Genomic DNA, 57,671 nt, shown 5'->3' on the forward strand with positions numbered 1-57,671 from the left:
ATTTTGTAGCGCTACTTTCTTTAAAGAAAGGAGTAAATGAATGAAACAAGCAAGTACATATCGAAAAAATAAAATCCAACAAGCAGGGCTAGTATTGCTTATGGTGTTCGTCAGTTTGTTGGCACCAATGCGCGTAGGGGCAGAAGAAGGAACCTTAAATTTTTATGTGACACCGGAATTCTCAGATAATCAAACAGCAGGTAACAAACGTTACTTTCAGTTAACCCTTGCGCCAGATACGACAGAAAAACTAACGTTGAGACTACAAAACGCAAACGCAGAAGCAAAGAAAATCAAAATCACGCCACATACTGCGTATACGAATGTGATGGGGGTCGTGGAATACGGACAAGACGCGGAAAAAGCCGATCCAACGCTCAATCATTCGCTTGCTGAATTGATCGAACATCCCGAAATCATCGAGCTTGGTGGTAACGAAACGAAAACAGTGACACTTGATCTGAAGATGCCAAAAGAAGCATTTGAAGGATTCTTAGCAGGTGGCTTACGGATTGAAGAAGTCAAAGAAGACACAACAGAAGAGACGAGTGACGAAGAAGGGGTCGCCATCCAAAATGAGTTTGCCTATATTATCGGTGTGGTCGTGAGTAACAATCAAGACGCCGTGCAACCTGATTTAGAGTTGTTGGATGTCTTTGCCGATCAACTCAACTACCGTAATGTGATCAGTGCGAATCTACAAAACTTTACGCCGACATTTGTTAATCGTTTGGCCGTCGAAGCTACGGTACAAAAAGTGGGCGAAGAAGAAATTTTATACCAAGCCAGTCAAGAACAAATGCAAATGGCGCCGAATTCGAATTTCAACTTTCCGATTTCTTTAGAAGGCGATCGCTTTCGTAGTGGGGAGTATCTATTGAAAATGACGGCACGTTCAGGAGAAGAGGAATGGCAATGGGAACGGAAATTTACCATTGAAGCAGATGAAGCTCGAGCATTGAATCGTTCAGATGTCACGATTGATACAAGTATTAATTGGTGGATCGTTGCAGTGATTAGCCTGATTATTCTGTTGTTGTTGATTATCATTTGGCTACTTATTAAGAAACAAAGAGCTGAAAAAAATGAGGAGAACCAGTAAAATGAAAATAAAAAAGGTCTTAGTCGTGGCAAGTACTAGTCTTCTTTGTTTTCATTCGATCTTTTTTCCAGTGATTTCAACGAGTACACCTATCTTCGCTATCGAGCAGTCCAAAGCACTACCGAAAGAACCTGAATTATTGGATCCACTGGAAAATACGACAGAAACACAGGCGCCTACTTTTTCATTCGAAGAAAATAAAGAGTCATATACGGCAGGTCAACAGTTCTTCTTAGTCATACATGTCAGTCAAGAAGTTTCCGAGTTTGTGATGGATCTCCCGAAGGGAGTCAGTATCGTAGAAGACCAGCAATCTACCGATATTCAATTCGCCAATATAGAAGGAAATCAGTGGCAGGTGAAGGCGAATTCTCCACAAGTGACCTTTTCCATTCCACTAGTTGTAGAAAAAGAAGGAACATATGAAATAACGGTTGGAAAATCAAAAACGATGCTTAACATTCAACCAGAGGAGAGTCAACAAACGACTGATCAAGAAATTATTTCTTCAGAAGAAAAAGAACCATCGAATATTGTAGAATCAATAGTAGAGGATGAAATGAATACCAATCAGGAAACTGAAGATCATCGGGTCGACGCTGCTAAAAATGGGATGTGGGGAACCGTGAGTTGGACCTGGGAATCGTCCGCTCGTACGATTACCTTGCAGGGAGGAACTGCTGGATCTTTAAACTCAAGCCCATGGAGAATCCATACAGATGTTGTAAGAATTATAGTCGGGAATAGAGTGATCCTGCCGGCAAATTCAGGTTGGCTATTTTGGTCATTGCCAAATTTGGAAAGAATTGATAATGCGGAAAGATTTGACACCTCAAATGTCACTAATATGAATAATATGTTTGGTGGAAGCCCTAGCTTAAAAACGTTAGATCTTTCAAACTGGGATACATCGAACGTTACCGATATGGGATTTATGTTCAATGGTGCAAGGAATCTAGAAACCTTAAATGTTTCCAATTGGAATACGTCAAATGTTACTAGTATGAGAACGATGTTTCAGAATGCTGAAAGTCTAACAGGGATAGATGTTTCAAGCTGGAATACATCGAGTGTTACCGATATGGGATGGATGTTCAATGGTGCAAGTAATCTAGAAACTCTAAATGTTTCCAATTGGGATACATCGAACGTTACCGATATGGGATTTATGTTCAATGGTGCAAGGAATCTAACAACCTTAAATGTCTCAAACTGGAATACGTCAAATGTTACTAATATGAGAGCGATGTTTCAGAATACCGAAAGTTTACAAGTGATAGATGTTTCGAACTGGAATACATCGAATGTTACTGATATGACGAATATGTTTGCCGGTAGTAATCGATTGGTAATGTTAAATTTATCTCATTGGAATACGACAAATGTTTCTGAAGCTACTAGTATGTTTTTTAATACGACCAATCTTTCAGAGCTTCATCTAGGCACAAGGTCTCGATTTGATCATTTGGCGAGTCCGCCTACTATGCCTACCATTACTTCTTCGGATAACTATACTGGTAGCTGGGTTTATTATTTGAATCAAGCAAATACAATTCCTGAAGCCTATATTACCTCTTCTTCAGCTAATTTTTGGCGGGAATACGATGGTAGTAATCCAGGTACTTATCAGTGGCAAAAAAAAGGATCAGTAGCCGTTCATTACAGAGATATCAATGATCAAGAAATTATCGCTTCAGAAATCATTACTGGTGGGATACGTGAACCATTTCAAATTGAAGAAAAAGCAATTGAAGGGTATAAGTTACAAGAAATTCCAGATAATACTTCCGGTCGATTTACTGAAGAAGAACAACCCGTCATTTTTCGATACATGAAAAATACAGTAAATCCTGTAGATCCATTAAATCCAGAAATTGAAGTTGACCTAGAAAGTAAACCAAATCTACCTGAAGATCAAGGACTATTAAGTATTGACTTTGTTTCATCTTTTAACTTTGGTTCACAATCTATTTCGATTAATGACCAAACCTATTATGCACAACCACAGCGCTTACTAAATGAAGATGGGACGGTTAGAGAGACAGAAGAACGCCCAAACTATGTTCAGATCAGTGATCGACGCCCAGAATCTGAGCGCAATGGTTGGGAATTAGCAGTCACGCAACAAGAACAATTTAAAGGGAAAGAAAACCAAGTATTGACTGGCGCTAGTATAACTCTGTTAAACCAACAAGTCGTTACTGCTCAAGGCGGAACCGCTCCAGAACTTCAATCCGTTCATCCCCTAATACCTGGAAATCGCCAAAGATTGCTCAAAGCACAAGGTAGTGAAGGTATGGGGACTTGGATCTATCGGTTTGGTGATGCAGAAACAGTAAAAGAAAGTGTGGCACTCAATGTACCAAAAGGAGCGAATCCAGAAGCAACTACTTATTCGACCAAGTTGACGTGGGAATTAAGTAGTGTGCCTGACAATTAGAAAAGCATTCCATTTTCTCTCCTTTTACTATAACTTTACAAACTTTGATAAATCAAAAAATTGTTATCCAGAATGCCGATCTAAATACTGTAGTTAGATCCATAAAAATGAAGACAAAAGGAAAGGAGAATGTAAGATGAAACCACTCTAACAAAGGATGAATATCTACGTCAGTTTCAAGAAAGAATGTCACATGACAAAAAAGAAAACGAAGAACTGAATGCGTACTTAACACAACAGTTCGAGGAACTCAATCAATTGATAAGCACGATTTCACCAGACAATTTTTGGGGAAATCTCCCTAAAATTATAGGGATTGATGCTAAACTAACACTAATGGCAGAAATAATTTGTTACGACGATAGTAAATTGCCAATAAAAGAGATTTTGCGGCTTGTAGAGACGGACTACCGTACGTATTTTAAGGAACTTTGTGGCAATGATCTGAGTGCAAACAATAAATATTCGATGGTATTTAATGTAGTATAAATTTCTATGAAAAGGAAACACCTAAGAACTACTTAGGTGTTTCCTTTTCCACTATCTTACCAAGATAACGATAAATGGTTGTTCGAGAAACATTCCATCGTTCGGCAATCTTCTTAATAGGCGTACCGTTATCTACTAGAGTCTTCAGTAGTTCCAAATCCTGAGAGGTTAACTTCTCAGGGCGACCACCAAACCTTCCTCTTGCACGTGCAGCTTCTCTTCCAGCAGCCGATCTTTCTAAAATCAAATTGCGCTCAAATTCGGCAAAAGCCGCAAACAAATGAAACATAAGTTGTCCCGTAGAGCTAGATTTGTCCATTGTAATATTTTCTTGAAGACTATGAAAACTCACACCACGTTCATTCAAACGATTAACGATCGAAATCAGATCTTCCATATTTCTTCCCAGCCGATCCAAACGCCAAACCACGAGAGTATCTCCAGAACGAACAAAATCGATGGCCATTTCCAATCCTGGTCGATTACTTTTTGCTCCACTCATATGATCGGTGAAAATCTTTTCACAACCAAATTTGTTTAAACTATCTTCTTGTAAATCTAAATTTTGTAATCCAGTAGACACTCGAGCGTATCCTATTTTCAAAAAAATCACTCCTAACTAAAATCTATTGTAACATAACTTTATCTATATAGATTAAATGAACATAGATTTTGGTATGGGTTTATGAACACTAAAAGTATAGAAAAATTTAAAATTAAGGTGAAAAAATGAAGTGTCCAGAAACGGACGGTTTTATGTACACCGAATACATAAATAAATATTTTAAAACTATTGCGTTACTTAGTGTTGTTTATTATCATTAAATAAAAGAGGTGATATCTATGCTTATTACAAAATCTAGATTACAAGGAAGTTCTGTAGTGATTACTCTTCCGTCTGATAATGGTAAAAAACCTTCAGATAACCAAGAATATATCGTTGTATATTCTGATGATGGAACAATTACGTTAGTTCCTAAAATCGATGATCCATTTAGTGGAGGAGAAGAATCTGAGTATTATGAAAAAGATGAATGGGAAGATTTAACTCCTGAAGGGAGAGAAATTTTATAGTGTCAGAAGATAAAAATTACATTCCTAAAAAAGGGGATATAGTTTGGATTGATTTTGATCCTTTAACAGGAAACGAAATTCAAAAGAGACGTCCAGGATTAGTTGTTTCTCGATATGAGTTTAATCGGAAGACAATGTTTGCGGTAATTTGTCCAATTACTTCTACTATAAAGAATCTACCGACGCGCTATTCTCTTCCTGAAGATTTAGATACAAATGGGCAAGTACTTATTTCGCAATTAAAATCACTAGATTTCAAGAAAAGAAAACTCAAAAAGGTAGAAAATTTACCTTTACAAGATATGGCTAAAATTGATCAGATTATCCAGTATATATGTTAAATATTGTAAATCTAATTACGATACTTAAGGCTGTAGACAAACTCTTATATTCGGAGTGTTGTTTGCAGTCTGAACAATCCAATGATCACTTGGATTGTTTTTTTGTGTGTGAAATTTAAGCGTTATCTTTTTGTTCGGAAAAATTACATAAAAAACAGATTAGCTTTAGAAAGAGAATAGGTCTGTAATGTATGATAGTAAATATAACAAGAGAAACATAACTAAAACAAATAAAAGAGGATGGTTTTTTATGATGAAAAAAGGAACAAAGTATAAAGGGTATCTAGTATTAGTATTTTCGATCGGTCTTTTAGCAGCATGCAGTTCAGAGACCAAAGATACAAGTGAATCAGAGATGCCCAATGTAAAAAGTGAGCGAAAAGTAACCGTGGATGGAAAGGAATGGACTGAACGTGTATTGGATGATGGAATGGTTGTTCGGACGCCAGATGAAGAAGAGTCGGAAAAAAGCGAAGATTAAGTATAATTTGACTATTCTAAGAGCACTTTTTTTATGATTGATCTTAATGAAGGAGCAAAAGTATAACAAGAGAAACATAACTAAAACAAATGGAAGAGGATGATTTTTTATGATGAAAGAAGGAACAAAGTATAAAGGTTATCTGGTATTAATATGTTCTATCGGTCTTTTAGCAGCATGCAGTTCAGAGACCAAAGATACAAGTGAATCAGAGATGCCAAAAGTAAAAAGTGAACGAAAAATAACCGTGGATGGGAAAGAAGGAACAGAAAAAATTTTAGATAATGGAACGGTTGTTCAAGAGTTTGAGGAAGAAGTCTCGGAAAAAGAAGAAGAATGAGCTTTGGATAGAATTATATAAGCGCTTTTCTAATGACTGATCTGAATGAAGGAGTAGGTACATGAAGCCTAAAAAAAGAAAAAAATTCAACCGAAAATGGTATTTGCCAGTAGCAGTCATCACCGTTTTACTAGTGGTTGGTGCAATCAGTATAGTTGCTTCTAGTGGGAAAACAAAAGAAGAAAATTCAGAAACAAATATTGAAGCCCGGTCTGTCAAATCCCTTATTGATGAGGTGAAAGCGGCGAATTTGATTTTAGCAGGAAAAGTCATGCCAAACAATAGCAACAAAATCAAAATTGATCCAGAACGAGGAACAGTGAAAGATATTCTGGTAAATGAAGGAGATGTCGTAGAAAAAGGGCAACCTTTGTTTACATACCAAACGGATCAACAGAGAAAAGTTGTGGAAGCTGAAATGGACGTAGAAATCAAAGTGAGAGCAGTAGAACAAGCACGAGTGACTGCAAATCAAAAATGGACAGCACATAACCAAAAAGTAGCAGAGCTTGGAAAAGCAAGACAAGATTATGCGAAGGAAAAATCCGAAGAGTTACAAAGTACGATCAAAGCATTAGAAGGAGAAATCACTGGTCTACATGCAGAAGCTATTGCTGGCGACAATGAAGTGAAGAATGCCGAAACAGAATTAAGAAGGGCACAGTTACTTCAGGAAAACGAAAAAGAACGACTGAATGAAGACACAGTGACAGCTGATCACTCAGGAAGAATCAAATCGTTGAATCGTGACTTAGTCAATCAATCAAAAGAACGTCAAAAAGAAGATAATTTTATGGAGATCCTTGATGATTCGAACTTGTATGTGGATGGTCAAGTCACTGAATTTGATCGTGAAAAAGTCGCTGTCGATCAGCGAGTTGAAATCATGGATCGTAAAGATCAAGAGAACACTTGGCAAGGAACCATTGTGCAGGTGGCAAATTTAACAAGTGATGCAAAACAAGAGGATCAAAAAGAAGAGAACCCTAATTTATCTAAGTTTCCTTACAAAGTTAAGATCGATCCAAAAGAAGAAATGCCACTGATTGGTTCCAATGTGTATGTCAATATTTTACCACAAGGTTTTGTGCCAGGAAAAGTGATCATCAACCAAAGATACCTCATCGAAAAAGATGAAAAATATTATGTATGGAAAGTCGAAAATAATCGGATCAAAGAGCATGAAGTAAAGGTTAATCTGATGGATGATGAACTTGCAGAAATAGTTGAAGGATTGACTGTTGAAGATCAACTTGCTTTGCCTCAAACAGGAATGGTCGAGGGAATGGAGGTTGGTGCAAGTGTTGACGCTTAACAACATTCAGAAGTCATATTGGCAAGGCGGGAAAGAACTAAAAGTCCTTAAAGATATCTCTTTGCAAATCAATGAAGGAGAATTGGTCGCAATTATGGGGCCATCGGGGTCAGGAAAGTCGACGTTGATGAATATCATTGGTTGTCTGGATACGGCTACATCAGGGGATTATATCGTTGAAGGAACGGATGTCAAAACATTAGCGGACAATTCATTAGCTGATTTTCGTAATGCAAAAATCGGCTTTGTTTTCCAGAATTTCAATCTCATGCCAAAATTAACCGTTTCGCAAAATGTGGAAATGCCCTTAACGTATAAAAAAGTCAATAAAAAAGAGCGGCGTAAGCGTGCCTTAGATATGTTGCAATTAGTAGGATTAGAGGATCGAAGTGAATTCAAACCGATGGAATTATCAGGAGGACAAAAGCAACGTGTCGCAATTGCGAGAGCTTTAGTGACTAACCCTAGTTTTGTTTTAGGTGATGAGCCGACAGGGGCACTTGATACAAAAACCAGTAGCCAAATCATGGACCTTTTTAAAGAATTCCACCAAGCAGGAAAAACAATTATTCTAATTACCCATGAGCCAGAAATCGCAGCGTTATGTCAGCGAACGATCACTTTACGAGATGGTCAAATAATCAGCGACGAACAGAATGAAGTGAGGTGATCAAGAATGGAAGAAATCAGATTTGCCTTACAATCGATTTTTGCTCATAAGATGCGTTCGGTATTGACTATGCTAGGTGTCATTATTGGAATTGCTGCAATTATTTCGATTTTCAGCATCATCGGTGGAAACACCGAAAAAATGAAACGAGAAATGATTGGTGGTAACAATAATACGATGAACATCCAATACGATAAAAAAAGTTCATTCCAAAGTGGAAACCTATTTGGGGGAGGCCTATCAGAAAAGGAAGAAAAAAAACCGTTATACCTTCCGTTTTTACGTGAAGATGTATTAAATAAAATTAATGAGATACCAGAGGTCTTAGCAAGTGGCTTGTCATATCAAAAAGATGGGAAAATCTATAGGAAAGCAAAAGGGGTTGACGCCAAAGTATCTGCTGTCACTTCTTCTGTTGAGGATTTGGAGCAGTTAAACTTCATCAAAGGGGAAGGATTTGCTGCCCAAGCCTTCAAAGAGCAACAACAAGCGATTTTTCTTGAAGATTCCTTGTATGACGAATTATTTCCAAATGAAGAAGGGATCGGACAGTTTGTCGAAGTGAATGGGGTACCATTCAAAGTTCAAGGTGTATTTAAATTAGATCCCAATAGTAGTAATCTATTTAGCTTTGAGAAAAGAGCTTACGTTCCTTTGCAGCAAGCACATAAACTATCTGATGAGTTAGATATTGTGCCACTTGTCACGATCCAAACAAATAATACCGATCAATTACAAGGCGCTGCAGAAAAAGCAGCAAAGATTCTTAATCAACAGATCCCACCATCCGATTATGAATATGGGGTAATGAATCTTGGCGAATTTGCTAGAGAATTGGAACGGATGAACCAATCGAGTTTTATTCTTTTAGCAGGTATAGCAAGTATCTCGTTATTAGTGGGGGGAATCGGTGTGATGAATATCATGTTGGTCTCTGTCACGGAAAGAACGAAAGAAATCGGGATAAAGAAAGCACTCGGTGCAAGAAGAAAAGTAATTTTAAAACAATTCTTAGTAGAAGCGGTCGTCTTGACTTTGATTGGTGGGATACTGGGGATACTTATAGGCTTACTAAGTGGCTATATCATCACCCAGTCGCTTGATTTTCCTTATATCGTGTCCACACTATCTATTATCGTTAGCTTAGTTTTTTGTTCCCTAATGGGTGTGATATTTGGCTTATTACCAGCGATGAAAGCATCCAAATTAAACCCTATTGAGGCATTACGCTTTGAATAAGGAGAGAGTGATATGGAAAGAATTTTAGTGGTTGAAGATGAATATATGATCAATCAAATCGTGACGGAATTTTTAAAAGAACGCAAGTATGAAGTTTATTCAGTAAGAAGTGGCGAACAGGCATTGGAAGCTTTTGCGGAGCTAAGTTTTGATTTGATCCTATTGGACATTATGTTGCCTGGGATAAGGGGGACGGATGTTTTAAAGAAAATTCGGGAAACGTCGGATGTGCCGATCATCATGCTGACTGCCTTGGATGATGAATATACGCAGTTGCTCAGTTTTTCCCATTTGATCAGTGACTATGTCGTCAAACCTTTTTCCCCACTTATTTTGATCAAACGGATCGAAAATGTGTTTCGGATGAATCAAGGAAATCCCCACATCACTATCGGGGAGTACGCCATTGATCTTGATGGTGGTCTTGTAAAATACCAAGAGGAAGAAATCCATTTAACAAGAAAAGAGTATGATATTTTAGTGATTCTAATAAGAAACAAAGGGAAAATCATCACGCGAGAACAATTAGTACATCAAGCTTGGTCGTATGAATATCAGTTGGAAAGTCGAATATTAGATAATCATCTAAAAAATATCCGAAAGAAAATGCCACTTTTATCAATAAAAACGATCAAAAATAGAGGTTACCAGCTTGAGGACACCCCATGAGTATCATGTTGAAAAACTTTCTCTTTTCTGGGATCATCATTTTTCTAGTTTCGATTCTTTCGTTGATTGTCTTATATTTTACGATGCCAGTCTACTATGAACGAATGAAGCTGAACGAAATAAACAAGGAGTTCAATCAAGTGGCAAAGAGTATAGAGAATAAAGACTTAGCTACCATGCAAAAGGTGGTTGATCAATACTGGCTTGAAAGTGGAAGAGAACAAAGTCTGGATGTCATATTGCTTAATAACAATGGTCTAGTCATGGGTCCCTTCTTTGACGAGAATGTTGAGTATTCAGAAATAAGTATTTTTTCTGATGAAATGAGTCTTTATCAAGAAATTACTGATAAAGAAGGTCACACTTATTATTTAGTTGGTATATACTCAATGCAACCAGTCGCAGAAGCAAGTCAAGTGTTACTTCATTTATATCCATTTATCATCATTGTCTCACTAATCATTGGGGGCATCGGCGCTTACTACTATAGTATTTATTCGACAAAAAAAATCAAAGAGATATCCAAAGTAACAGAAAAAATGATCGAATTAGATGCGGATATTCGTTGTGATGTCAAAGGTACGGATGAAATCTCACTTTTAGCGCAAGATATCAACCATCTATATGTTTCTTTGATCCAAACAATTGAAGTGTTAGAGCTTGAAGTAGCTAAAACGAAAGAATTGGAACAAGCAAAGTCAGAGTTTATGCAAATCGCTTCTCATGAATTGAAAACACCTGTTGCTTCATTGATGGGGTTGATTGATGGCATGATCTATAATGTCGGAAAATTTAAAGACAGAGAGCGATATTTAGAAGTTTGCAAAAATATTTTGCAAGAACAAACAGAAATGATCAATAATATCCTCTTTGCCTCAAGAAACAATTTGCCTTCAGATGATGTGGTCTATGAAGAAGTCTCAATCAAAGAAATGATCGAACATAAATTGACTTCTTTCCGGATACTTGCTGAAGCAGAACAGAAAAAACTAGTCGTTAATCTAAAAGGGGAGAAAATCATCGGTAATAAAAATGATATTGATAAAATTTTAGATAATCTACTAAGTAATGCCTTCAAATATACGAAGCATGAGGGAGAAATCAGTCTGTTTTTTGATGGTAAACAATTAGTGATTGAAAATGAAGTGAATCAGATACTTACGGAGGAGGAATTAATTAAGATTTTCCAACCTTTTTATCGACCGGATTTTAGCAGAAGTCGAGATACTGGAGGTTCTGGTTTAGGATTGTTTATCGTACAACAACTTTTTGAAAAATATGGCTGGGAGTATTCATTCAAGTCAACTGCTAATTCAAGGATGTGCTTTTCTGTCATTTTTGTTGAAAGCAGCTAACAACCAAATTGCACAACTGCTATTTGCCAGGGACTTTGATTTTTTATTTTTACACACTCAACTGGAATGTACAAAACCACACTATACCATACCACTAAATAGTAAAGAACAACCCCATCCAAAAACTCACAATGTACTAGAAACTCTTGTAGAAAATTTAGTCCCTGGTGAGTAGCAGTTGTGCAATCAGGTTGTTATATAAAGTAAGAAAACAAGCGGTAATGATTTATGTGGACCGAAAAAAATTTGTTCTAATTTAAAAATAAGGACAGCTCATAAAAATGACAGTTGTATCGTAAACATAGATATTTTTATATTATATTGTCTTTGAGTACATGGAAGTGGATAACTAATCAATTATTTTAATTGTATATCGTTTTATTTCTTTACTAATTTTATAAGGGAACCAATTTGAACATTTTCCAATTATTTGAATGAAGCATTTAAAAACTCTAGGTAAAACAATATCAATTCTCTTTCTGTTTAGTGAGATAATTGTATAGCTTCTTAGCAGCTTTTTTCAATTACAATTTGTAGCACTCAAATACCATTATATTTGATAAATTGTATTGTACTTAAATTGGAAGACACATAAATCGTTATTTATTCTGTAGTGATGTGCTATTAAGTAGTATTTTTTTGTTTAATAGGATATCGCTATTTTAATAATATTTAAGGTTTAAAAAAAATTAATAGAAATGATTGCACTAATTAAGGATAATAGTTCACAAATTAATTTGATTTATTTTCAATTTTGCAAAAAATTCTCAGCTATTGACACGTAGTATATATTATATGACTAAGTGACAGTAACTCGGTATCTTTTCAGTTAGTATATAAATATCGAAGCAAAAAGTATGGAAAATAAGTATTTTTTAACCTTTATATAGAATTAACATAAACACAGAATAGTAGATATTCTTTAAATTATATTATATTAAATAGATAGTATGATATCAGTTTACAAATTTTAAATAATGAGATAATTTTCACAGGTTCAACAGAAGGTGCAAATAATGATTTTTATTTGAAGTATATTTCGGATAATGTAAATAAAAACATTTTAAAAAAGATAAGGAGTGAAATGAGTCTTGAGATTTTGATAACGATTGCTTATCGATGTGTATTATTATACCTGAATCCTTATTATTAAATTTAACCAGTAGAGTCATAATATTCGATTCTTTCTTCTATAACAATGTAGATAATTTCTATTATTTGATATTGCAAGGTTTTGTTGTAAACAAACTATTGTCGTTTTATTTATTCTTAAATAAAAAGGAAGCGTTTACTTGACGGTGTTACGCGTGATAATAAATGAAGATTAAACAAATTTTAGAATAATATATCATAGTGTCACAGTAACTATTTTAATGGGTGATTATCAATACTTTGAAGTTTCTAGTTTGGTATTTCAATGGAAATTGATTAAAAAAGATTAATGAAGATACCTAGAAAGAGAAATTATCTTCTGAATTATTATTTGCTAAAACTATAGTATTAATTTCTTCAGGATCCAGTATTTCAGTCTTTCTATAAGAAGGTTTCTCTAATCAAACTAAAAAAAGATAGTGAAATAGAAATTTCGAATTCACTTTAAAACCTTGAATAAAATAGATCCGAGTATATCGAAAAAATGGCTTATCCGCTTAATAATCAAAAATGAATGGGATTCCAAATGAAACTATTAGAATATCTATTCTTGGTGAACAAGGAACCAAAGTAATTCGTATTCATTTTCCATAAGAAGCAAAAAGGGATTGGGATAAGTTGCCTAACAATCAGATAGCCAGTCAAATAGTTGAGAATAATCGGTTAATAACGAGTCGAACAAGAAAGAGAAGGTTTTAACTTTAGACGATAGCGGATTTTATGAAGGTCATAATAAAGAAATATCAGAGTAAATTAAAACAGATATAGATATATTTAAGAATGTAGATCGAGTCACAAACTCAGTTGAGTATATTGATGATTTAAATAATAATTCAGTAGACGAAAAATGTATACAGAACAACTTTATATTATATTCTTCATTAAAAATTCTCATCAGAGATTTAATTATTCAGGAAATAAACACGAGATTAATTTCGAATCAAATATTTTCACACTAACTGCTCTATTTATAAGTTCTGAGAATAGCAGTTTTTGAACGAAGTGAAGTGCATATTGAAGCTTCGATTATTTTTAACAGTTGGAGGTGGATTCTGTCAATTACAGTGAGAGATAAAACTTATCATTCACAGCCTCAACGCTTAACAAAAGTAGCAGGACAAATTAACGATAATTGAGGAACGTACAAATAAAAAATCGACGTGTAGATAATGAAGAAACTGAAAGTATATTATTGATTTCTGAAGAAATGATGGACCTTATTACTAGTAAGAATATGTAAGGAGTCAGTATCACTTTGATAATGAGAATAATGTAGGTTAGAGTACATTTTTTTAAATATCGCAAGCTTCTGGAACTAAATCTACAAACTATTAAACGACTTTTACACGGTATCTCAGTATAGTACCAGTAAACGAATAATAAAAACTGTGAAAAGAGACCTTTTCCTATTTTACGAAAGGAGAATATCTATCAATGAAGCCTTTGTTTGAGCATTTGATTTGTAAAAAAAAGATCCGGAGATGGTTTAATTTATTGAATCTATTAGAACAAGATGAATATGCAACGCTGAATACGCTTGCAAAAAAAACTAATTATACACGGCGAACAATTTTAAATGATGTCCAAGAATTAAAAGCCTATTTTGATTGCTCGATTCTTTGGATTGGAGATGAAACAGGGTATCATTTTTCCTTACAAGATCCCAATACTTATGAACAGAAAAAACGTGCTTTATTAGCCGAAGAACAATTTTTTTTCTTTTTTGACTGCATTGCCAGTGGACAAGAACTATCTAATGCCCAATGGGCAAAAAAACTAAATGTGTCAAGTGCCAGTTTTGGCCGGATGAAGCATCAATTCCAATCTTTTTTAACCAAGCAGTACAAAGTTAAGCTAGATGCTAAGAACAACTTTTTTGTGGGGGAAGAAGTGACGATCCGTCAGCTACTCTATGATTTTTATTTTTCGTTGCCGGTCTATCCAGAGGTGGCTATAGAAAAAATCAAACAGTTATGTAAGATACAAACAAGAGTACAAAAAGGAGCGTGGCAGATAGATGAAAAACGAATGAACCAATGGATAGTTATTGCGCAATTAAGAATAACACAGAGATGCGAGCTAAAAAAAAATGAGGAAACTTCTCTCCAAAAAATGCTTGTACGAGCATTCAATTATCAAGTCACAATTTCGTTACCAAATCAAGAAAAAGCAGCACTATTTCTTTTATCCTTAAAGGAGGAACAGTTTCTTAATCCAATGCTACAAAAGAGGTTTTTAAGAGAATTTTCTCTGCCAAATGTCTCTTCTTATATGTTAATACAAACAGATGAGGAACTTGCTTCTCAGTTTCTTAGTACCTACTTATCATTAATGCACCTTTTTTTTCAATTATTGCCCTGTCATAAAAGTAGGGTTATTCGTCAAAAAGAGTTCTATTATAAATCTCTCTACGTTACCTATCGATTGTCAGGATCCAATGCACTAAAGAGATGGATAAAAAAGGAAGTAGAATCAGAATTACTCCAAGCTGGCTGGTTAGTCGTGAACATATCTGCATTTGATAAGACTTCTTATCAACATTTTCTTGAAGTGAGTAATCTCACGGAAATAAATCAGAAGGAAAGAGTCTTAAAGCTATCTCAGTTCCCCAGAAAAGAAGAGATACAGAAGGCAATCTCCCGATACTTCGCATAAGTATCATGGCATATTGTAATCAAAGACAAGATATATAATTAACAAAAGGAGGAACGGAATCGATGCGTCAACTCCAATTAGATTTTATGGTGAATTCTATGAGTACTAGATGGATTCAAATATTAAATAATATTGAAAAAGAACCGAATTTTACGCTTGTTGCATTATCGAAAAGACTTTCTGTATCACAACGGACGCTAGGAAAAGATATTAACGGCATTAAAGAGTATTTTGGGGAACATATTATCTTATGTGCTAAACAAACCGGATATAGATTTGAAGAGGTTAACCATGACTGCTATATGGACAAAAAGGCAGATTTGGTAAAATCGGAGATACTTTTTGCTGTAATTGGTCAGATTTTTAGAGGCGAATTAAAACCTTTTCAAGAACTAGCCCTTGAATATAACTACGGGGAAAGTTCATTTCGACGTTTTTTACTTCGGGCTGAAAAGCCTCTCAAATCCTATGATTTAAAACTTAGTTTGAATCCTGTCACGTTAGTTGGAGATGAAGAGAATATCAGGAAATTTTTTTATGATTTTTACTACTTGGGGGAATACACAACGCATACGATACAGCCACCCAAAATTATACACTCATTAATTCTGGAAAATTTATCCGATTATTTGGGCGATTATGAAGTTGGTACTGGGGTATCTGCTGCAGAATTTTATTTTTTGGTATATCTTATGATGAACCGAGTCCAGCAAGGAAAACTCGTGACCCTTACTTTTTTTAAAAAGCAAAGGATTACAAAAGCAAAGGATTTTATCATGCTGTATTCTCTTCGAGATTTGTTAGCTAACGCATTTAATATAAATATACCTAAGGATGAGTTTATCTGGCTTTATTTAATACTTGTGGCGCAGCGCACGATTAATCAGATTGAACGAGAACGACATTTTTACAGCCTATTTAATCAACGGCCTTTAATAAAATCAGTCGCATGGAAGTATTTTTCGAATTCTCAGTTTGAAGGCTGGGATCGTAAGATTCTCACCGATTTATTATCTTCATTTTTGGCTTCAAAAAGCCTCACCTACACTCTTCATCCTATTTGGAATAAGCAATTAGCAGAAGAAAGAGATCAAGCTATTGTGAACCACTCACAAGCCTATCAAACAAACCGTCAATTTTTACGCCAGCATCAGAAGGTGCTTGGATTAGGTGAACAGTTCTTTGAGGATGTCGTTGTCGAATTTACTTTGTTCACTAATCTGTTACTTAGAACTTATTATCCTAAAAAGTCTGTTTTATTTTTATTAGCAGGTAATTCTATTGTGGTCCAAACGCTTTACCAGCAGGCCAAGCAACGTATAGGCCACAATCATCGGATTCAATTACTTCCCTTGCAAGAATTGACGTCAGATCGAATTGATGCTGAGGAAATTGATTTAGTTGTGACGAATTATCGTCCCTATCTCTGGGAGTATTCATTAAAAAAAGATTATTTGTTGGTAAATACGATTCCAAGTGAGAATGATTGGACACGTATAACTAAGCAACTAAATCGGCACTTATACTAAATTTTTTCTTTGGAAAAATAGAAAGATATTTCTACATTATTTCAATAATACGGAAAATAAGGAGAATGCCGCATTCTCAGGAAATTATGAACCCAATCGTAGAAATAGAAATAATCTTAAAAGAAGAAGTAACCTTAAAACAAGATAATTATAAAAATGGAAGTTCAAACTTAAAGCGTAATTATAAGAGCGAAATATTTTCTAAACTTGCTTTATAAATAAATTAAACGATAGTTTATTAAAAAAGTATAACATATGCTGATTTAGTAGTGACTTGTGATTAAAAGAAGACATGGTAGTACTCTTTGTGAAAAAACTTATCCCTATTATGATGCGTTAAGACAATTATAAATACAAAATTATTTCTCGATTTTATTCGAACGTATTTACAATTCGTAAAATACTCACATGTGAGAGAAATGTTTATAGATATTTTTTCATTTCCTTATATTACGAAAATAATGGATTTTATTTAATGAAAATTTTAGGTAAAGTATCAGTTGCAGAGAGGATATATCTAAAAACCGATCTGTAAACATACAACCAAAATATGATGGGTTATATATCGGTTTGTAAAAGGAGGAGGGAAATGAAAAATGCAAAAAAACTTGTTAACAACAATATATTGTTACTTCTATGCATACCGTATAGGGTAGAAGCCGCCTTGATTCAGTCGACTGAGTCCGAAGGATCAATTCAGTTTTCAGGATATTACGAGCCAATCGGTACACCAGATCCACCACCGGTTTTAACCACCCAAACAGGCGGTAAGCTGCCGCAAACAAACACTATTGTGCAAAACCACTCACTGATTTTAATAGGTTGGTTAATCATTATTCTAGTTGTTATTATCAGTGTAAAAATAAGACTAAGAAAATCAAAAATAAAAGTTGAAAGAGGAAATCACATATGAAATTTATTCGGTTAATAAGTGTTACTGCATTATCTACTACCATTTTAGCTGGAGGCGTTCAAGTGTTTGCTGATGGAGAACAGAAAGAAACAAGCGAAGTCCGTAAAACGACAACCGAAGGTCAAATCACATTCACCCCAGGAAATGATGATACTGAAGTGGATAAACTACCAGAAGGTCCAGACGTAACAATCCCACCTATTACAGGACCAGATGGACAAAATAAAGGACCGTTAACGATTGCGACGGTGCCAACGATGAACTTCGGCTCACAAATTATCTCAACTACCGATAAAAATTACAATATGGTTGCAGAAAGACAACAAAAGGCAGGCACGACGGGCGCAGAAAACATGCTCCCTTATGTGAGTTTGGCACAAGTCCAAGACACACGTGGTACGAATAAAGGATGGAAACTAACGGTTAGCTTGTCTGAATTTGAGGGACCAAAGGATACACAAAATTCCATACTTAAAGGCGCGAAAATCACCTTATTTAATCCAGAACTAATTTATAGCGTTGAAGACCTTGAACAAAAACCCGAGGTACATGCTACGGGCCTTGAGATTTTACCCGGGGAAAAGGCTGTGCCAGTGATGACAGCGGCAGCTAAAAAAGGTGCCGGATCAACTTCCGTTGTTTGGGGGAACTACGCGACCATTGCACAACAAGTCACAGCGGGAGCGGACGTAGTCGAAAATGAAGCAATCAAACTATTTGTCCCAGGTTCAACTGCAAAAGATGCCGTGACGTATCGCTCCACACTGACATGGGAATTAACTACAACTCCAGAAAATCCAGATCCTAAGAGTATAGAAATCTAAAAAAAACAATTTGTTTATCAAATGACAAACTAATAGTATCACAGCACCTTGTAAGAAAGGATTCATAGAATGAAACCTACAAAAAAGAACGATAGACACCTGTGGATACTCGCTATTCTCTTCTTTTTCTTTCCGACGTCAGTTCAAGCAGAAGAAACGGCGCTAAATATTTATGCCACACCACTTTTTCCAGACAGCCAAGTAGATGAGGACAAAGGCTATTACGATTTGAATCTAGCCCCGAATCAAAAAGAAACCTTGCGTTTGGAGATTGGGAATACGAGTGCAGAACCCATAAGGATTCAGTTGACACCGCATACGGCGTATACCAACGTGTTAGGACACGTCGAATACGGCAAAGATGCCGAAGAAGCGGATCCAACCTTAACCCACTCCTTGGATGAGCTGATAACTACTTCCGGTGTCATTGAATTAGCTGGAAATGAAAAGAAGACGGTTGAGATTCCCTTACAGATGCCAGAAGAAGCCTTTGACGGCTTTTTAGCAGGTGGGTTACGCATTGCCGAACTAAAAGAGGAAACAGAAGAAACCAATGAAGGAGAAGGCGTGGCCATTAAAAATGAATTTGCCTATGTGGTTGGTGTGGTCGTCAGTAATAACAGAGACTCAGTGCAACCGGAGTTAGAACTATTAGATGTGTTTGCAGATCAATTGAACTACCGCAATGTGATCAGCGCCACTTTACAAAACTTTACGCCCACTTTTGTCAATCAATTGGCGGTGGAAGCTACCGTAAAACGAGCAGGGGAGAACGAGGTTCTCTATAAGGCGGAGAAAGAAATGATGCAGATGGCACCTAATTCCAATTTCAATTTTCCAATTTCCTTAGAAGGAGACCGGTTTCGAAGTGGGAACTATATCTTAGAATTGACGGCTACTTCTGGAGACAATGAATGGTCATGGACGCGTGAATTTACGATTGAAGCTGATGAAGCCCGAAAGCTAAATCGAGAAGACGTAACGATTGATTCAGGTGTCAATTGGTGGATGATTGGAGCGATTATTTTGCTTATTTTAATACTTGGACTTGTGCTTTACCTGATGAGACAAAAGAAAAGAACACGTGAAAGCGAAAAAGAAGTATAGAGAGGAGGATTCCATGAGAAAGCTAATGAAAAAAGGAATGCTCGTTTTAGGGACGACGATTCTTATTCTACATGCATTCCTCCTGCCAGTAGGCATCGTCTATGCGGAAACTACGGAGAAAAAAGAAGCGGGGCAGATACAGAAAGAAGAACAGTTGGAACTTCCAACCATGAAAAACTACCTGGAAGTGGAAGAAGAAAGCGAGCCTCGCTTTTATTTTCCTCACTCTCGCCTGCAAGGAACGGTTGAAGCGCCATTGAAGGTGACCTTTTTCTCAGATCAAGAGGTGTCAGAGGCAAGGATTACTCTTTCGAAGGAAGCAAAGCTGGGAAAAGATCAGTTACAAGCTGGGATTACCATCGATCAAGAAGAAGAATCAGGTGAATGGGTGATTCAAGCGGAGCGTGCGCAACAAACGTTTGTACTTCCTGTGGTATTTGAATCTGAAGGCAACTATGAGGTGTCGGTCGAAGAAGCAACTGCGACACTTGAAATATCGAAAAAGGAAGAACCGGAGACTGAAGATCAATCAGAAACGAATCAGGATTCGTCTGATGAAGCAAATGAAGAGACGAATACAACGAAACAATCAGAAGAAAAAGAAGCGCTTATAGCAACCGAAGAATCGAATGAAGAATCAATTCCTTCTAAGAACAAAAAATTCGAAAAGACAGTCTTTGAAGGAAATACGGCAGAAGTCGCAACAATGGCTGCATTTAGAGAAGCAGTTGCAAATCCTGAAGTCGGAATTATCTCTGTTCAAGCGAGTTTAACTGAAACTACAGCAAATATCATGACGATCGATCGACCAATCAAGATACAAGGAAACGGTCATACGCTGACTTTTGGTAACAATAGTTTTTATTTTCAATTAGCAGAAGTGAGTGAACCAATGACCTTTCGGATAGAGGACGCAACAATCACAAAGACTGGCACTACTCCTTTAGTCAATGCAACAACGCAAGTTAGTCGCAATTGGGTATTAGAAATAGAAGATGTAGCAGAAGTCAACGCAAATACGATGCGACTTGCTTCTATGCCAGATGGAACGATTATTTTTACAGGTGGGAACTCCAATTTTACGCGGATAATTTCTTCTGCGGCTTTTATTGAAGCAAAAGAAGTCAAAGCTGTAAATCAAGCACAAGTGACAATTAGCCGAGGTAATATGACTATCTTCTTTTCTTCAGCCCTAGTATCGGCGCCAAAACTTGTAATAGAAGCTGGCTCAGCAATTACGATTATGACAACTGGTGGGACGGCAAATACGATCGATTTAAGAGGAGAAAAATCCGAAATAGCTTTACAAACAAATGGGAAGTTATCTATAAGCACGTTTGGAACTCCAGCAACTCCGACCATTACAACAAATAATGCTATTATACTCAGCGGCGCAAGTCCTAAAATTTCGGTTAATTCAGCTAGTGAGCTAACGGTTACAAGCACGGCTGCTAAAAGAGGCATATATCTATCTGGAAATAATCCTAAAATAATAGTTGTTGATTCAAAATTATCTGTGACCTCTGCTACACACGCAGCAATTAGTCTAATAGGTAGTGAGCCATTGTTTTCGGCCACTAAAAGTAATAGTGACATTCGCTCAACAACAGGAGCGACACTTGCCTTGACTGGTGATTCACCTAAAGTTGATTATGAGGAGGGGACCGGGAGTTTTACAAGTACTACAGGTCAAAGAATAAACTTAATTGGCGATAATCCACAGTTGTCATTAAATCAGACACAATTTTTTCTGACAGCTACTACAGGTCGAGGTATCTACTTACAAGGAATAGTTCCACAGGTATTAATGAATGAGAGTAGCATTGAAATGACGGATACTGATCCTTCTCAAGCAATGATTTTACGAGGAACAGATGCGTTACTTTCTTTGAGAAATAAAAGTGAGATGTCCATCAATGGTGGTGGAACTGGGACGTTAGAAAACGTTGCAATAGGAGACAATAATGCGCGTCCAGAGCTTTCCGTTACAGGTGGCTCAAAGTTGTCCGTTACAACATCCAGTGCTACTCGATCTCCGACAGACACTTTAAATAATGCTATTCATTTAAGAGGAGTAGAACCAAAAATAAATATTACCAGTGGGTCAGAGCTCAATGTTTCTGTAACTTCTAATGCACGCCGCGGACTATATTTAAACGGTACAAATGCGGAAGTTAATTTAAATGACAGTCACTTAGATATAAATACAATATCCGGTCGAGCACTCAATCTAAATGGAGAAAGTAGCACGCTAAATGCTAATAAATCAAATCTAAAGCTTAATACTGCAGAGGGTGCAGGTATATCTCTATCTGGACACAATGCTTTAGTTAATACACAATCTAGTCTTATTGATTTTATTGGTACAACTGGTTATGGAGTAGAAATCACGGGTAACAAACCCAAATTCCTTTCATCTGATAGTGAAATCAACATCAAAAATATGAGGTCAGCCAATGGAGTAACGTTGAATGGGCAAAATTCTTTTTTAGAATTGACTAATAACAGCCAAATGTCTATAGCTGGAGGAAACGGCATACATGAAAATATCTTAATCGGAAATGGGAATACTAATCCATCATTAAAGGTAACTGATAACTCAAACTTATCGATTAGAGCACAGAGTACCACAAATACTGCAGCAATTGATAATAATAACTCCATCCGAATAGCTGGATCCTCACCAATATTAGAGGTCTCAAAAAATTCTAAAATATCCATTGATGTTTTATCGGGTGGACCTAGAAGTATTTTTATGAATGGAGAGTCTGCAGATTTAAAAGTGGAGAATAATTCTGAAATTATCAGTAAGAATTTATATGGTACTTCTATTGGAATGAGCACGACTAATGCACAGCTTACAGTAGATAATTTTTCGAAAATAGATATTGAGAGTTCAGCGAGAAGAAATAATCCTTTGATTGATATTACTACGGGGTCAAATGATGTTTATATAAGAAATAATTCATCTATTTCTAGCAAGCACGTAGAGTTTGATAATCCTGGGACTAATACTCGAGCACTATCTATGAGTGGTTCTAACAATAATATTATTATTACAAGTGGTGGAACTCTCAACTTAAATAATAGGCATTATACCAATCGTCCTAATAGTGGCTCTGTTTCATCAAATTATTCTACTATTTATCTTGGGAATGGAGAGAATAATTTTAGTATCGATAATAATAGTGCGGATAGAGCTAGGTCACAATTACGTTTAACGAATGATTATGCAGCAGCTTTGTATTCTGATGGTGGACATCTAAAATTTAATCAAAAAGCGGATACTATTTTTTATGCTGAAGGCTCTTCAATTAATACTCGTGAATGGGGGGTTTTCGTAGCCCAAGACACTATGGAATTCAATGTACACTCCCCGTACTATTTTGATTTTAAAAACGTCAGGAAAGATGGAGGTGATATTTTTGGAACTAAAAACGGATCTAGCTTAAATATAACAGATACTTTTTTTTCCGCATGGGCCACTGGAAGTAAGTTTGATAATGATCCCCAAATAGGTTTCTTTGAGAAAATTGATGTCGCTTATGAAGGAAGAGATTTTGTTTCCGCATCTTCGAGTAATAATCTGAACCTAACAGACTCTTTACCTGGACTATCTGGAAGAGTATCCAGAATATCTGCTAATAATTCAGCTCCTATTTTAGACGGAGTTAGGCAACCAACCAATGCAGATCAATCATTTATAGCTGAGTTTTCTTATAAAGAAGGATTAGATGATATAAGGGAAGCTGGTACGGATGAAATTACTGTCGAAATAAAAGTAACGGATCCCGACAATAATTCTAATAATTATACGGCTTCTACGGTGGGGAACGAATCACCGATCCAAACATGGGAAGAAAAAGAAAATAACGCTCTCGGAAAAGCTGGAAGAGTATCTTTTGAATTTGAAAATCTCCTCAAAGAAGGTACAATTATTGAATTTGTATCAATAAGTAGAGGAATGAATGAGGGAGGGATATCCCTATCACAAGAAGAATTGGAAAAGATCCGTCCAATAACGGTTATAAATGTAACTCCACCAGAGTTAGTTGATTTTGGCCACTTTATAGAGTTAACTACTGAGACCACTTCCATTAAGGCATTACCAAATCATATAAACATTCCTGGAAATAATGCGTTGTTGTATATTAATAATCAGCATATAGCGACACAGAAAGTAGGAAATGATGGTAGTTTTTCTTTCGAACTAAAAACTAAACTAAATGAAAGTGATGAAGTGCAAGTTTTGATGGAAGATAATCAGGGAGCCGTAATTGATAGTTATAGTACTATAACTAGTGTTTTTAAAAGACCAGAAACTAATAATGATAATGGAAATAGAAACCCTCAAATGGAGGATTATAAATATCATGATGCAGTTTTTCCAAGTGCTAGAACTTATATTGTTGAGCTAGCAAGTAAAGTCTCACCTGTTGATCCATTGAGTCCTGAAACAAAAGTAGAACCTGAAAATCCACCAGTGCTTTCTGAAAATCAGGGGAAATTAAGTATAGATTTTGTCTCTAGATTTACCTTTGGCCAACAAGGTATTTCTACAAGAACGCAAAACTACTATGCTCAACCACAACGATTATTGAATGAGGACGGGAGCATCGATGAGAAGGAAGAACGACCAAATTATGTTCAAATAAGTGATCGAAGGCTAGGAGACACACGTAACGGTTGGGTATTGTCAGTGACCCAAAACGGACAGTTCGCAGATCCAAATGATCATAAACTAAAGGGAGCTAGTTTACAGTTGACCAATCAACAGTTAGCGTCTGTCCAAGAGACAGGAAAACCTGAATTAAATGAGACTGACAGAGTCGCATTGCTTCCTGGAGTCAAGACAAAATTATTGACAGCCAAAGATGGTCAAGGTGCAGAAACTTGGATCTATCGGTTTGGGGATAGAAAAAATGCTGGGGAAAGTGTCGTTCTTGAAGTGCCACCAATAGCTGCTCCGAAAGCGACCACTTACCAAACGACTTTAACCTGGGAATTAAGTATGGTACCCAATAATTGATAAGTTAGAAGAAGAGCTTCGGCTCTTTTTCTTTTTTAGGAAAGCGAATACTCAATAACTACTATCTATAGTAATGAACTAAATCGAAAAAAGCATGATACATACTTGGGAACTAAGAACAAGGGATCACGGACTAGTTTTGTGAGTAAATCACCTTATAAATCTGACTGATATGGATATAAAATTATCAAGGTAGACACATGATTTCCATCAAGCTGAATCTGTTCAAAATGTGATATAAAAATGCCAAGAAGCTGCTCAATATTCTTTAGTGTGCTTGTTCTGTATATCTTATATACACCGTGATGGGAGATATCAATGCTATTAAAAGGATTCTAATCAATTGAAATATTTTATAGCTACCTTAAAAAATAGAGCGAATAATGTTAAATTCTAAAGACAGGAGACAAGGATGCTAAAAACCCAACTATATAGAAAATTATAGTTTTCTATATAGTTGGGTTTGAATTATAGCTATTTGTAATTTACTACAATTTTTTCGCTATAGCAGCTAATAACACTATAAAGACACATACAGCAACTCCTTAAATGGATTTCGTATGTGTCTTTATAGTGTTAATTACTTCATATTTTAGTTGATCAAAATCCTTATCATATGTAGCAATATATACCACTAAATTTACAGCATCTTTTTGATCAATAGCTAAAAGCTGTCCATTGATTTTCAAAAAGACAAAAGTAGCTAAGAAAGCAGTACGTTTATTTGCATTGTGAAAAGGATGTTTCTTTATCAATTGTACAAGTAGGATAGCTGCTTTTTCATAAATCGAAGGATAAACCTCTTCACCAAAAGCTGAGGCTTGAAGTTGCCCTACACACATTTCTAAAGTATTTACGTCCTTTACGCCAATGGGTTCATTAGGAGAGTATTTTTTTATTTGGATCACATTCATTTTTATAATATCTTTAGCTTCCAGGTAATAAATACTCATTTATCGACAAGCTCTATAAAAGTAGTATCATATTCAGTTAATGCTTGAGATATTGCTACATCAATTTCATCAGATAAGGTTTGTTTTTTTATAATTGCTGCTCGAAGTTTTTCTTCATCTAAAAAAACCGTATCTCCAGGATTTAACCCATTTTCTTTAAGAAACTCCTTTGAAATAGTTAATACTACTGAGTTCCCCACTTCTCTGAATTTTCTTTCTTTGATTGTCATAGTCTTCTCCCCTTTCCATATGTATATACAGTATATACGCTTATTGATTTTAAATCAATTGTAGTCTCTCTCATGTCTAACTATAAAGAAAGATTTATCTTTCTTTATAGTTAGTGATACAAAACTTTTTTTAAAAAAGGTTCTTTATTTATTGACATATCTCGTTTAAATTGGTATAGTCCAATTACAAAGGGCTTCCCTCCCCTATTTGTAAGGAAAGGTGGATTTTAATGAATTATAAAGATACGTATAATAAAATTGATAAATTATTAAGTCATATGCCAAATTATATAAAAGACTTTGTTCAAGCTCGTGATGACCAAGATCAGTCCCCACAAACTACACTGGAATATTTGAAAAATTATAAACTATTTTTTCAATGGTTAATTAGCGAAGCTGTTATAGCAGATACTTCTATTCATTCATTGAGAGAATTGACTCCTTATGAATTAAATTTATATAAATCACATCTAAAACGACGCTCCAAAGAGAATATAAAAAAAGTATCTACGAAATACTATTTGCAAGATAGCAATAATTTAGGATTATCTGTTGCAACCATCAACAGACATATTACTGCTTTGAAGGTTTTATTCAAGTATCTCTCTTCTAGTTCAAATAATCCTAATGGTGTGCCCTATCTAATTACTAATCCTATGGAACAAGTTGTGACAATAGCAGACAGAACGACACTTGCAGCTCGAGCAAATGCAATTGAAAAACAACTATTTTTAGATGAAGATACTCAAAATTACTTAGATTACATTGAGTTTGAATACAAGGATTCTTTGAGCGTTAAGGCTCTTCCTTATTACGTACGTGACGTTGAGCGAGATCTTGCTATTAATGCGTTGATCTTAGGTTCTGGATTACGATTGTCTGAAGTAGTAAATATAAATGTGGATGATCTGTCTTTGGATAAGAATAAAGTTATAGTGATTAGAAAAGGAAATAAAAGAGATGCGGTAAATATTGCTGCTTTTGCTATGGAGTATTTAGCAAACTATCTAGCGATTCGTAGTAGCCGTTATAAGGCTACTGATAGTGAGAAAGCCATGTTCTTGACTATTTATAAAGGTGAATCCAAAAGAATGACAGGCATAGCAATTGAGCGTATGGTAGCTAAATATTCAAAGGGATTCAAAGTACAAGTTAGTCCTCATAAGCTGCGCCATACGTTAGCCACAAGGTTATATAAACAAACTAATTCACTTGTTCTTACAGCTCAGCAATTAGGCCATACCAATACTACTACCACGACTTTGTATACGCATATTGATAATGCTGCTACAATTGATGCGTTGAATGCTTTATAAGTAATCGAATAAATTATAAAAATAGTATTGAAGTGGAAATTCAAATAAAAGTATTTATAATAGAAATATAATAGTAATTTATTATGTTACTATTATATTACTATTATATTGCTACTAAGTTGTTTCATGTAAAAATCACCCAGGAAGAATATATTATATGCTACTACCTTAATTGAATTAGTCCTATTATTATCCGTGAAAAAGTTACTACCGGAACTAATAATTATGGTAGCAAATAATATAGATAACTTGCTATCGTCTATTGATTCAATCTAAAGTTGTCTATAAGTTATAATAGTTATTATGTTATCTATAAAATTATATAATAAATTAAGCCCTTAGAGAGTAGAGATTCTCCAAGGGCGTTTTCGTGATTATGAACCGTTACATTTTTCATACCATTGTGCATTCCAATTCTGGCATGTCATTGTTTACATGCTTTTTTGCAAATTCCAATTAAGCCATTCGTTGATTGAGGATCTTTCTATAATTACTTGCATACGATCATGTACTGAAGCTACTGACGTATTTGGTTTGGTCGTCAATATAATTGATTCTGTTTCAAATCCTGATTCAGTTCTATGGATGCGATAAAAGCTACCAACAAATAAAGTACTGTTCTCCTTTCCTTTGAATAAAAATTTTTGCTTGTTGTGATTCCATTCATAAAAACTAGACATTGGAAAAATACAGCGGGATTCTCTAAAAGCTTTCGAGAATATTTTTTTCTCTTTTACTGTTTCTGACCGTGCATTTATCATAAGCTGTCCTTTTTTAATTCCCTCAAAACCCCAACGTATGATACCAGGAATAACTTCAGCCTCTTTTTTGAGTCCTAGGGTCACTACATGATTTGAAGGGAATACTTCATTGGTAGCAAGTCGTATATCTTTGTCAGCTGCTTTTGTTTCCGCTTGATCGTGATACTTTTTAAGTTCATTAGATGCTAAATCAAAAAAATATCGTCCGCACAATAACATTCACCTCCATTAATATGAGTGCTTGCTTAAAACATCCATTATAGATCTATTTCTTTACAAATAAACTTTTTTCACTACTATTTAAGTTTATCTGATTTCTCCTTTCCTAGAAACAGATTAGTCTTCGACAAGTTTGTATTTGACTTACTATTATTTTGGTAACAAAGAGAAAAAAATTGATTAACAAAGCTGAGTAAACATAAACACGTATACGACCATGTTTATCTACAATATTTTTCCTAAAAGTAACATTATATATTTAGTAATATAATAGTAATATATTACTATTATATTACTAATAGAGAAGTGGCTTTTTAACCGCTACTTCTCTTGGTTTTTATCAAAATTTAAAGGATATTTGCTGTAGTCCTTGAGATGTTCATTTACTTCTTCTTCAGTAGCTAAACCTAGTTGGTAAAGATGTTGCCAGATTGCATTATCCATAAAATCTGAAAGAAATCCTTTTGTACCAGGAATTTTTCTCGAATGTCTTTGATCTTTATAAATAAGATCTTCTACACGTCTTAAGGTTTCTGTATCAAATTTCAAAGTTCTAGCGACAAGCTCATTTGCTTGATTTTTTTTGGTTTTACTTAAACCAAATTTATCTGCTGCAACATGAGTAATACCAAGACTTTCATTTTGAGTAGGTAACAGAGTTGTGTTAGTAGAATTCTCTGATATACTTTCAACAATTTCATTTTTTGTTTCTATTTCATTTTCCGAAATGCTATCGATAGTGTCTTCTGGAGTATCTAAATCTTCTAATTCATCGTCAAAAAAAGATTCAAAGTCACCTGAAGGTTTGTTTTTTGGTACTCTAGGCATTATTCGTCACCGTCGCTTTCGATGTAAAATTGTTGAGGGAATTCAAGTACTTTTCCTTCTTTAGAAAGTAGCCCTAAATCATTCATTTCGTTCAATAATTTGTAAAAATTTTGAGCAAACTTATTTTCAGGAGTACTCATAGTTATAGGCATACCATTTCTAACTAACTTGTCAGCAAATGTAATTGATCTTGGTAGTTCAGAATCAAAGTAATGGTAATTGTTTCGATTAGTATATTTCATCATTGCATTAATCATTTTTGCGTGTAAATTTGTATTGTATACTTTATTTGCTAGTACACCACCAATACGTAGTGAAGGATTGTATTTTTCTTTTAATGTATTTACGCGTGATATTAAATGAGTTACTCCGTCAACACCGTTAAGATCTGGCTCGTAAGGCACGATTACCACGTCGGCAATGGATAGTACGGATGATGTCACTTGTTTAAGTTCGGGCGGAGTATCAAAAATAATATAATCATATTTGTCCATTACACCATCAAATTTTCCATCTAAAGCATTAAAATAATTAGCACTTGGATCAATCGTTTTGTTCATCCTCTTTTTAAGGCCAGAAATAGTCATAATTTCAGATAAGTTATCTTTAAATTTTTTTAATAAGGAAATAAACCATTCCAAAATAGTATCACGAAATTCTTCCATCTTATCAAATTCAAGATAATTATTATCTGAATTTGCAGGTAAAACATCGATGTGGTCATCGTATGTATGAACAATCGATTCTTCAACTGTGGCATTTCCCATAAAAACATCGTAAATGGTATTTTGATTTTTTCCAACTTTTACACGAAATGATTTTGTACTATTTCCTTGAGCGTCAGTATCAACTACAAGAATATTTGCTTCAGGAAATGATCTTCTAATAGCTCCTGCTAGATTTAATGTAATCAGAGTTTTACCAACCCCACCTTTGTTTGCAGCTACTGTTAGTGCTACAGCCATATAAATCCCTCCTAAAATCCGAAAGTAATATAATAGTAATATTTATAGTAATATAAAAATAATAAATTGGTCGTAAAATATATTACTTTTTAGTAATATATTTTATTACTTATACAAATGATACCATTATCCATTGTTAAATTCAACAACAACAGTGAACTTTCTAAGTGTTTTGATTTTAATAATATATTATATTACTATTACTATAAGTAATATAATAGTAAGGTAATAGTAATATATTATATTACTATCTAAAATAACCCTGTATTTGTACTGTTTCAGCTACCATCATAGTTAATTTATTTAGTAAAATTGATTGTAAAATAAAAAAGATAATGCTAGAATAAACACTAAGTTAGTGTTGTTGTTTTCAACAATGAGGAGATTGAAGTTATGAAGAAAGAAACAAAAGAATTTAGAAATGAATACGATCGATTTGTATTAAAATTTTTAATACAAAATTACCATATAAGCAGAATTGATTTATCCAAAGCAATTGGCTTAGCGCCAAGTTATGTAAGAGAATTTTATAACGGATCTAGAAGTTTTGGAGAAGAGGCGTTAGATAAATTAGAAACAACAATGTTTAGTTTATATGCTCCGCTTCTAAAAAATCATTCTTTTGAGTTAGAGCAGGTTGATCATTTAATTCAATCGATTGAATCAGAGGAAGAATTGGAGCTATTTAGGTTGAAAGGTGCTAATGTTCTTGATTTTTAAGAAGCTTTAATTAATAACCTACATATTCAACGTTTTAAAAATCAAAATATACACCAATAGTCATGTTCTATTAACAGAAAATCATATTCCTTATTTAGAACCCACTCGTTCAGGTTACGAAAAGGTTGATATGTAGGCATTCTTTCTTATAGCAGATGTTTTTCCATTAAACTCGTTATTTACAGATTTAAGATTTATGAGGTAAGATGAATTAGAAAATTACATAAAAAAAGAGACGGAAAAGTTAATGGATTGGACCCCACTAATTTTTCTGAATCACATGGATCAGACATGTGTTCACGCTCGTCTCAAGAATATGTAAGTAGCTACCAACTACTTATATTTAAATGGATTCGGAACTCAATTCCGATTACCTATATTCTACCAAAAAAAGACGAGCAACTCAACATAAAAACGTTTATTTGATGTGCTTTTTAAGAGTATATTAATCAACATTGATGAGAGAACACATAGTATAGCTGTTTCGGCAGGTATTCGATGTGTTCTCTTTTAATTTGTGGGAAGGACGTAAAGTTGATGTTGATTAATTTATATACAACGCTTTTGAAAAGTGGTATTCGAACATATAAATATCGAAACAGCACCATTAAGCCTATTCAGTATGAAAATACGAGTAGGAATGGTGCTATCTTTGCGTTCCGTACGAAACAATTAATGAATGCTGGACGTGGGATGGTGATCACATCTGAAGAAGCAATTCTTGAAAACGAAAATAAACTTACACATTGGACTCCTAATGTTTATCGATATGGAACGTATGCTGACGAGAATCGCTCAGTAGTTAAGGGACATTCTGAAAACAATTTAAGCCAAATCAATACTTTTGTTGTAGATATCGATACAAAAGTTAATCATGAAGGGGAGATCGTTCTTGCTTGTTTAGATCAGATTGGTTATATGCCAACAATGATTTTAGAGTCTGATCATGGCTATCAAGTGTATTTCGTATTAAGTAGCCCAGCTTACGTAACGAAAAAGAGCAACTTCAAGGTAGTCGAAGTTGCAAAACGTATTTCTACAACGATTCGTAAGCAATTAGCAAAGCAATTACCTGGAATTGATGTGGGCTGTAATCACTTTGGAATTGCACGTTTTCCAAATAAAAAAAATATAGTTTTTTACGAGGAAGCTTATCAATACGCATTTTCAGAATGGTTGAATTGGTCAATGAAAACAGCTTCTAGTCAAAAAACTGAAGCGGAACGAGAAGCTAAAATTGTTGTTTTCCCTGAGAAAAAAGAGTATCGACAAGTGGATGAACCCTGGTTCGATCTATTATTACGTAAAGCAGATATTATCGGTGGAGAGGGCCGTTTAGGTCGAAACAATGTGATTTTCACATTGGCTCTTGCTTATTTCTCTTCGGGATATGCGCTGGAAACATGTGAATACAACATGTTCGAGTTTAATGAGCGACTAAATGAACCTTTGATTGAAGCGGAAGTAAGAAAAATCGTTATGAGCGCTTATTCTGGAATGTACCAGGCAGCAAAACGTGATTTTGTTTTAGAGCTGTGCCAGCAATGGATCTCTGCAGGACTGCAAGAGAAAGATTTGTTTATTCAACGTCGTGGTTGGTGGAAATTTAAAAAGCCAAGAGAACAAAGAAAATATAGTCATAAAAAAGAATGGAAAGAAGATCTATTGGCTTATCTAAGCGAAAAAAGTCATGCTAGTGAGCCTTATTTGAATATGTCTAAAAAAGAGTTGGCTTCAGAACTCATGATGCCCAAGCGAACACTTGATAAGATCTTAACCGAGTTAAGAGAGGAGAATAAGGTTTTCTACAAGATAACACGAGGAAGAAATGGCGGAATGATCATTGCTTCAGTCAAAATGTTGTTCTTGAAGGTCATTCAATTAAGAAAAGAAAACAGATTAGCTTATTCAACAAGGATCACAGAGGTATTTGAATTAAACGGGAGCTTGGTAGAAGAGACATTTAAACAATTATCAGCTACTTTGGCCCCCCTTAAAGAAGTGAATCTTTTTGAATTAGATACAGGGTAAAAAATAAAAGGTGCAAATTGCCTTTTACAATATATCTTTGATACTGTTTCTTTTCTTATGGGAGTTTTATAGTTGTCCGCTACTTGCTTTGTTCTACTAAGAGGGGTACTATTATCGCATGTGCAATAATATATCTTAAAGGAGGACTTACTAACCATGAGTGTCAATACTTATGTTTATCCTTATCCTATCAATGTTTTTATTATCGGTGGCTTAGGGATGACTGTAGAACAATTTTGTGAGATTCATGATTATAGACAGTCTACTGTGGCAAGTTGGGTGACCCGAAATCGTTCTGTAGCAACGTTACCTTGCGATTTTTTGTACTGTTTAAGTTTATCATCAGGGCAGTCTATGGGGAGTGTTTATGATGAACTATTAGCCTTGGAGGATAAGTTTTTAAAAGGATTAAATCCAAAAAAGAAAAAGGAAAATATCGATTAATTTTTGATTGATTTTGAAGAAAAAGGAGGAAAATCTCTTTTTTCTTTTCTTGCTATGTATCATTTACAAATTAGGTGAATAACTTGTATAGTTACTTTTATATTTCTTAAAAATACAAAAGTAATCCAAGTATGTGGAGGTATCAAATGTCAGAGTTTAATTATTATAAGTTAAAAGAAATATATAGGGAAAAATACTATCAAATGCCAAAGATATTTTTTTGCAAATGAAAAATACTTCAAACTCACAAATGATTCAAAAATTGCATATATGATTCTTAAAGATCGTTTTGATTATTCTGTAAAAAATAATTGGGTGGATGAAGAGGATAATATCTATTTTATTTTTACAGTATCTGAGCTTATGGGGTTATTAAGATGTCGTGAAGGAAAAGTTTCTAAAATAAAAAGAGAATTAGAAGAAGTCGGTCTTCTAAAGCAGAAAAAAGGTAGTATCCATGAAGAGAATTGACATATAAAAAGTACTCCTAATCTCTTGTATTTAGGTAAACCGCAAGTAACAACTGAAGACGTATTTCAAATTGTTGAAGAGGAACAAAATCAAGCTACCGTATTTTGGGAAATTGCAAATACAACAAAAATCTATAATAGCAAGGATTCTACCGTAATTGCGAAAATCGCAGACAATTTATTCTAATAATTCTTTAGACACAATATAGACATAGAAAAAGACCAGCTACAAGATCAATTATTGCTAGATAACTTTGGATCAATCATGAAAGACAATAGTATTGCTACATTCGTTCCTGAAAAAGTATTGCTTTTAATAAAAATATTCTCTTCAAATTTTGTTGAAGCTCAAAAAACAGTTAAAGCAATTCACAATGCAAAAGTCAAAGCAGAAAGTGAAACTAGTACGGTAGTTATTTTTGAAGATATAGGGAATTACGGAATCGACGTAGCTAATGAATTATATAAAACAATCCTAAAAGCATATCAAAAGCAAAAAACAGAAAAAGTTGATAATATTCACAACCTTATTTTTGTCTATGTTAAGAACTGGTTTATTGAATATCCGATTGCAGCTAAAAAATTTGCATAATCAACTGAAGGATTACCAGAAGTACCCATGCATAATTGGGTCGAAGGAATTGACTAGAAAAATTTGTATGTCTTAAATCTAGAGGTGTTCCCGCGAAGCTGTAGTGTCTGTTTTGACTGATGATCAATTAAAACCTTTTTTGTCTAATCTATAAAATAGGCTACTTCACCAGGTGTTCCAGAAGTGATTAAATTATTCAGACTGTACAAAGCAATATCAGCAGTAGTTTTAATTTTTTTACCATGATAATCTGTCATGTTTACGATGAATTCTATTTCTTTTTTGTAATTTTGGGCTTTTTGTAGGGCTACTTTTTTGTCGGCTGGAGTTAATTGAAGTTGCTACAGATGAGATTGTACAAGAGGTTCTTCAATCTACGAAAGTGGAGTTTGGACAAGCATTGACCAAATTTATTGAGAAAGAGACGAAGAAAATCAACCAAGAGATCCAACAATTAGATAAGCGTCATTTGATCGAGGAATCAGTTACGAAGCGTTTACAAGCAAGGAAACAAGAAGAATTAGCTAATTTAGAAAATCAGTTGATCAATCAAAAGCAGCAACAAGTACAAGAAGAAAAATTGCGACACCAGCAAGCGTTACAGAATATAGAAAAGTCCTTTACCACACAGCTTGAAGGAGAAACTGAAGCAATTCAAAATAGCTATAAAGAAACGGTTGATCAGACAATCAAAAAAGAGTATGAACAACAAACGGAGCAACTGTCTCGTGTATTACAAGGGAAAATGGATGAACTAAAACTTCGGCAACATACGGTAAATACAGGTTTAGAAGAAAGGCGATTGAGATTACAGGCTTAAACGGATAAAGAAGAGAAATTTCACCTTAGATTTTTGGCGAAAAATGAAGAAAATCGCTGGAGAAACACTATCTGGAACAAACGTTTATTTATAGAGGTGAGGTAGTGTCCATATAGTTTTTTTTTTGATCTCGTGTTATAATGCAAATGAAAAGAGGAGTTGCGCAAACAACTCCCCTTAGGATAGCACCGTTTAAGTCGGTGGCATAGTTGAATCAGTTACAAAGAATAACCGTTAAACTGGCCAAAGTTTATGATACGGTTATTTTTTGTCGTTTTTGTTGTTGCTGATTGCAAGGACCAATGTTGCGAAAGCTAACGCAAACATTAGTGCTTCATAAACAGACACGCTTATTCCTTTCTAGGGATAAAGCCGAAAAACAACATAGGCGTCACCCCATTTCTTTTGGGATTAGCCACCGCATAAACTTTACTATCTAATTCGCATTATATCATAAGCACCAGTCTCAAATCAGTTGATGCTTCTTTATCAACGTGCAGAAGCAGTTGAATCAAAAGAAGTCCATGATTGGATTCGAGAAAATAGGACGTTGAAGAATAATGCGGAACCTGTCTTTCTATTTGGAGGAAACCAACAAAAAGTGAATAGTGAAACTGGGGAGATCCTAAAAGAAAAACAAACGCAGCTTACACAAATCACTCATGCCCCAATCGTTCCATATTTTGAAAAAACGGAAACGCAAGGAAAAGAAGAAACTAAAAAAATAGAAACGAGTCCGAAAGAAGTTTTCGCTATCTTGGAAAAGATTGCGAATCGTACAATTGTTTTTGAAGAAAGAGAAGAATCAGTCCTTGAAGATCATACCATTCGAATAAAAGCGAATCAGGGAGAAGAACAAACACTTGCTGATTTGATTGTTTGCCTTTTAGAAAAAGAGAAACAATCGTCAGAAGAGATTATTCGATTTGAAAATGAAAGTATCGCCTCTATTGTGATGACTGTTTTTTGTTTTAAACCTTTGCCTCTTAATTTGAGTTTGTTAACTCAGTTACGATCGATGAATAACGGAAAAGTGAAATTGCAACAATTATTTACTGACTTGATTGTTCGAAGCGATAATTTTTTACAAAAGATTGCTGCGCATATGTACGAAAAAGAAATTGAGCAATTTCGACCAACATTGGAAGAAGAAATCAAACGTGCGCGAGAACTCCAAAGTCGAGCAATGGACAATGTCGCAACAGACAAGGCGAATAAAAAAGAAGAACGATCTGAGGAAGATTATAATTTAGCGGATACTTTAGAAAAATTAAAAGGCAATTCAGAAAGTAGCGAAGATGATAAAACTGATTAAAAAGCGACCTTTGTGTCTGTATTATCTTTGGAAAGTTTGTCAGCGATTTGAACGAGACGAATCTCAAGAACTTATTCTTCCACCAGTAAAAGCAGTGATTGGTCAGTTGCAATCAGAAAGACGAAACTTAGAAAAAGTGGAGAAAGAATCAATCGCTATTCACATTTCTAGCATTGCTTTGTTAGAGGAAATACTAAAAAACGAATCTGAACAATCATTCAGAAAGCTCATTTCAGATCTCGAAGAATTCGGAAAAGGTCATTGATGTAATGAAAGAAAATGGGGTTTGGGGCATGCCCCAAGTTTAAAACCAAAAAAGAGGAAACTCGTAAATCTTAGATTTTCGTGATTCCCTTCTTTTTTGGTTTTTCGTGAGGTGGTACCACCTCGCTATGCTTGCCACTGTCGAAACTCCGCCCAGGAGGGGCGGAAGATTTTGGTTCGGGAGTGGGCAAGGCATAGCCTTGCGAAGCATTAAGTGATTATCGTAGGAGAGATTCAAATGGATAAAAAAAACTTGTTCCGTAATGAAATAGTAAAAGTATATGTTACTGAAGAAGAAAAGCAGCGAATTAAGAAAAATATGAACTTAGCGAGAATAGGAACAATGACTAATTATATTCGTCTAATGGCCCTTAACGGATGGGTAATCAATATAGATTTTACAGATTTGAAGGAAGCTTTAGGTGAAACGGGGCAATATGTTTCTGAGTTGAATATGATTGGCAATAATATCAACCAGATTGCCCATAAATTAAATCAGACCGATCTGGTAGAAAAAGAAGATATCCAATATCTCGTTTCAGAGTTCGCGAAAATGCAAAATAACTATGTACGTTCACAAGACATTTTGCTACAAGAAATTCAGAAGCTAACGAGGAGGGAGTGAAGTGCCAACGACTAAAACGCTCACGATTAAGCAAGAAAGATATCTAAAAGAAGCGATAAGATACATTCTAGATCCAGAAAAAACAAAAAACCAAACTTTAACGAGTGGTCATAAAGTTAACGCCGTGAACAATGCTTTTTTTGAAATGAACTTAACAAGAACATTGGCTCAAAGAGTCCGTGGAAAAATGAATAAAAAAAAGACTGAGGAAGTAATTGCAAGACATATTGTTCAATCGTTCGATCCTGAAGACAATCTCACACCTGAAGAAGTTCATGAAATTGGGAGACAAACTGCGCTCGAGTTCTTAGGTGAAAATTATGAATTTGTCATTGCGACCCATGTAGATAAAGAACATTTGCATAACCATATTATTTTTAATACAACCTCAAGTGTCGATTTAACGAAGTTCCGCTGGCAACGAGGAACAGCGGCTCATTTAAGAAATTACTCCGATAAGGTAGCGGACTATCACGGCGCAATGATCCTCGATACGCCTAAAAGAAACTCACATAAAAAGTATCAAGAATATCGAAGAAAGAATGCGTATCGAGTTGAATTAAAAGAACGGTTAAATTTTTTGCTTACCCATAGTACAAGCTGGGATGATTTTTTAGTGAAGGCAAGGCTTCTAAATATTGATGTTGATCCTAATCATAATTCAGAAGAATATGGGAAAGTGATCAACTACAAATTATTGGATCTGCCACAACAACGTCCAGCTCGTGATTATACGATAAATAAAAAACAACGAATCTACAATGAAGAAAATATTATCGAGCGGGTAAGTAAAAATAAACCGGAAGCGGTTTTCAATGCAATGGATATTGCAAAAAAATATGTAGAACAAAAAGCAGAAAAAGAATCTTTCCCCGATCTAACCTTTGTCATTGAACCCTGGCAAATACAAAGAGACACGATGACAGGGATCTATGTGAAGATTGCCTATGGCCGGTATGAAACAGGTGTGGTCAAAGTTCCTGATTACATGTTAGAGAAATTGGAAGACGGACGTTACGAGGCGCATTTTAATTATAAAGATATTTTTTATTTTTGGAGTGATGAAAAAGGACAAAAAAATAAATTTGTAAAGGGAGCCTCTTTAGCAAATTATCTTTCTGGAGAAAGCGGACTGTTTCCAAAACGAAAAAATTCTGCTATTCAAAATGTCCGAGAAATGGTTACAGCTTTAAATATTTTGTCAACTAGTCAAGTAAGCAGCGATCAACTACCACATGTTTTAGGGAAGGACTTTTATGATAATTATGAAATTGTGCAAGCAGCAAGAGCAACTTTGGACGACAAGTTATTTCGAGCGAATGAAAAACTAAAGTATGATCCCTCCAATCTTGAACAAATAGAAAAAGTAAAATCCTTACATGGAGAGAAAAAAGAACTGGAAAAACAAGTAAAGTTGCTTGAGAAACAATTAAAAACTTACGATGCCGCCTTGGGTATTTTGACAGAAAAGGCAGTATACGATTCGGTTGATCTTGATAAATAGACACGAAAAAACTTTACTGTCAACCGATTGAAGAGCGCAATGTGGCCCAAGATCTTTCTACTTTTCGAGTAAAATCTGAACTTCGATCAACGGAAAAAGACAATGAGCCAGAGCTGTGAAGGAAAAATCATGGTACAACTGATAATAAAAATAATGATAACATAAAAGCATTGCCTACTCATTTTTGAGAGGTAATGCTTTTTGTATTATGGAGGGACGAATGGAACTTTTTGATGTGGCCAAATATCAATTGCCCAAGGATGTGGATATAGAATGGGAAACCACCAAAGAAAAATTCAGTATATTTCTATCAGAGTATAAAAATTTACGAGAAAAAGTTGGGATTCCAGCTACTCCGAGGATTCAAGAAACATATTCGATGATACACAGAGAAAATGTTTCACCAGAAGTAATTAATGATCCAATGTATAAAGAGTTTGAGTATTTACACAGACTATTTATAAAAGGGTATCTCTCAATCAATCACCCTTATAAGCCTGAAATTACTGACCGAAGAAGGAAAATATTTTTACTTCGATATTTTTATGGCTTATCAATATCATTAGTCAGCGAGCGAGTTCATTATCAGAAGAATATTATTTTGATTGACTCAAAAAAATCGCTCATTCAGTTTACGTCTGCAATTCAATTACTGGATCAAAAGCGAGGGTAGTCCTAAAGCAGAAACAAAAATCTAAACATTTCTGAGACTTTTGAATGCCCTTCTTTCACCCGCTCTTTTATTATTCTTATCTTACAAGCTTGAATACGAGAACACAGCTGTGGGAAAGAATATTGAATGAAACAATCGAAACAACAAACTTTTATTGATTTATTTGCGGGTGTAGGCGGTTTTCGGATGGGAATGGAAAAAGCAGGACATAAATGTGTCGGCTTTTGTGAAATTGATAAATATGCTAGACAGAGTTATAAAGCGATCTTTAATACTGAAAATGAGGTGGAAATGCATGATATTACGAGGATCTCAGACGACACTATTCGAGGATTCGGACGTGTGGACATTATCACAGGAGGATTTCCTTGCGTGCGATGCGTTCCTAATTGAAAAGATTAGGCACTGAATTATTTAAGAACGCAAATGTGTTCAGTTCAGTAGAACTGATGATTCAAATGGTGGAATGAAGGGCTAACAACCTGAAACGCCTACCCTGAGGTTACGCTGTGCAAAATTATGGGTAATCATAGTGATGTACAAAGCGCGTTAAAGTCGGCAGAGAGTTGCCCAAACAAAGGAAAAAATTATTTTCAGATGTGGAAAGTTGTCCAGAGGTGGATGACGCAACCTATATGCCGGGGGTCTAAAAACTATCTATGGTTAGTATGTAATGACAATTACTAAGCGAATGTCCGTATGTACGGGTCTAGAGAATGCAGGTAATAGAAATGTTATCACCATTATTTGTGGGGTGTGTGAGGTCTAGTAAAATTGCATGGTATGAAAAACCTTGTAACGTTAAAGGCGTTACCAAGCACACAGGCTCAGAGGGCAAACCTAAGGATAGAAATCTATAGATTGAATCATTGGAACGCAGTAAGTTCAGGACGCGGAGTGATTACACACGATGAAGCGGTAATAGGGAAAACAAACTTGTATAACCTAATTTTATCTGAAGGAAAGCGGAGCCACAGTACCGATGAAATCATGGAAACATGATGGAGGGATAGGCTCTAGTCGACAGTCTTAAATAAACAATTCAATACACATATCTTCAAAGGTTCGAGTACGACTAAGAAAGGCAAAGTATTCTGAAAAGGAGAACTGCCGACTTTGACAACTGAGAAAACAACTAAAAAGCAAAAACTAAGAAATGCTGAGTATTATGATTTTCAGATGAACCAAGACGAACTTTATAGACAGAGTAAAGATGGGAAAATATTTAAACATTTAGTGGATATTATCTCGTCTGAGCAAAATATAAAATTAGCCTTTCGAAACATTAAGAAAAACAGAGGAAGTCATACAGCTGGTGTTGATAATAAAAATATCGAGGATCTTGCCAAATGGCAAGATGAGGCACTAATCAAGCATGTGAAACGTAAGTTTCAATGGTACGAACCTCAAGCTGTACGTAGGGTTCAAATACCAAAGTCAAATGATTCGACTAAAACGAGACCATTAGGAATCCCTACAATTATGGATAGACTTATCCAACAATGTATTCTTCAAATCCTGGAGCCGATATGTGAGGCTAAATTTTATAATAAAAATAATGGATTCCGACCCAATCGCAGTTGCGAACATGCTTTAGCTCAGGCTGAAAAAAATATGCAGCTGTCCAAATTACACTTCGTTGTAGATATTGACATCAAAGGATTCTTTGACAATGTGAATCATGGGAAGCTATTAAAACAGTTGTGGACGATAGGGATTCGAGATAAAAAGCTCATTAGTATACTCTCAGCCATGTTAAAAGCAGAAATAGCTGATATAGGTTTTCCTGAAAAAGGCTCTCCACAGGGCTCCATCATTTCACCACTGTTGTCGAATGTGGTTTTAAATGAACTAGATTGGTGGATTTCAAGCCAATGGGAAACAATCCCAACACGAAAAGAGTTTAAACAGCATAAGGGGCACTCAGGTGGACGTCTCCAAGCACTTAAAAAGACGAATCTTAAAGAATGTCGGTTAGTACGTTACGCTGATGATTTTAAAATCTTTTGTCGTAAGAAAAAAGATGCGGAGAAAATCTTTATTTCTACAGAGAAATGGTTGAAAGATAGATTGGGTCTATCTATCAGTCCTGAGAAATCTAAAATTGTGAATCTTAAGAAAGAATACTCTGAGTTTTTAGGATTTAAATTGAAGGTTACTAGGAAAGGGAAATATTCTAATGGGAAACCACGTTTTGTAGTGAGGTCTCATCTATCAGACAAGTCTGTGAAGAAGATTCATATTAACGCAAAGCGTCGAATCAGTGACCTGCAGAAGCCCTCTGACAAACAAGAGAGTTACAAAGCAGTACAAAATTATAACTCGTTTGTCTTAGGTGTTCATAATTATTACTCAATGGCAACACATGCTAGCTTGGATTTTGCAAAAATAGCCTTTCCTATCGGAAAGATCCTAAAAGGAAGATTACAAGGGAACATATCAAAAGAAAGAGGAATTTGTAGCGAAATTATTAGAAAGAGATACGGAAAGAGCAAGCAATTAGCTTATGTTTATGGATTTGCGTTAATTCCTATTAGCTATGTCCAACACAAAACCCCACTGGATAAAAAACTAGAAATTAATCAGTATACTCCAAAGGGACGGATGTTAATTCATAAGCAACTAGGACAAACGATTAATCCTGATCTATTAAAATACCTTATGCTAAATCCAATCAAAGGAAAAAGTATCGAGTATAACGATAACCGCCTGTCACTTTTCTGTGCACAGAAAGGAAAATGTGCGATTACAAGTAGCGAGCTAACAATTGGTAACATGCACTGTCACCACAAATTGCCTCTAAAATTAGGTGGGAATGATGGATACAATAATCTGGTTTTTGTGACAATTGACTCTCATAAGCTGATCCATACTTCAAATCCTGTTCTAATTTCTGAATTGCTACAAAACTTAAATCTCTCAGCTACGCAACTAGGAAAAATTAATGTGTTGCGAAAGCAGATAAAACTTCCGATTATTGAATAAATTTCAAAGTTGAAAATGTGTATATGAATTTAAGGAAAGACCGTCGATGGAAAGCCGTGTGAGGTGAAAGTCTCATGCACGGTTTGGAGCGGGGGAAAATCTGGAGATGACCTCAAAAGATTACCTATCGCTATCAGGCTTTCAGTTCTGCAGGAAAAAGACGAGGTTTCGCAGATACTAGAGGAACTCTCTTTTTTGAGATTGCACGCTTCGCACATATTTTGCGACCTAGCATTTTATTCCTTGAAAACGTCAAAGGATTGCTCAACCATAATGGCGGAGCTACGTTTGAAACAATACTCAGAACACTGGATGAACTGGGGTATGACGTGGCATGGCAAGTGCTTAACAGCAAGGATTTTGTCCCGCAAAACCGAGAACGTGTCTTTATTGTCGGACATTTTAGAGAGTCAGGTGCCAGAAAGTTTTTACCTCTCACAGGAGAAGAAAAATCAGTTGATCAAAAATCAGCAAAAATCAATATAGCTGGGACGACAAATAAACGCAATAACTTAAATACAAATTTTCGAGAACGAACCTATTATACTAACGGGTTAATGGGAACTTTAACGGCTACTGATTATAAAATGCCAAAACAAATTGTAGTCGGAAATGTAAATCCTAGTGGGGATGGTATGAATGGTCAGGTTAGTAGTATAGAGGGGATCGCTCCAACTCTTACGACAAACAAAGGAGAAGGAAATAAGATAGCGATTCCTATAATATCTCCAGATAAAGATGAAGTTCGACAGAATGGTCGAAGAATAAAAAATAATGGAGAAGAAATGTTCACACTTACCGCACAAGATCGCCACGGAATCATAGTAGAAGGAAAGATTGATGGACGTTATCGATCAGCGGTCAGTGTCTATTCTCCTGAAGGGATTTGTCCAACGTTAAATACCATGCAAGGAGGTGGGCAACAGCCGAAAATTGTTGTGAATGAAATACGCAATAATGCGGATGAGGACCCAAATAATTTACCACAGAGAGATTTTCAGGTTCGTAAATTAACACCTTTAGAGTGCTGGAGGCTACAATCGTTTCCGGATTGGGCATTTCTAGCAGCCAAATTCGGCAGCAAACAAGTTGCACAAAGAATTTTGGTTGAACGTATGGATCATTATAACTCTCCCTTTGAGCAGAAGGTTTCTGACAGCCAACTATATAAACAAGCAGGAAATAGTGTGACAGTAGATGTGATCTACTTTATTGCGAAGCATTTCCACCTTTCATAGTCGTTTAAGCAGACTCAACAGGGAACAGCTACCCTGTATAGTAAACGTATCAAGACTTGACTAAACCATTAGATTCAGGCCTGAATCATAGAGGAGAAACCTATGATTCAAAAAGATACGATTTACTTTGAAGATTGCTTAGAAGGAATGAAAAAAATTCCGGATCGATCGATACGATCATTTGCGACTTGCCATATGGAACTACTGCTTGTTCCTGGGATACTATTTTGCCCTGGGAAGAATTGTGGTCACAATACTTGCGTGTAGTCAAAAAGAATAGTGCGATCGTTTTGTTTGGCGCAGAACCATTTTCTACACAGTTACGTATGAGTAACTTTAAACGATAATAAATCATAAATCGAAATATCAAACTCTTGACTTATACACCTTAAATGAGTATAATAGGTGTATAAAGAGGAGGGGTTAGATGTCAACAAAAGAAAGATTGAACGTTAATTTGGATTCTGAATTGAAGAAGAATACAGCAGAAACATTAGAAGCTTTAGGACTTGATTTTACAACCGCCATTAATATCTATTTCAAACAAATAGTTAGTAAGCAAAAAATTCCTTTTGAAATCTCTGCTCCAAAATATTTCTCTGCCGAAGAGGTTATGGGAAAGAATTGGAGAGAAGACTTAGATAGCATTGAGGACGAGTGGGAATGAGTTACAAAATAAAATACACTTCTGCTTCAAAAAAAGATTATGAAAAACTAGACAATAGTCAAAAATTGCAAATAAGGAAGTCTTTAAAAAAAATTGAGGAATTTGGATTAGACACTGGGCAACCTCTTAGAGGAAAACTGGCAGATTGTAAAAAAATGAAACATAAAAAATTAGGTTTGCGAGTGATATTCAAACAGTCTGACTTAGGAATTGAAATAATTGAAATTGTAGTGATCGGCAAACGGAACGAAAAAGAAGTCTACAGGGAAGCAGAAAAAAGATTAGGTAGATAGAAATAAACTATCATTAATTTACAAAGGGGGTCAGAAACGTTTAAGTTTTTGATCCTTTTTTACTTATTTTATAGTTCTTTCAGCTATTTACTTAATTAGGCTTAGTAAGAAATTTACCTAAAGTCCAACAGAGTATACTCTATTGGGTTCTTACCAACTATTTAAACGAGCTTAATTAAGTCAACTCTCCATGAACAATTAACTTAATCAAACTTTAGTTTTCCGCCTTTGAGAAGGGTTGCTCTGAAAAATAGTGAATGCGTTATTTGACTGAATCTAGATTTCGTAACGATTTATGACCAAAAAATATTTTCTAAATTATATGGATCAATCAAAAGTATCCAGAGAAAAAATTGCTGTACGCTCTTTTTAATGATTCTTTTTTTATATTTGTTTTTCTAAATTTGCATGTCGAAGTGAAAATTTCGATTATTTATTTTGGTGAGAATCTTGTAATATAAGAGATGCAAATAAGGCTTCAAGTTGATCCTTATTTTGTTTAATGATTTGTATCAAAAACCTTCGTTTTTTAGAATTTATATTCGCTATTTATATTCTGAAATAGAAAGACTAATTTAATAACTTTTTTAAGACATTTGATTCTATCGAATGTCTTTTTTTTTGTCTCCTTAAAAACGAAGATTTTTGAGACATCTAAGAATATAGGGGGAGGGATATGAAACACCAAAAAAGATACATACTAAGTATGGGTATGTTACTGATTCAAGTATATGTACCACTAGTAGTTTATGGGACAGAAGTACGCTCTGTGGAAACAGAAGGTACGATTGGTTTTACTGGCATATATGAAACACCAGGAACACCAGATCCAGCACCGGAAGGTGCGATCAAACCAGATTTACCAAAAGAAATTGCTCAACACCCCTCAGGGGTCAGTCACCCAACAGCCAGAAGATTACCGAAAACAAACGAGGAAAAGATGCGCATTTGGTCAATGTTTGGTCTCTTGCTTGTCATCATAGTACTTGGCTTTTGGTTTTGGCGGCACAAAAAGAAAAAAACAAATAAAAGAAAGTAGGATTTAAATACATGGAATTTGTTAGATTAGTAACCATTGCAGCATTAAGCTCAACCATTTTTGTTGGAGGAATCACAGCCTTCGCAGCTGAACCACCCGAGGAAACATCAAAAGAAGTACGTAATGTCACTACGGATGGAACGATTGAATTTACACCAAATGAAGAGGAAGACCTAGTCGTTATTCCACCAGAAGATGGGCCAGATGTAGACATTGAGCCTGAAGTGCCAGGAACGACCGGACCTTTATCGATCATGAAAGCTGTCACGATGAATTTCGGTCCACAAGTGATCTCGAATCAGGATCAAACCTACAATATGATTGCAGAAAAGCAACAAAAAGCGGGTACGACGGGTGAAGAAAATAAAGTCCCTTATGTCAGTTTTGCGCAAGTACAAGATGTCCGAGGAACGAATGCTGGTTGGGACCTGCAAGTACGTATGACCGACTTTAAAGCAACGAAAGAAACAGTCAATGATACCTTGCTTGGGGCAGAGATTTCATTGGTAAGCCCAAGAATTCAGTATGAAGGAAGCACGGCTGGAAATGCACCAGTAGCTCATACAAGTGGATTGAAATTGATCCCAAATGCTTCTGCTGTATCCGTGATGACCGCAGAAAAAGATAAAGGTGCTGGTGTTTCTTCCGTTGTTTGGGGCAATCAAGCAGACTTAAACGCACAAGAAGCGGACGATAAGGTTGACGTGGTGACAAATAATGCGATCCAATTATTTGTTCCTGGTAAGACAGCGAAAGATGCGGCACAATACAAATCCACACTAACTTGGGAATTATCCAATATACCTGATAATAATGAAGATATTGATAAATCAGGTGAAAATGGCGCCGTATAGTTTTGACGAAACCGAGGGTTTCAGCTGATAGAAGTGAACGGTGTAGCGTTACAATTTTGTAGCGCTACTTTCTTTAAAGAAAGGAGTAAATGAATGAAACAAGCAAGTACATATCGAAAAAATAAAATCCAACAAGCAGGGCTAGTATTGCTTATGGTGTTCGTCAGTTTGTTGGCACCAATGCGCGTAGGGGCAGAAGAAGGAACCTTAAATTTTTATGTGACACCGGAATTCTCAGATAATCAAACAGCAGGTAACAAACGTTACTTTCAGTTAACCCTTGCGCCAGATACGACAGAAAAACTAACGTTGAAACTACAAAACGCAAACGCAGAAGCAAAGAAAATCAAAATCACGCCACATACTGCTTATACGAACGTGATGGGGGTTGTAGAATACGGGCAAGACGCGGAAAAAGCAGATCCAACACTCAAGCATTCGCTTGCTGAATTGATCGAACATCCCGAAATCATCGAGCTTGGTGGTAACGAAACGAAAACAGTGACACTTGATCTGAAGATGCCTAAAGAAGCCTTCGAAGGCTTCTTAGCGGGTGGCTTACGAATCGAAGAAGTCAAAGAAGACACAACGGAAGAAACAAGCGACGAAGAAGGGGTCGCCATCCAAAATGAGTTTGCCTATATCATCGGTGTGGTGGTGAGTAATAACCAAGACGCCGTGCAACCTGATTTAGAGTTGGTAGATGTTTTTGCCGATCAACTCAACTATCGTAATGTCATCAGTGCGAATATACAAAACTTCACCCCAACATTCGTGAATCGCTTAGAAGTTGAAGCCACGGTACAAAAAGTGGGGGAAGAAGAAATTTTATACCAAGCCAGTCAAGAACAGATGCAAATGGCGCCAAACTCCAATTTCAATTTTCCGATTTCTTTAGAAGGCGATCGTTTTCGCAGTGGTGAATATTTGTTGAAAATGACGGCACGCTCTGGGGAAGAGGAATGGCAATGGGAACGGAAATTTACCATTGATGCGGATGAAGCGAGAGCATTGAATCAACAAGATGTCACGATTGATACGAGTCTCAATTGGTGGATGATCGTCGCTATACTTTTATTGCTATTTTTAGTAAGCTATTTTCTTTTTATTTTTTATAAAAAGAAAAAAATGAGAAAGAACAACCGAAATGAGAGGTGGCAAGACATTGAATAGAAAACTAAGTGACTTATTCAGTATCTTGGTAATTACCATGCTACTCTTACAAATAAGTTTTAATCAAGTAGAAATGGTTGATGCAGATACGCAATCTAGTAATGATGTAGAACCTGTTGAGACATTTAATGCAGAGCAAAATAGTTTATTAAATACAGTTAGCGCAAGAGCAAATTTAGAAAACAATGGAGAAGAGATTCAAGAATTTTCATTTGAGGTAAAATCATTCCGGACTGTAATTGGTCAACCCACTACTTTCAAATTTACTAGTAAATTGCCTTCGAATGAAGTATTGATCCGAATTCCTGAAAACGGAAAAATTATAGAAAATCAGTTTTCTAATGGAGAATCAATTCACCATTCTCATGGTGAATATTGGAGTCTATCTACTAACGATGAACAGAAATCTTTTGAAGTATCCGTTCTTTTTGAAATTCCTGGAAACTACTTTCTTACGCTTGATAACGATGCAGATCATGTCTATGTGGAAGTACAGGATTCTCCTTCAGTAATGAGAACGGAGAAACTCAACGAGTTAGAAGAAGCTGAAATAATTAATCAATCAGAAGAGATGACCGAACAAAATAATACAAAAGACAGTATTAATAATTCAACAACTATTCAACCGGTGATTGCTGTAGAAGAAAACTTATCTATACCAGAAGAATTGATTGTAATAGAAGAAGAACGTATTTTGGAAGAAACAAGAGATATTCAAAATCGATCTATTAGCAGTGTAAATAATTGGAGCCAATTTAGAAGCGCATGGAACTCTTCTACTGTCACGATAATAATTCTTGGTAATATATCTTTTTCTAGTTCCATTTTAGGAGATTCTCTTAATACAAGATTATCATCCATAACACTTAATGGAGGGACTCTTAATTTTCAGAACTCCGGATATAGTTTAGTAATGAGTGGTGTAGCAGGTCTAACTATAACTTCTACAGGACTAACTGATGAGCCAGCTCTAATTGGAAGAGATTCTCGTACAGCTCCCCTCATTATTCATAATGGAAGTGGGCTAATAGAAATTAATCATGCAAATATTACTATGTCAACTGGTACGGCAGGCTCTATAATATCTGGTCAGAATATAAATTTAAATGGAGCTATACAGATTAGAGCTGACACAGCTGGCGGAGCTAGTGCAACAGTGCGTGCGACAGGAATAGAGTTGGTTCGGAATGGTACTCTGAAAATCATACCTATTAGTAATCAATATGGATGGATTCTATCATCCACTAATTCTGGTTTAAGACCGGTTCTTTCAACTGCTGGGAGTACAATAATTATTCAAGCAAATAGGTTCTCTATGGTAGAATCAAGGAATGGAGTGTTTTTAGGTTTAAATTCTTGGAATAGTATAGATGTCATGCTTAGTGGATTAAATGGAGCGACTGTTGTGAATAGCAATAGTAATCCAAATGATTTTAATGAAAGGTATCTTACTACGTTTAATGACCGTCGATATACCGGTATGGTCTTTAATGCTAGTGGTAGTGGATGGGTCACACCTCCTGTTTCTTACAATCTCTCTTTACAAGCTAATCCCGATGTTGGAGGAAATCCGAGTGCAACAAACACAACACTAACGCAAGGAAGTACGACAACATTAAACGCAAATCCCAACAGTGGTTATCGCTTTGTACGCTGGGAAGTTGTATCAGGGACTGGGGCGAATATCGCAAACGCAACTTCAGCTACCACTACCTTCACGATGGGGAGCGCAAACACGACAGTACGTGCTGTATATGAAGAAATCACCTACAATTTGACCCTTGAAGCCAGTCCGAGTGATGGGGGAAATCCGAGTGCAGAGGCTAGTACTTTAGCTCAAGGAAGCACAACAACATTAAACGCAAATCCCAACAGTGGTTATCACTTTGTACGCTGGGAAGTTGTGTCAGGGACTGGGACAAATATCGTAAACACAACTTCAGCTACTACTACCTTCATGATGGGAAGTACAGATACGACGGTTCAAGCTGTTTATGAAACAATTACCCAAGTCTCACCAGTCGATCCTTTGGATCCAGAAGTCGAAGTGGACCCAGAAAATAAACCAGATTTGCCTGAAGGTCAAGGGCTGTTGAGTATTGACTTTGTTTCGCAATTCAACTTTGGGTTACAAGCTATTTCTGCTCGTGATCAAACGTATTATGCTCAACCACAACGTTTAATGAATGAAGATGGAGTAGTTAGCGAGAAAGAAGAACGACCAAACTTTGTGCAGATCAGTGATCGACGCCCAGAATCTGAGCGTAACGGCTGGGAATTAGCAGTGACACAAAAAGAACAATTTAAAGGAAAAGAAAACCAAGTATTGAATGGCGCTAGTATAACTCTATCAAACCAACAAGTTGTTACTGCTCAAGGGAAAACTGCTCCAGAACTTCAATCTGTCCATTCCCTAATACCTGGAAATCGCCAAACATTGATCAAAGCTCAAGGTAGTGAAGGAATGGGAACTTGGATCTACCGGTTTGGTGATGCAGAGACGGCAAAAGAGAGTGTTGCACTCAATGTTCCAAAGGGGGCGAATCCAGAAGCAACTAGTTATTCGACAAAGTTGACGTGGGAATTAAGTGCAGTTCCTTACAATTAGAAAAGAATACCGTTTTTTCTCTAGTTTTATCTTTAGAATCTCTGATAAATCAAATTTTTATCCAGAATGATGATCTACAATACTGTATATAGATCAATAAAAAAGTAGAAAATTTTATCAAATCAATCAGAAATGAAGGAAAAGGGCAAGAGAAAGGAGCACACAACATGAACCCATCTCTAACGAAAGATGAATATATGCGTCAATTTCAAGAAAATATACCACAAGATAAAAGAAAATCAGAAGAACTGAATGTTTATCTGGCACAACAGTTCGAACAACTTGACCAATTGACAAGCACAATTTCACCAGAAAACTTTTGGGAAAATCTTCCTATAGTTCTAGGAATTGACGCAAAATTAAGTCTAATCACCGAGCTAATTCATTATGACTATAATAAATTACCAATAAATGAAATCTTACGAATTGTTGAGAAAGATTATCGCACGTACTTCAAGGAACTTTGTGGGAATAATTTAAGTACAAATAATTACTATTCGATGGTATACAATCTGAAATGAAAATAGGCTAAAAAATTGTCCAGAAAAAACTTTCTGGGCAATTTTTTTTTGTATACTTTAGAAAACTCATTTTCCATCATAAAATCCCTTAAATAATTTATGTTCAGTTAATCAATACATTCAAGAGATAATATGGGTCCAACAAGGTATACCCCAATGTCATTAAGTTAAGACAAAAAAACAAATAATAGTCTCAAGTATATCGCTTTTTTCTTATTAACTTGACTAATTTTATATTTTCGAGCAACACAATAAAACGTCCTATATGGTATAGTCCGATTTATAATATTAGGCAATACGATATAAAAAACCAACAAATTTCTTTTTTGTTATATTTCTCTGGTTACTCCGATTCTGGCGTACGGGGAGGAAATATCTTCTTATCAAAATTTCTACATTGACGGTTTGATCAAGAAAAAATCTTTTACAAATGCCTATAGCTTGTGTGAAATTAAGCTGATAGAACTGCTTTAAAGGAGCTGATAACGCCACTACCTGAGCAATTTCCATTGAAAAGTTGTATATAATGAGACGAGCGTAAATTTCTTGAATAATAAACTCTAGTTTCTTTGAGTGGAATTGGTTTAAACCTAAGGCATATTTTAATTCTCTAAAGGAAGTTTCAATTCCCCAGCGTAAGTGATAAAGTACTTTTAAATCTTCGCTTTTAAAAGTGAAGGAATCAAGATTCGTGACTAAAGATTCATAACTATCCTCACTCAACTTAATCCGAACGACTCTGAGACTAACGGGATAGCTTTCTTTTGAATCGGATGGGAGATAATCAAAGCTGGCTTTTTTACGCACAAATTGATAGCTCTTGTCAGTTTTGATTTTATTTGTCTGTCTTCTTGTTAACCAAAGGTTAACCTCTTTATCAAATGTTCCTTTTTGAGGTAATCCAAGTCCTTTAAGAAAGCCATTACTTTTGGTATCTTTTACTCGAATTACGAATTTTTGACCACTTTTTCTAATATGTTCGTACACGTTAAATGACTCATGACCACGATCTGCAATAATAATTGTTGGCTTTTCAAAAGTAAACTCATCAACCATTTGGCACAAACTGCTCCGTTCGTCTAGCTGTCTAATTTTTTGGAAGTTTACCGATGCATAGTATTTATTTAATGGGTCATATAAAGCATTGAGATGAAAAGATCCTACAGATTTATCAAACTTTCCGATGGTGTAATGGGATTCAGGATCGTTTTCATCATAAGGAATATTAATATCGGAGCCATCATGAGCCAATAGTTGGTACCCTTTATATTGCTTGTTTTGATTATTTGAAGGAATGGTTCGGTAGAAGAGTTGTTTGAAAGCTTCAATCTTTATTTTACTTCGAGCCTGTACAAATGCGGAAGCCGTTGGCGTTTGAAGTGTAAAATCAAAGTAAGAGAGTAATTCACTAGAAAGACTTTGTCCACCGAAAGAGAGAATAATTTTGAGAGTTTTCTCAAAAGATAACTTTCTGTTTCGTGAAAAATCAAGCGGAGATTGAGCAAAAATTTCAGGTTGATTTGTAATACCGCGAATTTGATCTTCTAAATTTTGTTTGATTTTATGAGCTGCTTGAAGTGTGGATGAAATGTTGATAGTATTAGACATAAGGGCACCTCCAGAATAAGTAGCGCTATGACGTTTTATTATTGTTAAAATAATTGTATCAAGAGAGTGTCCTTTTACATAGAAAAAATAAAGCAGGGAAACTTAAATGTTTTCCTGCTTTTTGCCTTAAATTAATGACATTGGGGTATACTCTATTGGGTTCCTACCAACTATTTAAACGAGCTTAATTAAGTCAACTCTCCATGAACAATTAACTTAATCAAACTTTAGTTTTCCACCTTTTAGAAGGGTTGCTCTGAAAAATAGTGAATGCGTTATTTGACTGAATCTAGATTTCGTAACGATTTATGACCAAAAAATATTTTCTAAATTACATGGATCAATCAAAAGTATCCAGAGAAAAAATTGCTGTACGCTCTTTTTAATGATTCTTTTTTAATATTCGTTTTTCTAAATTTGCATACCGAAGTGAAAATTTCGATTATTTATTTTGGTGAGAATCTTGTAATATAAGAGATGCAAATAAGGCTTCAAGTTGATCCTTATTTTGTTTAATGATTTGCATCAAAAACCATCGTTTTTTAGAATTTATATTCGCTATTTATATTCTGAAATAGAAAGACTAATTTAATAACTTTTTTAAGACATTTGATTCTATCGAATGTCTTTTTTTTTGTCTCCTTAAAAACGATGAATTTTGAGAAGAACATTAAAGGAGGAGGGAATATGCGAAAAACGGTCGGCCAAATAATCGTTCTATGTTTCCTAATAATAGCGATGCAGTTTCCGTTGCTGGTTTACGGTACACAGGTCCAATCCGTTGAGTCAGAAGGATCGATTGGATTTACCGGGGCCTATGAACCAATCGGTCCGCCAGACCCACCACCTAGCACTAGCCCACAAAAGCCAGACGGTACTTTGCCGAAAACCAATATGATTGATAGCTCACTTGGACTATGGATCGGCAGTTTCTTAGTGGGTAGCGTTTTATTAGCCTTAGGGTACAAAAGAAGAAAAGCAACACAAAAAACAATTAAATGAAAGTAGGAATTTAAGAATGAAATTTATCCGGTTAGCAACTGTAGCTGCATTATCAACAACCATTTTTGCCGGAGGCGTACAAGCCTTCGCCGAAGAAACTGTTCAAGAGAAGGAAACACAAGAAGTTCGCAAAACAACCACTGAGGGTCAAATCACCTTCACGCCAGGAAATGATGACACAGTCGTTGATCCTGGACCGGATGGTCCTGATGTAACTATTCCGCCAGTCACTGGTCCTGATGGAGAAAACAAAGGACCTTTAACAATCACAACTGTGCCAACAATGAACTTCGGTTCACAAATTATCTCAACTACAGATGAGCATTACAATATGGTCGCTGAAAGACAACAAAAAACAGGAACAACCGGTGAAGAAAATAAAGTTCCTTATGTAAGTTTGGCACAAGTCCAAGACACCCGCGGTACCAATGAAGGATGGGAATTAAGTGTAAGTTTAACAGAATTTGAAGCACCTACGGATACATTAAACAAGGTATTAAAAGGCGCAAAAATCACGTTATTCGATCCGGCCCTACGCTACAGTATCGATGATGCAGCTCAAGCACCGAGCATTCATGCAAGTGGATTGGAATTGATTCCAAATAATGATGCCGTACCGATTATGACGGCAGCTAACCAAAAAGGTGCTGGTACCTCGACGGCTGTTTGGGGAGATCATGATGCGATTGCAAAACAAGTAGAAGATGGCGCAGCTGTTGTAGAGAATGAAGCGATTCAATTATTCGTTCCTGGTTCGACTGCTAAAGATGCGGTAACGTATACCTCTACCTTGACATGGGAATTAGAACTAACACCTGAAAATGACCTTTAAGAAGTAACAATTTCCATGTTCCATTAGTCACTAGCAGCGTTACAGATCTCTGTGGCGCTGCTTTTTTTAGAAAGGATTAAAAAAATGAGACACAAACAAATTACGCAAAGCGGGCTGTGGCTCCTAGTGATACTTTTCCTTTTCTTGCCCATTTCAGCCCAAGCTGAAGAGACGGCCTTAAATACACATGTCACCCCGCTTTTTCCCGAAAGTCAAGTCGATGAAGGTAAAGGGTATTATGAGCTATTACTCGCTCCTGGTCAAAAAGAGACCTTGCAGCTGAAAGTCGGTAATTCCAGTTCAGAACCAATCAATGTCCAGGTGACACCGCATACGGCGTATACCAATACTTTGGGAAATGTCGAGTATGGCAAAGATGCCGAAGAAGCAGATCCAACCTTGGTTCACTCCATGGATGAACTGATGACTCCTTCGGAGGTCATTACACTCGCAGGAAAAGAAACAAAGGTCATAGACATTCCTTTACAGATGCCTAAAGACGCCTTTGAAGGGTATTTAGCTGGTGGTTTAAGGATCACCGAAGTAAAAGAAGAGGAAGAAAGTGAAGCACCAGAAGGAGAAGGGGTCGCGATCAAGAATGAATTTGCCCATGTGGTAGGTGTGGTCGTCAGTAATACCCGAGACTCGGTGCAACCGGAGTTGGAACTATTAGATGTGTTTGCGGATCAATTGAACTATCGCAATGTGATCAGTGCCACGCTACAAAACTTCACGCCCACCTTTGTCAATCAATTGGCGGTGGAAGCTACCGTGAAACGAGCAGGAGAGAGCGACGTTCTCTATAAGGCCAGTAAAGAGAAGATGCAGATGGCGCCCAATTCGAATTTTAACTTTCCGATTTCTTTAGAGGGAGATCGTTTTCGAAGTGGGAACTACGTGTTAGAACTAACCGCAAAGTCGGGAGACAATGAATGGTCCTGGACGCGAGAATTTACAATTGAAGCGGATGAAGCACGGAAATTGAACCGAGAAGATGTGACGATTGACACGAGCACCAATTGGTGGATGATAGGATCAATCGGCCTAATTAGTCTTTTGGTGGGACTTGTTTTTTATTTGATCTTAAAGAGGAAAAAGCATGAAATATGATTGTCATAAAAGCCGGAGATATTAACGGAGGTATATAATGAGAAAAAATGGATACAGAACCATAGTATATATTTGCCTTGCTTTTTTGTGTTTCCAATTAATTTTTTTACCGAATAGTGCAGTCTATTCTGCACATACACAAAATAAACTAGTAGATAATCAAACTACCTTATCACAAACTATTTCCTCTACTGTGTCACCAACATTAGAGTCGATGGAGCCAAACATAAAAGCTATGTCACAGACACGGCAACAAGATGAAGCAATTCAAACCTTCTCATTCGTTGCAAAAACATTTACAACTTCAGTCTCCCAGCCAGTCACTATCAGGTTTAACAGTACTCTTCCATCAGATGAAGTAATAATAAGAGTTCCTGATGAAGGGGAGGTGCTGGAATCTGAATTACCCCAAGGGGCACGGATAGAGCGCTCTCACGGTGAATACTGGCGGCTCATAACAGCAGAGAAACATACAACTTTTACTCTAACTGTTGTGTTCGTTACCCCAGGTGATTATTTCCTTACGGTTGATCATGATACGGATCATTTCTATTTGAAAGTAATGGAAGAGATAAATAATAACTCTCTTGAGCCGGCAATCGAAGTAGATATCGCAGAGGAAAGGGATTTCATAAAGGTCGATGAAGAATTAAAAATATTACAACCTCTCCTCGCCTCAGAAGAAAATTTGGTCATCTCCGAAGATATTATTAATGTAGAAGAAGAACGAATTTTAGAAGCAACACGAGATGAAATAAATCGATCTGTGAGCAACGTGAGCAGCTGGTCACAATTTCGTTCGGCTTGGAATAGTTCATCAACAACAGTGATTCAATTGAATGGTTATGTTAGATATAGTTCAGGATTGTTTAATAGCTTGAATTCACGATCCAGTAGCGTAATAATCATAGGAAGAGAGGGTACCTGGGGTCGAGGCCTATTAAGTATGGGAAATAGTTCTGAAAGACTAGCAATGTCTGGAGATGGAATGCTAACAATTCAAAATACACTGCTTGATGGGGCAATAGGCAGTACGGTAATTACTCATTCGGGTTCAGGAAAAGTTGTGGTCAATTCGTCACAGGTAGAACAATCAGTAGCAGCACAAAATATTTTACTTGAGTCTGGTGGGCAACTGGCATCATATGTGGAATTAGCTAGTAACGGTACATTAGAAATTTATAGTAGGGAATCTACAGGGGTGACAGGCATACGTGCTCCTGTAAATGATGGTGCTCTCAAATTAATCGGATCGAACCATGACATCTATATAAAAGGTAAAGAACTTATGTTGCAAGATCGCTTTCACAGTCCGATAACAAGATTAACCTGGGAAGAGGTAGATATCCATTTCAAAGGTTCTTCTGAGATTATATCGGCTGTGACTATCCCAGATGATTTTACTAACCGTTATCCGGGTAGACTGACCAGCCAAGCAAGTATTATATTAAATGCGCGATCGAGTGGAGGATGGGTAGACCCTCCTCTACCTAATGGGGAAGTTATGGTCACGTATTCAGATTTGCAAGGAAACAGTCTATTAGAAAATGAAATATTAAGCGGACCTATCGGGGAAACTTACAAAACTCAACCAGTAGATATTCCAGGATACCTACTGGTAGACACTCCTGAAAATGAAATTGGTATATTTACAGTTGAACCAATTATTGTTAATTACGTCTATGATATACAAAAGGAAATTAAACCGGTAGATCCACTAGATCCTGACAAAGAGGTTGATCCAGAAAACCCACCTGAGCTTCCTGAAGAACAAGGGACACTGAGTATTGATTTTGCGTCACGCTTTTCATTTGGAACCCAAGGCATTTCTGCGCAGACCAAGCGCTATTATGCACAACCCCAACGCTTGTTGAATCTGGATGGAACCGTCAATGATGCCGAAGAACGACCGAATTATATCCAAGTCAGTGATCGCCGCCCAGAAGAAGAGCGCCATGGCTGGCAATTAGCGGTCACACAAAACAGTCAGTTTACGGATTTTCACAAAAACGAACTAAGAGGTGCACGTTTGATGTTGACCAACCAACAATTTTCATCCGTCCAGGGAATGGGTGAACCGATGCTACAAAATCAAGATGGCGTGGTCTTGATCCCAGAAGAAAATACCCCCCTTGTGCGCGCACAAGACGGCCAAGGCTTTGGAACGTGGGTCTATCGTTTTGGTGATCGAGAAAGTGCAGGAGAAAGTGTTGCCCTTGAAGTGCCGCCAACGGCGGATCCAAGAACAACCACCTATCAAACGACCCTCACCTGGGAATTAAGTGCT

General features: G+C 35.9%; 48 protein-coding genes and 3 pseudogenes (1 of these 51 running past the window's edge). 44 read left to right on the forward strand and 7 right to left on the reverse strand.

The window, feature by feature from the left end:
- Positions 1-40 precede the first annotated feature (40 nt).
- The 3 genes and pseudogenes from IGJ99_RS14600 to IGJ99_RS14610 form a co-directional block, all read left to right on the forward strand.
- Entirely contained in the window at positions 41-1,102 is a 1,062-nt protein-coding gene (locus IGJ99_RS14600; protein WP_438749106.1) for a DUF916 and DUF3324 domain-containing protein, read from the forward strand.
- A gap of 1 nt (position 1,103) precedes the next feature.
- Complete coding sequence (locus IGJ99_RS14605) at positions 1,104-3,542, forward strand: BspA family leucine-rich repeat surface protein (RefSeq protein ID WP_438770949.1); 2,439 nt, start codon at positions 1,104-1,106, stop codon at positions 3,540-3,542.
- Positions 3,543-3,713: 171 nt separating this feature from the next.
- Positions 3,714-4,031: pseudogene (locus IGJ99_RS14610) on the forward strand (DUF7006 family protein); the annotation flags it as partial.
- Positions 4,032-4,059: 28 nt separating this feature from the next.
- On the opposite strand, the gene IGJ99_RS14615 reads toward IGJ99_RS14610, so the two are convergent.
- Positions 4,060-4,635 carry a recombinase family protein gene (locus tag IGJ99_RS14615; protein WP_430395223.1) on the reverse strand — a complete coding sequence of 192 codons (576 nt, stop codon included), beginning with the start codon at positions 4,633-4,635 and terminating at the stop codon, positions 4,060-4,062.
- 239 nt (positions 4,636-4,874) lie between these two features.
- Here IGJ99_RS14615 and mazE point away from each other — a divergent pair, with 239 nt between their 5' ends.
- The 15 genes from mazE (at position 4,875) to IGJ99_RS14690 (ending at position 24,724) form a co-directional block, all read left to right on the forward strand.
- Positions 4,875-5,105, forward strand: a complete 231-nt coding sequence (mazE, locus tag IGJ99_RS14620) for a type II toxin-antitoxin system PemI/MazE family antitoxin (RefSeq protein WP_195514590.1) — start codon at positions 4,875-4,877, stop codon at positions 5,103-5,105.
- The gene (locus tag IGJ99_RS14625) at positions 5,105-5,446 is read left to right on the forward strand and encodes a type II toxin-antitoxin system PemK/MazF family toxin (protein ID WP_347082397.1); all 342 of its coding nucleotides are present in this window, start codon (positions 5,105-5,107) and stop codon (positions 5,444-5,446) included. The genes mazE and IGJ99_RS14625 overlap by 1 nt, the downstream gene beginning before the upstream one ends.
- A gap of 250 nt (positions 5,447-5,696) precedes the next feature.
- On the forward strand, positions 5,697-5,927 hold the full coding sequence (locus tag IGJ99_RS14630; RefSeq protein WP_438749101.1) for a hypothetical protein: 231 nt from the start codon (positions 5,697-5,699) through the stop codon (positions 5,925-5,927).
- 109 nt (positions 5,928-6,036) lie between these two features.
- On the forward strand, positions 6,037-6,267 hold the full coding sequence (locus IGJ99_RS14635) for a hypothetical protein (RefSeq protein ID WP_347082401.1): 231 nt from the start codon (positions 6,037-6,039) through the stop codon (positions 6,265-6,267).
- Between the two features lie 61 nt (positions 6,268-6,328).
- Positions 6,329-7,582, forward strand: coding sequence for an efflux RND transporter periplasmic adaptor subunit (locus IGJ99_RS14640; protein WP_438749097.1), 1,254 nt, complete (start codon positions 6,329-6,331; stop codon positions 7,580-7,582).
- Positions 7,569-8,252, forward strand: coding sequence for an ABC transporter ATP-binding protein (locus IGJ99_RS14645; RefSeq protein WP_347082405.1), 684 nt, complete (start codon positions 7,569-7,571; stop codon positions 8,250-8,252). Before IGJ99_RS14640 ends, IGJ99_RS14645 begins: the two co-directional genes overlap by 14 nt.
- Before the next feature lie 6 nt (positions 8,253-8,258).
- Positions 8,259-9,491 carry an ABC transporter permease gene (locus tag IGJ99_RS14650; protein WP_438749095.1) on the forward strand — a complete coding sequence of 411 codons (1,233 nt, stop codon included), beginning with the start codon at positions 8,259-8,261 and terminating at the stop codon, positions 9,489-9,491.
- Positions 9,492-9,503: 12 nt separating this feature from the next.
- Entirely contained in the window at positions 9,504-10,160 is a 657-nt protein-coding gene (locus IGJ99_RS14655) for a response regulator transcription factor (protein ID WP_430608579.1), read from the forward strand.
- Positions 10,157-11,515, forward strand: a complete 1,359-nt coding sequence (locus IGJ99_RS14660; protein WP_438749092.1) for a HAMP domain-containing sensor histidine kinase — start codon at positions 10,157-10,159, stop codon at positions 11,513-11,515. The genes IGJ99_RS14655 and IGJ99_RS14660 overlap by 4 nt, the downstream gene beginning before the upstream one ends.
- Before the next feature lie 2,586 nt (positions 11,516-14,101).
- Positions 14,102-15,322: a helix-turn-helix domain containing protein gene (locus IGJ99_RS14665; RefSeq protein WP_137073115.1), complete on the forward strand. Its 1,221-nt coding sequence runs from the start codon at positions 14,102-14,104 to the stop codon at positions 15,320-15,322.
- A gap of 62 nt (positions 15,323-15,384) precedes the next feature.
- Entirely contained in the window at positions 15,385-16,851 is a 1,467-nt protein-coding gene (locus tag IGJ99_RS14670; protein WP_074802072.1) for a helix-turn-helix domain-containing protein, read from the forward strand.
- 589 nt (positions 16,852-17,440) lie between these two features.
- Complete coding sequence (locus tag IGJ99_RS14675; RefSeq protein ID WP_137073116.1) at positions 17,441-17,764, forward strand: LPXTG cell wall anchor domain-containing protein; 324 nt, start codon at positions 17,441-17,443, stop codon at positions 17,762-17,764.
- The gene (locus IGJ99_RS14680) at positions 17,761-18,588 is read left to right on the forward strand and encodes a WxL domain-containing protein (protein ID WP_438770950.1); all 828 of its coding nucleotides are present in this window, start codon (positions 17,761-17,763) and stop codon (positions 18,586-18,588) included. Before IGJ99_RS14675 ends, IGJ99_RS14680 begins: the two co-directional genes overlap by 4 nt.
- Positions 18,589-18,657: 69 nt before the next feature.
- Positions 18,658-19,695, forward strand: a complete 1,038-nt coding sequence (locus IGJ99_RS14685) for a DUF916 and DUF3324 domain-containing protein (RefSeq protein WP_137073118.1) — start codon at positions 18,658-18,660, stop codon at positions 19,693-19,695.
- A 13-nt stretch (positions 19,696-19,708) separates the two neighbouring features.
- On the forward strand, positions 19,709-24,724 hold the full coding sequence (locus IGJ99_RS14690) for a WxL domain-containing protein (protein WP_228065639.1): 5,016 nt from the start codon (positions 19,709-19,711) through the stop codon (positions 24,722-24,724).
- A gap of 545 nt (positions 24,725-25,269) precedes the next feature.
- Here IGJ99_RS14690 and IGJ99_RS14695 read toward each other — a convergent pair.
- Both IGJ99_RS14695 and IGJ99_RS14700 read right to left on the reverse strand, forming a co-directional pair.
- Positions 25,270-25,677, reverse strand: coding sequence for a type II toxin-antitoxin system death-on-curing family toxin (locus tag IGJ99_RS14695; protein WP_438770951.1), 408 nt, complete (start codon positions 25,675-25,677; stop codon positions 25,270-25,272).
- A complete protein-coding gene (locus tag IGJ99_RS14700) occupies positions 25,674-25,907 on the reverse strand; it encodes an addiction module antitoxin (RefSeq protein WP_074801902.1) in 234 nt (77 codons plus the stop codon). The genes IGJ99_RS14695 and IGJ99_RS14700 overlap by 4 nt, the downstream gene beginning before the upstream one ends.
- 230 nt (positions 25,908-26,137) lie before the next feature.
- On the opposite strand from IGJ99_RS14700, the gene xerS reads away from it, so the two are divergent.
- On the forward strand, positions 26,138-27,223 hold the full coding sequence (xerS, locus tag IGJ99_RS14705; protein WP_074801905.1) for a tyrosine recombinase XerS: 1,086 nt from the start codon (positions 26,138-26,140) through the stop codon (positions 27,221-27,223).
- Positions 27,224-27,654: 431 nt separating this feature from the next.
- Here the strand turns inward: xerS and IGJ99_RS14710 are convergent, their stop codons facing one another.
- The 3 genes from IGJ99_RS14710 to IGJ99_RS14720 all read right to left on the reverse strand — a co-directional run bounded on the left by IGJ99_RS14710 (position 27,655) and on the right by IGJ99_RS14720 (position 29,996).
- The gene (locus IGJ99_RS14710; protein ID WP_371740712.1) at positions 27,655-28,197 is read right to left on the reverse strand and encodes an SOS response-associated peptidase; all 543 of its coding nucleotides are present in this window, start codon (positions 28,195-28,197) and stop codon (positions 27,655-27,657) included.
- Positions 28,198-28,524: 327 nt separating this feature from the next.
- Positions 28,525-29,031 (reverse strand): hypothetical protein, encoded by a 507-nt coding sequence (locus IGJ99_RS14715; protein ID WP_074801908.1) that lies wholly within the window; start codon positions 29,029-29,031, stop codon positions 28,525-28,527.
- A complete protein-coding gene (locus IGJ99_RS14720; RefSeq protein WP_074801911.1) occupies positions 29,031-29,996 on the reverse strand; it encodes a ParA family protein in 966 nt (321 codons plus the stop codon). Before IGJ99_RS14720 ends, IGJ99_RS14715 begins: the two co-directional genes overlap by 1 nt.
- Before the next feature lie 393 nt (positions 29,997-30,389).
- Here IGJ99_RS14720 and IGJ99_RS14725 point away from each other — a divergent pair, with 393 nt between their 5' ends.
- The 21 genes and pseudogenes from IGJ99_RS14725 (at position 30,390) to IGJ99_RS14825 (ending at position 50,832) form a co-directional block, all read left to right on the forward strand.
- On the forward strand, positions 30,390-30,716 hold the full coding sequence (locus IGJ99_RS14725; RefSeq protein ID WP_071867349.1) for a helix-turn-helix transcriptional regulator: 327 nt from the start codon (positions 30,390-30,392) through the stop codon (positions 30,714-30,716).
- A 537-nt stretch (positions 30,717-31,253) separates the two neighbouring features.
- The gene (locus tag IGJ99_RS14730; RefSeq protein ID WP_438770952.1) at positions 31,254-32,747 is read left to right on the forward strand and encodes a primase C-terminal domain-containing protein; all 1,494 of its coding nucleotides are present in this window, start codon (positions 31,254-31,256) and stop codon (positions 32,745-32,747) included.
- Between the two features lie 156 nt (positions 32,748-32,903).
- Positions 32,904-33,191: a type III secretion system protein PrgN gene (locus IGJ99_RS14735; RefSeq protein WP_074801917.1), complete on the forward strand. Its 288-nt coding sequence runs from the start codon at positions 32,904-32,906 to the stop codon at positions 33,189-33,191.
- 146 nt (positions 33,192-33,337) lie between these two features.
- Positions 33,338-34,253: pseudogene (locus tag IGJ99_RS14740) on the forward strand (replication initiator protein A).
- A gap of 382 nt (positions 34,254-34,635) precedes the next feature.
- The gene (locus IGJ99_RS14745) at positions 34,636-35,073 is read left to right on the forward strand and encodes a hypothetical protein (RefSeq protein ID WP_438770953.1); all 438 of its coding nucleotides are present in this window, start codon (positions 34,636-34,638) and stop codon (positions 35,071-35,073) included.
- A gap of 478 nt (positions 35,074-35,551) precedes the next feature.
- Positions 35,552-36,388 (forward strand): hypothetical protein, encoded by an 837-nt coding sequence (locus IGJ99_RS14750; protein WP_438770954.1) that lies wholly within the window; start codon positions 35,552-35,554, stop codon positions 36,386-36,388.
- On the forward strand, positions 36,372-36,653 hold the full coding sequence (locus tag IGJ99_RS14755; RefSeq protein WP_438770955.1) for a hypothetical protein: 282 nt from the start codon (positions 36,372-36,374) through the stop codon (positions 36,651-36,653). Before IGJ99_RS14750 ends, IGJ99_RS14755 begins: the two co-directional genes overlap by 17 nt.
- 237 nt (positions 36,654-36,890) lie before the next feature.
- Positions 36,891-37,277, forward strand: a complete 387-nt coding sequence (locus tag IGJ99_RS14760) for a plasmid mobilization protein (RefSeq protein ID WP_086335715.1) — start codon at positions 36,891-36,893, stop codon at positions 37,275-37,277.
- A 1-nt stretch (position 37,278) separates the two neighbouring features.
- Entirely contained in the window at positions 37,279-38,781 is a 1,503-nt protein-coding gene (locus IGJ99_RS14765; protein ID WP_438770956.1) for a relaxase/mobilization nuclease domain-containing protein, read from the forward strand.
- Positions 38,782-39,001: 220 nt separating this feature from the next.
- Complete coding sequence (locus IGJ99_RS14770) at positions 39,002-39,454, forward strand: hypothetical protein (protein ID WP_066025978.1); 453 nt, start codon at positions 39,002-39,004, stop codon at positions 39,452-39,454.
- Positions 39,455-39,580: 126 nt separating this feature from the next.
- Positions 39,581-39,826: pseudogene (locus IGJ99_RS14775) on the forward strand (DNA cytosine methyltransferase); the annotation flags it as partial.
- Positions 39,827-40,561: 735 nt separating this feature from the next.
- A complete protein-coding gene (gene ltrA, locus IGJ99_RS14780) occupies positions 40,562-42,439 on the forward strand; it encodes a group II intron reverse transcriptase/maturase (protein ID WP_438770959.1) in 1,878 nt (625 codons plus the stop codon).
- 119 nt (positions 42,440-42,558) lie between these two features.
- Positions 42,559-43,677: a DNA (cytosine-5-)-methyltransferase gene (gene dcm, locus IGJ99_RS14785; RefSeq protein WP_438770960.1), complete on the forward strand. Its 1,119-nt coding sequence runs from the start codon at positions 42,559-42,561 to the stop codon at positions 43,675-43,677.
- A gap of 134 nt (positions 43,678-43,811) precedes the next feature.
- Entirely contained in the window at positions 43,812-44,024 is a 213-nt protein-coding gene (locus IGJ99_RS14790) for a hypothetical protein (RefSeq protein WP_248299604.1), read from the forward strand.
- Positions 44,025-44,104: 80 nt separating this feature from the next.
- Entirely contained in the window at positions 44,105-44,344 is a 240-nt protein-coding gene (locus tag IGJ99_RS14795; protein ID WP_074802062.1) for a type II toxin-antitoxin system RelB/DinJ family antitoxin, read from the forward strand.
- Positions 44,341-44,637, forward strand: a complete 297-nt coding sequence (locus tag IGJ99_RS14800; RefSeq protein ID WP_074802064.1) for a type II toxin-antitoxin system RelE family toxin — start codon at positions 44,341-44,343, stop codon at positions 44,635-44,637. Before IGJ99_RS14795 ends, IGJ99_RS14800 begins: the two co-directional genes overlap by 4 nt.
- Positions 44,638-45,313: 676 nt before the next feature.
- Complete coding sequence (locus IGJ99_RS14805) at positions 45,314-45,676, forward strand: LPXTG cell wall anchor domain-containing protein (protein ID WP_438749110.1); 363 nt, start codon at positions 45,314-45,316, stop codon at positions 45,674-45,676.
- An 11-nt stretch (positions 45,677-45,687) separates the two neighbouring features.
- Positions 45,688-46,530 (forward strand): WxL domain-containing protein, encoded by an 843-nt coding sequence (locus tag IGJ99_RS14810; RefSeq protein ID WP_438749051.1) that lies wholly within the window; start codon positions 45,688-45,690, stop codon positions 46,528-46,530.
- A gap of 93 nt (positions 46,531-46,623) precedes the next feature.
- Positions 46,624-47,703: a DUF916 and DUF3324 domain-containing protein gene (locus IGJ99_RS14815; protein WP_438749114.1), complete on the forward strand. Its 1,080-nt coding sequence runs from the start codon at positions 46,624-46,626 to the stop codon at positions 47,701-47,703.
- The gene (locus tag IGJ99_RS14820; RefSeq protein WP_438770957.1) at positions 47,678-50,311 is read left to right on the forward strand and encodes a WxL domain-containing protein; all 2,634 of its coding nucleotides are present in this window, start codon (positions 47,678-47,680) and stop codon (positions 50,309-50,311) included. Before IGJ99_RS14815 ends, IGJ99_RS14820 begins: the two co-directional genes overlap by 26 nt.
- Before the next feature lie 167 nt (positions 50,312-50,478).
- Positions 50,479-50,832 carry a DUF7006 family protein gene (locus IGJ99_RS14825; RefSeq protein ID WP_023523770.1) on the forward strand — a complete coding sequence of 118 codons (354 nt, stop codon included), beginning with the start codon at positions 50,479-50,481 and terminating at the stop codon, positions 50,830-50,832.
- A 288-nt stretch (positions 50,833-51,120) separates the two neighbouring features.
- On the opposite strand, the gene IGJ99_RS14830 is transcribed toward IGJ99_RS14825, so the two are convergent.
- Positions 51,121-52,440, reverse strand: coding sequence for an IS4 family transposase (locus tag IGJ99_RS14830; RefSeq protein WP_438770958.1), 1,320 nt, complete (start codon positions 52,438-52,440; stop codon positions 51,121-51,123).
- A gap of 687 nt (positions 52,441-53,127) precedes the next feature.
- Here IGJ99_RS14830 and IGJ99_RS14835 point away from each other — a divergent pair.
- The 4 genes from IGJ99_RS14835 to IGJ99_RS14850 form a co-directional block, all read left to right on the forward strand.
- Positions 53,128-53,442 carry an LPXTG cell wall anchor domain-containing protein gene (locus IGJ99_RS14835; RefSeq protein WP_347082644.1) on the forward strand — a complete coding sequence of 105 codons (315 nt, stop codon included), beginning with the start codon at positions 53,128-53,130 and terminating at the stop codon, positions 53,440-53,442.
- A gap of 16 nt (positions 53,443-53,458) precedes the next feature.
- On the forward strand, positions 53,459-54,274 hold the full coding sequence (locus IGJ99_RS14840) for a WxL domain-containing protein (RefSeq protein ID WP_438749041.1): 816 nt from the start codon (positions 53,459-53,461) through the stop codon (positions 54,272-54,274).
- A gap of 84 nt (positions 54,275-54,358) precedes the next feature.
- Positions 54,359-55,384 (forward strand): DUF916 and DUF3324 domain-containing protein, encoded by a 1,026-nt coding sequence (locus IGJ99_RS14845; protein WP_438749039.1) that lies wholly within the window; start codon positions 54,359-54,361, stop codon positions 55,382-55,384.
- Positions 55,385-55,421: 37 nt separating this feature from the next.
- Positions 55,422-57,671: the 5' portion of a WxL domain-containing protein gene (locus tag IGJ99_RS14850; RefSeq protein WP_347082690.1), read on the forward strand. 15 nt of this gene lie beyond the right edge of the window; only the first 2,250 of its 2,265 coding nucleotides appear in the window; its start codon is at positions 55,422-55,424; its stop codon lies beyond the right edge, outside the window.

Origin of the sequence: Enterococcus sp. AZ095b (assembly GCF_051714725.1) — a bacterium.
GTDB classification, from domain to species: Bacteria; Bacillota; Bacilli; order Lactobacillales; family Enterococcaceae; genus Enterococcus_B; species Enterococcus_B pernyi.

Bases quoted from the DNA above. Each gene is read 5' to 3' on its own strand.
- IGJ99_RS14600 (WP_438749106.1), top strand. From the start codon at position 41: ATGAAACAAGCAAGTACATATCGAAAAAATAAAATCCAACAAGCAGGG.
- IGJ99_RS14605 (WP_438770949.1), top strand. From the start codon at position 1,104: ATGAAAATAAAAAAGGTCTTAGTCGTGGCAAGTACTAGTCTTCTTTGT.
- mazE (WP_195514590.1), top strand. From the start codon at position 4,875: ATGCTTATTACAAAATCTAGATTACAAGGAAGTTCTGTAGTGATTACT.
- IGJ99_RS14630 (WP_438749101.1), top strand. From the start codon at position 5,697: ATGATGAAAAAAGGAACAAAGTATAAAGGGTATCTAGTATTAGTATTT.
- IGJ99_RS14635 (WP_347082401.1), top strand. From the start codon at position 6,037: ATGATGAAAGAAGGAACAAAGTATAAAGGTTATCTGGTATTAATATGT.
- IGJ99_RS14640 (WP_438749097.1), top strand. From the start codon at position 6,329: ATGAAGCCTAAAAAAAGAAAAAAATTCAACCGAAAATGGTATTTGCCA.
- IGJ99_RS14650 (WP_438749095.1), top strand. From the start codon at position 8,259: ATGGAAGAAATCAGATTTGCCTTACAATCGATTTTTGCTCATAAGATG.
- IGJ99_RS14655 (WP_430608579.1), top strand. From the start codon at position 9,504: ATGGAAAGAATTTTAGTGGTTGAAGATGAATATATGATCAATCAAATC.
- IGJ99_RS14660 (WP_438749092.1), top strand. From the start codon at position 10,157: ATGAGTATCATGTTGAAAAACTTTCTCTTTTCTGGGATCATCATTTTT.
- IGJ99_RS14665 (WP_137073115.1), top strand. From the start codon at position 14,102: ATGAAGCCTTTGTTTGAGCATTTGATTTGTAAAAAAAAGATCCGGAGA.
- IGJ99_RS14670 (WP_074802072.1), top strand. From the start codon at position 15,385: ATGCGTCAACTCCAATTAGATTTTATGGTGAATTCTATGAGTACTAGA.
- IGJ99_RS14675 (WP_137073116.1), top strand. From the start codon at position 17,441: ATGAAAAATGCAAAAAAACTTGTTAACAACAATATATTGTTACTTCTA.
- IGJ99_RS14680 (WP_438770950.1), top strand. From the start codon at position 17,761: ATGAAATTTATTCGGTTAATAAGTGTTACTGCATTATCTACTACCATT.
- IGJ99_RS14685 (WP_137073118.1), top strand. From the start codon at position 18,658: ATGAAACCTACAAAAAAGAACGATAGACACCTGTGGATACTCGCTATT.
- IGJ99_RS14690 (WP_228065639.1), top strand. From the start codon at position 19,709: ATGAGAAAGCTAATGAAAAAAGGAATGCTCGTTTTAGGGACGACGATT.
- IGJ99_RS14695 (WP_438770951.1), bottom strand. From the start codon at position 25,677: ATGAGTATTTATTACCTGGAAGCTAAAGATATTATAAAAATGAATGTG.
- IGJ99_RS14700 (WP_074801902.1), bottom strand. From the start codon at position 25,907: ATGACAATCAAAGAAAGAAAATTCAGAGAAGTGGGGAACTCAGTAGTA.
- xerS (WP_074801905.1), top strand. From the start codon at position 26,138: ATGAATTATAAAGATACGTATAATAAAATTGATAAATTATTAAGTCAT.
- IGJ99_RS14715 (WP_074801908.1), bottom strand. From the start codon at position 29,031: ATGCCTAGAGTACCAAAAAACAAACCTTCAGGTGACTTTGAATCTTTT.
- IGJ99_RS14720 (WP_074801911.1), bottom strand. From the start codon at position 29,996: ATGGCTGTAGCACTAACAGTAGCTGCAAACAAAGGTGGGGTTGGTAAA.
- IGJ99_RS14725 (WP_071867349.1), top strand. From the start codon at position 30,390: ATGAAGAAAGAAACAAAAGAATTTAGAAATGAATACGATCGATTTGTA.
- IGJ99_RS14730 (WP_438770952.1), top strand. From the start codon at position 31,254: ATGTTGATTAATTTATATACAACGCTTTTGAAAAGTGGTATTCGAACA.
- IGJ99_RS14735 (WP_074801917.1), top strand. From the start codon at position 32,904: ATGAGTGTCAATACTTATGTTTATCCTTATCCTATCAATGTTTTTATT.
- IGJ99_RS14750 (WP_438770954.1), top strand. From the start codon at position 35,552: ATGCTTCTTTATCAACGTGCAGAAGCAGTTGAATCAAAAGAAGTCCAT.
- IGJ99_RS14755 (WP_438770955.1), top strand. From the start codon at position 36,372: ATGATAAAACTGATTAAAAAGCGACCTTTGTGTCTGTATTATCTTTGG.
- IGJ99_RS14760 (WP_086335715.1), top strand. From the start codon at position 36,891: ATGGATAAAAAAAACTTGTTCCGTAATGAAATAGTAAAAGTATATGTT.
- IGJ99_RS14770 (WP_066025978.1), top strand. From the start codon at position 39,002: ATGGAACTTTTTGATGTGGCCAAATATCAATTGCCCAAGGATGTGGAT.
- IGJ99_RS14795 (WP_074802062.1), top strand. From the start codon at position 44,105: ATGTCAACAAAAGAAAGATTGAACGTTAATTTGGATTCTGAATTGAAG.
- IGJ99_RS14800 (WP_074802064.1), top strand. From the start codon at position 44,341: ATGAGTTACAAAATAAAATACACTTCTGCTTCAAAAAAAGATTATGAA.
- IGJ99_RS14805 (WP_438749110.1), top strand. From the start codon at position 45,314: ATGAAACACCAAAAAAGATACATACTAAGTATGGGTATGTTACTGATT.
- IGJ99_RS14810 (WP_438749051.1), top strand. From the start codon at position 45,688: ATGGAATTTGTTAGATTAGTAACCATTGCAGCATTAAGCTCAACCATT.
- IGJ99_RS14815 (WP_438749114.1), top strand. From the start codon at position 46,624: ATGAAACAAGCAAGTACATATCGAAAAAATAAAATCCAACAAGCAGGG.
- IGJ99_RS14820 (WP_438770957.1), top strand. From the start codon at position 47,678: ATGAGAGGTGGCAAGACATTGAATAGAAAACTAAGTGACTTATTCAGT.
- IGJ99_RS14825 (WP_023523770.1), top strand. From the start codon at position 50,479: ATGAACCCATCTCTAACGAAAGATGAATATATGCGTCAATTTCAAGAA.
- IGJ99_RS14830 (WP_438770958.1), bottom strand. From the start codon at position 52,440: ATGTCTAATACTATCAACATTTCATCCACACTTCAAGCAGCTCATAAA.
- IGJ99_RS14835 (WP_347082644.1), top strand. From the start codon at position 53,128: ATGCGAAAAACGGTCGGCCAAATAATCGTTCTATGTTTCCTAATAATA.
- IGJ99_RS14840 (WP_438749041.1), top strand. From the start codon at position 53,459: ATGAAATTTATCCGGTTAGCAACTGTAGCTGCATTATCAACAACCATT.
- IGJ99_RS14845 (WP_438749039.1), top strand. From the start codon at position 54,359: ATGAGACACAAACAAATTACGCAAAGCGGGCTGTGGCTCCTAGTGATA.